At 58.3% G+C, this 54,301-nt stretch carries 59 protein-coding genes (1 of these 59 cut by a window edge); 28 read left to right on the top strand and 31 right to left on the bottom strand.

Going from position 1 to position 54,301, the window contains the following annotated elements:
- The 3 genes from ACR0NW_RS19860 to ACR0NW_RS19850 all read right to left on the bottom strand — a co-directional run.
- Positions 1–468, bottom strand: partial view of an LON peptidase substrate-binding domain-containing protein gene (locus ACR0NW_RS19860; protein ID WP_170656006.1) — the 5' portion only. The gene continues 174 nt to the left of window position 1, outside the view; only the first 468 of its 642 coding nucleotides appear in the window; its start codon is at positions 466–468; its stop codon lies beyond the left edge, outside the window.
- A 27-nt stretch (positions 469–495) separates the two neighbouring features.
- A complete protein-coding gene (gene trxA, locus ACR0NW_RS19855; RefSeq protein WP_480452329.1) occupies positions 496–1,413 on the bottom strand; it encodes a thioredoxin in 918 nt (305 codons plus the stop codon).
- 86 nt (positions 1,414–1,499) lie between these two features.
- Positions 1,500–2,288 carry an exodeoxyribonuclease III gene (locus ACR0NW_RS19850; RefSeq protein WP_480452327.1) on the bottom strand — a complete coding sequence of 263 codons (789 nt, stop codon included), beginning with the start codon at positions 2,286–2,288 and terminating at the stop codon, positions 1,500–1,502.
- 274 nt (positions 2,289–2,562) lie between these two features.
- On the opposite strand from ACR0NW_RS19850, the gene ACR0NW_RS19845 reads away from it, so the two are divergent.
- Complete coding sequence (locus tag ACR0NW_RS19845; protein WP_480452325.1) at positions 2,563–2,805, top strand: hypothetical protein; 243 nt, start codon at positions 2,563–2,565, stop codon at positions 2,803–2,805.
- Positions 2,806–2,960: 155 nt separating this feature from the next.
- On the opposite strand, the gene ACR0NW_RS19840 is transcribed toward ACR0NW_RS19845, so the two are convergent.
- Entirely contained in the window at positions 2,961–3,647 is a 687-nt protein-coding gene (locus ACR0NW_RS19840; RefSeq protein ID WP_170656011.1) for a response regulator transcription factor, read from the bottom strand.
- A gap of 161 nt (positions 3,648–3,808) precedes the next feature.
- Here ACR0NW_RS19840 and ribA point away from each other — a divergent pair, with 161 nt between their 5' ends.
- Both ribA and ACR0NW_RS19830 read left to right on the top strand, forming a co-directional pair.
- A complete protein-coding gene (gene ribA, locus ACR0NW_RS19835; protein WP_480452323.1) occupies positions 3,809–4,903 on the top strand; it encodes a GTP cyclohydrolase II in 1,095 nt (364 codons plus the stop codon).
- Positions 4,900–5,400 (top strand): L,D-transpeptidase family protein, encoded by a 501-nt coding sequence (locus ACR0NW_RS19830; RefSeq protein WP_480452322.1) that lies wholly within the window; start codon positions 4,900–4,902, stop codon positions 5,398–5,400. Before ribA ends, ACR0NW_RS19830 begins: the two co-directional genes overlap by 4 nt.
- On the opposite strand, the gene ACR0NW_RS19825 is transcribed toward ACR0NW_RS19830, so the two are convergent.
- Positions 5,384–6,043 (bottom strand): YggS family pyridoxal phosphate-dependent enzyme, encoded by a 660-nt coding sequence (locus ACR0NW_RS19825; protein WP_480452320.1) that lies wholly within the window; start codon positions 6,041–6,043, stop codon positions 5,384–5,386. The genes ACR0NW_RS19830 and ACR0NW_RS19825 overlap by 17 nt on opposite strands.
- A 109-nt stretch (positions 6,044–6,152) precedes the next feature.
- Positions 6,153–7,178, bottom strand: a complete 1,026-nt coding sequence (locus ACR0NW_RS19820; RefSeq protein ID WP_170656017.1) for a porin — start codon at positions 7,176–7,178, stop codon at positions 6,153–6,155.
- Positions 7,179–7,447: 269 nt separating this feature from the next.
- Here ACR0NW_RS19820 and ACR0NW_RS19815 point away from each other — a divergent pair, with 269 nt between their 5' ends.
- The 5 genes from ACR0NW_RS19815 to ACR0NW_RS19795 all read left to right on the top strand — a co-directional run bounded on the left by ACR0NW_RS19815 (position 7,448) and on the right by ACR0NW_RS19795 (position 12,748).
- Positions 7,448–7,954, top strand: a complete 507-nt coding sequence (locus ACR0NW_RS19815) for a DUF3576 domain-containing protein (RefSeq protein ID WP_170656019.1) — start codon at positions 7,448–7,450, stop codon at positions 7,952–7,954.
- A gap of 72 nt (positions 7,955–8,026) precedes the next feature.
- On the top strand, positions 8,027–10,567 hold the full coding sequence (leuS, locus tag ACR0NW_RS19810; protein WP_480452318.1) for a leucine--tRNA ligase: 2,541 nt from the start codon (positions 8,027–8,029) through the stop codon (positions 10,565–10,567).
- Positions 10,554–11,045, top strand: coding sequence for an LPS assembly lipoprotein LptE (gene lptE / locus ACR0NW_RS19805; protein WP_170656023.1), 492 nt, complete (start codon positions 10,554–10,556; stop codon positions 11,043–11,045). The genes leuS and lptE overlap by 14 nt, the downstream gene beginning before the upstream one ends.
- Positions 11,042–12,070, top strand: a complete 1,029-nt coding sequence (gene holA, locus ACR0NW_RS19800) for a DNA polymerase III subunit delta (protein ID WP_480452317.1) — start codon at positions 11,042–11,044, stop codon at positions 12,068–12,070. The genes lptE and holA overlap by 4 nt, the downstream gene beginning before the upstream one ends.
- A gap of 81 nt (positions 12,071–12,151) precedes the next feature.
- Positions 12,152–12,748: a glutathione S-transferase family protein gene (locus ACR0NW_RS19795; protein ID WP_480452316.1), complete on the top strand. Its 597-nt coding sequence runs from the start codon at positions 12,152–12,154 to the stop codon at positions 12,746–12,748.
- Here ACR0NW_RS19795 and ACR0NW_RS19790 read toward each other — a convergent pair.
- The gene (locus ACR0NW_RS19790) at positions 12,745–13,983 is read right to left on the bottom strand and encodes a TIGR03862 family flavoprotein (protein WP_480791898.1); all 1,239 of its coding nucleotides are present in this window, start codon (positions 13,981–13,983) and stop codon (positions 12,745–12,747) included. The genes ACR0NW_RS19795 and ACR0NW_RS19790 overlap by 4 nt on opposite strands.
- Here ACR0NW_RS19790 and ACR0NW_RS19785 point away from each other — a divergent pair.
- Complete coding sequence (locus ACR0NW_RS19785; RefSeq protein ID WP_480452313.1) at positions 13,982–14,278, top strand: HNH endonuclease; 297 nt, start codon at positions 13,982–13,984, stop codon at positions 14,276–14,278. The genes ACR0NW_RS19790 and ACR0NW_RS19785 overlap by 2 nt on opposite strands.
- On the opposite strand, the gene ACR0NW_RS19780 is transcribed toward ACR0NW_RS19785, so the two are convergent.
- Genes ACR0NW_RS19780 through ACR0NW_RS19770 form a run of 3 tightly spaced genes read right to left on the bottom strand, consistent with a single transcriptional unit; the run spans position 14,279 to position 16,367 of the window.
- Positions 14,279–15,016 (bottom strand): VOC family protein, encoded by a 738-nt coding sequence (locus ACR0NW_RS19780; protein ID WP_480452311.1) that lies wholly within the window; start codon positions 15,014–15,016, stop codon positions 14,279–14,281.
- On the bottom strand, positions 15,013–15,621 hold the full coding sequence (locus tag ACR0NW_RS19775; RefSeq protein WP_170656033.1) for an enoyl-CoA hydratase/isomerase family protein: 609 nt from the start codon (positions 15,619–15,621) through the stop codon (positions 15,013–15,015). The genes ACR0NW_RS19780 and ACR0NW_RS19775 overlap by 4 nt, the downstream gene beginning before the upstream one ends.
- On the bottom strand, positions 15,618–16,367 hold the full coding sequence (locus ACR0NW_RS19770; RefSeq protein ID WP_480452455.1) for an SDR family oxidoreductase: 750 nt from the start codon (positions 16,365–16,367) through the stop codon (positions 15,618–15,620). The genes ACR0NW_RS19775 and ACR0NW_RS19770 overlap by 4 nt, the downstream gene beginning before the upstream one ends.
- A gap of 133 nt (positions 16,368–16,500) precedes the next feature.
- On the opposite strand from ACR0NW_RS19770, the gene ACR0NW_RS19765 reads away from it, so the two are divergent.
- From ACR0NW_RS19765 to lpxK, 5 genes are all read left to right on the top strand, one after another.
- Entirely contained in the window at positions 16,501–18,024 is a 1,524-nt protein-coding gene (locus tag ACR0NW_RS19765) for a DUF2125 domain-containing protein (RefSeq protein ID WP_170656035.1), read from the top strand.
- A gap of 117 nt (positions 18,025–18,141) precedes the next feature.
- Positions 18,142–19,488 (top strand): TldD/PmbA family protein, encoded by a 1,347-nt coding sequence (locus tag ACR0NW_RS19760; protein ID WP_480452309.1) that lies wholly within the window; start codon positions 18,142–18,144, stop codon positions 19,486–19,488.
- On the top strand, positions 19,475–20,275 hold the full coding sequence (locus ACR0NW_RS19755; RefSeq protein WP_480452308.1) for a 3'(2'),5'-bisphosphate nucleotidase CysQ: 801 nt from the start codon (positions 19,475–19,477) through the stop codon (positions 20,273–20,275). Before ACR0NW_RS19760 ends, ACR0NW_RS19755 begins: the two co-directional genes overlap by 14 nt.
- On the top strand, positions 20,272–21,507 hold the full coding sequence (locus ACR0NW_RS19750; RefSeq protein ID WP_480452306.1) for a 3-deoxy-D-manno-octulosonic acid transferase: 1,236 nt from the start codon (positions 20,272–20,274) through the stop codon (positions 21,505–21,507). Before ACR0NW_RS19755 ends, ACR0NW_RS19750 begins: the two co-directional genes overlap by 4 nt.
- Positions 21,494–22,492: a tetraacyldisaccharide 4'-kinase gene (gene lpxK / locus ACR0NW_RS19745; RefSeq protein WP_480452304.1), complete on the top strand. Its 999-nt coding sequence runs from the start codon at positions 21,494–21,496 to the stop codon at positions 22,490–22,492. Before ACR0NW_RS19750 ends, lpxK begins: the two co-directional genes overlap by 14 nt.
- Here the strand turns inward: lpxK and ACR0NW_RS19740 are convergent, their stop codons facing one another.
- The 3 genes from ACR0NW_RS19740 to ACR0NW_RS19730 are packed head-to-tail and all read right to left on the bottom strand — an operon-like array spanning position 22,493 to position 24,790.
- Complete coding sequence (locus tag ACR0NW_RS19740; protein ID WP_480452303.1) at positions 22,493–23,605, bottom strand: CaiB/BaiF CoA transferase family protein; 1,113 nt, start codon at positions 23,603–23,605, stop codon at positions 22,493–22,495. It lies immediately after the preceding gene.
- Entirely contained in the window at positions 23,605–24,270 is a 666-nt protein-coding gene (locus tag ACR0NW_RS19735) for a DsbA family protein (protein ID WP_170656046.1), read from the bottom strand. The genes ACR0NW_RS19740 and ACR0NW_RS19735 overlap by 1 nt, the downstream gene beginning before the upstream one ends.
- A gap of 13 nt (positions 24,271–24,283) precedes the next feature.
- Complete coding sequence (locus ACR0NW_RS19730) at positions 24,284–24,790, bottom strand: DUF721 domain-containing protein (protein WP_480452301.1); 507 nt, start codon at positions 24,788–24,790, stop codon at positions 24,284–24,286.
- A gap of 81 nt (positions 24,791–24,871) precedes the next feature.
- Between ACR0NW_RS19730 and mutY the strand changes: the two genes are divergently transcribed.
- Together mutY and ACR0NW_RS19720 are read left to right on the top strand one after the other, a co-directional pair.
- Positions 24,872–25,927: an A/G-specific adenine glycosylase gene (mutY, locus tag ACR0NW_RS19725; RefSeq protein WP_480452299.1), complete on the top strand. Its 1,056-nt coding sequence runs from the start codon at positions 24,872–24,874 to the stop codon at positions 25,925–25,927.
- A 59-nt stretch (positions 25,928–25,986) separates the two neighbouring features.
- Entirely contained in the window at positions 25,987–27,120 is a 1,134-nt protein-coding gene (locus ACR0NW_RS19720; RefSeq protein WP_480452298.1) for an alkane 1-monooxygenase, read from the top strand.
- Between the two features lie 45 nt (positions 27,121–27,165).
- On the opposite strand, the gene ACR0NW_RS19715 is transcribed toward ACR0NW_RS19720, so the two are convergent.
- The 4 genes from ACR0NW_RS19715 to ACR0NW_RS19700 all read right to left on the bottom strand — a co-directional run bounded on the left by ACR0NW_RS19715 (position 27,166) and on the right by ACR0NW_RS19700 (position 31,104).
- Positions 27,166–28,548, bottom strand: coding sequence for an adenylate/guanylate cyclase domain-containing protein (locus tag ACR0NW_RS19715; RefSeq protein WP_480452296.1), 1,383 nt, complete (start codon positions 28,546–28,548; stop codon positions 27,166–27,168).
- Between the two features lie 147 nt (positions 28,549–28,695).
- Positions 28,696–29,799, bottom strand: coding sequence for a DNA methyltransferase (locus tag ACR0NW_RS19710; protein ID WP_480452295.1), 1,104 nt, complete (start codon positions 29,797–29,799; stop codon positions 28,696–28,698).
- Positions 29,800–29,905: 106 nt separating this feature from the next.
- The gene (locus ACR0NW_RS19705; RefSeq protein WP_480452293.1) at positions 29,906–30,523 is read right to left on the bottom strand and encodes a ribonuclease HII; all 618 of its coding nucleotides are present in this window, start codon (positions 30,521–30,523) and stop codon (positions 29,906–29,908) included.
- A 107-nt stretch (positions 30,524–30,630) separates the two neighbouring features.
- A complete protein-coding gene (locus ACR0NW_RS19700; RefSeq protein WP_480452291.1) occupies positions 30,631–31,104 on the bottom strand; it encodes a hypothetical protein in 474 nt (157 codons plus the stop codon).
- A 176-nt stretch (positions 31,105–31,280) separates the two neighbouring features.
- Between ACR0NW_RS19700 and ACR0NW_RS19695 the strand changes: the two genes are divergently transcribed.
- The 3 genes from ACR0NW_RS19695 (at position 31,281) to ACR0NW_RS19685 (ending at position 34,201) form a co-directional block, all read left to right on the top strand.
- Positions 31,281–31,568 carry a hypothetical protein gene (locus ACR0NW_RS19695; protein ID WP_170656063.1) on the top strand — a complete coding sequence of 96 codons (288 nt, stop codon included), beginning with the start codon at positions 31,281–31,283 and terminating at the stop codon, positions 31,566–31,568.
- Positions 31,540–32,241, top strand: coding sequence for a helix-turn-helix domain-containing protein (locus tag ACR0NW_RS19690; protein ID WP_170656065.1), 702 nt, complete (start codon positions 31,540–31,542; stop codon positions 32,239–32,241). Before ACR0NW_RS19695 ends, ACR0NW_RS19690 begins: the two co-directional genes overlap by 29 nt.
- A gap of 385 nt (positions 32,242–32,626) precedes the next feature.
- The gene (locus ACR0NW_RS19685; RefSeq protein ID WP_480452289.1) at positions 32,627–34,201 is read left to right on the top strand and encodes a DUF427 domain-containing protein; all 1,575 of its coding nucleotides are present in this window, start codon (positions 32,627–32,629) and stop codon (positions 34,199–34,201) included.
- Between the two features lie 124 nt (positions 34,202–34,325).
- On the opposite strand, the gene ACR0NW_RS19680 is transcribed toward ACR0NW_RS19685, so the two are convergent.
- From ACR0NW_RS19680 to ACR0NW_RS19655, 6 genes are all read right to left on the bottom strand, one after another.
- Positions 34,326–35,123, bottom strand: coding sequence for a DUF1217 domain-containing protein (locus ACR0NW_RS19680; protein WP_480452287.1), 798 nt, complete (start codon positions 35,121–35,123; stop codon positions 34,326–34,328).
- Entirely contained in the window at positions 35,120–35,521 is a 402-nt protein-coding gene (gene flbT / locus ACR0NW_RS19675) for a flagellar biosynthesis repressor FlbT (protein ID WP_480452286.1), read from the bottom strand. Before flbT ends, ACR0NW_RS19680 begins: the two co-directional genes overlap by 4 nt.
- Position 35,522: 1 nt before the next feature.
- Positions 35,523–35,894, bottom strand: coding sequence for a flagellar biosynthesis regulator FlaF (gene flaF / locus ACR0NW_RS19670; RefSeq protein WP_480452284.1), 372 nt, complete (start codon positions 35,892–35,894; stop codon positions 35,523–35,525).
- A 69-nt stretch (positions 35,895–35,963) separates the two neighbouring features.
- Positions 35,964–37,175: a flagellin gene (locus ACR0NW_RS19665; protein ID WP_170656077.1), complete on the bottom strand. Its 1,212-nt coding sequence runs from the start codon at positions 37,173–37,175 to the stop codon at positions 35,964–35,966.
- A 211-nt stretch (positions 37,176–37,386) separates the two neighbouring features.
- Positions 37,387–37,746, bottom strand: a complete 360-nt coding sequence (locus ACR0NW_RS19660; RefSeq protein WP_480452283.1) for a flagellar biosynthesis protein FlgN — start codon at positions 37,744–37,746, stop codon at positions 37,387–37,389.
- Complete coding sequence (locus ACR0NW_RS19655; RefSeq protein ID WP_480452282.1) at positions 37,736–38,140, bottom strand: rod-binding protein; 405 nt, start codon at positions 38,138–38,140, stop codon at positions 37,736–37,738. Before ACR0NW_RS19655 ends, ACR0NW_RS19660 begins: the two co-directional genes overlap by 11 nt.
- A gap of 712 nt (positions 38,141–38,852) precedes the next feature.
- Between ACR0NW_RS19655 and fliK the strand changes: the two genes are divergently transcribed.
- From fliK to ACR0NW_RS19640, 3 genes are read left to right on the top strand one after another with little or no spacing between them, the layout of a single operon-like run.
- On the top strand, positions 38,853–39,386 hold the full coding sequence (gene fliK, locus ACR0NW_RS19650; RefSeq protein ID WP_480452280.1) for a flagellar hook-length control protein FliK: 534 nt from the start codon (positions 38,853–38,855) through the stop codon (positions 39,384–39,386).
- 3 nt (positions 39,387–39,389) lie between these two features.
- The gene (locus ACR0NW_RS19645) at positions 39,390–40,058 is read left to right on the top strand and encodes a flagellar hook capping FlgD N-terminal domain-containing protein (protein WP_480452279.1); all 669 of its coding nucleotides are present in this window, start codon (positions 39,390–39,392) and stop codon (positions 40,056–40,058) included.
- 50 nt (positions 40,059–40,108) lie between these two features.
- Positions 40,109–40,984 carry a phosphotransferase gene (locus tag ACR0NW_RS19640; protein WP_480452277.1) on the top strand — a complete coding sequence of 292 codons (876 nt, stop codon included), beginning with the start codon at positions 40,109–40,111 and terminating at the stop codon, positions 40,982–40,984.
- A 5-nt stretch (positions 40,985–40,989) separates the two neighbouring features.
- Here ACR0NW_RS19640 and ACR0NW_RS19635 read toward each other — a convergent pair whose 3' ends face one another.
- A complete protein-coding gene (locus tag ACR0NW_RS19635; RefSeq protein ID WP_480452276.1) occupies positions 40,990–42,291 on the bottom strand; it encodes an NAD(P)/FAD-dependent oxidoreductase in 1,302 nt (433 codons plus the stop codon).
- A gap of 258 nt (positions 42,292–42,549) precedes the next feature.
- Here ACR0NW_RS19635 and ACR0NW_RS19630 point away from each other — a divergent pair, with 258 nt between their 5' ends.
- A complete protein-coding gene (locus tag ACR0NW_RS19630) occupies positions 42,550–43,221 on the top strand; it encodes a GntR family transcriptional regulator (protein WP_480452454.1) in 672 nt (223 codons plus the stop codon).
- A 68-nt stretch (positions 43,222–43,289) separates the two neighbouring features.
- Positions 43,290–44,687: an aspartate aminotransferase family protein gene (locus ACR0NW_RS19625; protein WP_480452274.1), complete on the top strand. Its 1,398-nt coding sequence runs from the start codon at positions 43,290–43,292 to the stop codon at positions 44,685–44,687.
- A gap of 65 nt (positions 44,688–44,752) precedes the next feature.
- On the opposite strand, the gene ACR0NW_RS19620 is transcribed toward ACR0NW_RS19625, so the two are convergent.
- Together ACR0NW_RS19620 and ACR0NW_RS19615 are read right to left on the bottom strand one after the other, a co-directional pair.
- Positions 44,753–46,072: a lytic murein transglycosylase gene (locus ACR0NW_RS19620; RefSeq protein ID WP_480452271.1), complete on the bottom strand. Its 1,320-nt coding sequence runs from the start codon at positions 46,070–46,072 to the stop codon at positions 44,753–44,755.
- 63 nt (positions 46,073–46,135) lie between these two features.
- Positions 46,136–46,849 carry a helix-turn-helix transcriptional regulator gene (locus ACR0NW_RS19615; protein ID WP_480452270.1) on the bottom strand — a complete coding sequence of 238 codons (714 nt, stop codon included), beginning with the start codon at positions 46,847–46,849 and terminating at the stop codon, positions 46,136–46,138.
- An 82-nt stretch (positions 46,850–46,931) separates the two neighbouring features.
- On the opposite strand from ACR0NW_RS19615, the gene ACR0NW_RS19610 reads away from it, so the two are divergent.
- Both ACR0NW_RS19610 and ACR0NW_RS19605 read left to right on the top strand, forming a co-directional pair.
- Positions 46,932–47,630: a glutathione S-transferase family protein gene (locus ACR0NW_RS19610; RefSeq protein ID WP_170656096.1), complete on the top strand. Its 699-nt coding sequence runs from the start codon at positions 46,932–46,934 to the stop codon at positions 47,628–47,630.
- Positions 47,627–48,013 carry a DUF1801 domain-containing protein gene (locus ACR0NW_RS19605; protein WP_480452267.1) on the top strand — a complete coding sequence of 129 codons (387 nt, stop codon included), beginning with the start codon at positions 47,627–47,629 and terminating at the stop codon, positions 48,011–48,013. Before ACR0NW_RS19610 ends, ACR0NW_RS19605 begins: the two co-directional genes overlap by 4 nt.
- Here ACR0NW_RS19605 and rnr read toward each other — a convergent pair.
- From rnr to dapE, 3 genes are read right to left on the bottom strand one after another with little or no spacing between them, the layout of a single operon-like run.
- Positions 48,004–50,262, bottom strand: coding sequence for a ribonuclease R (gene rnr, locus ACR0NW_RS19600; RefSeq protein WP_480452265.1), 2,259 nt, complete (start codon positions 50,260–50,262; stop codon positions 48,004–48,006). The genes ACR0NW_RS19605 and rnr overlap by 10 nt on opposite strands.
- Before the next feature lie 56 nt (positions 50,263–50,318).
- Positions 50,319–50,906, bottom strand: coding sequence for a TIGR04282 family arsenosugar biosynthesis glycosyltransferase (locus ACR0NW_RS19595; protein WP_480452262.1), 588 nt, complete (start codon positions 50,904–50,906; stop codon positions 50,319–50,321).
- A 3-nt stretch (positions 50,907–50,909) separates the two neighbouring features.
- Entirely contained in the window at positions 50,910–52,049 is a 1,140-nt protein-coding gene (dapE, locus tag ACR0NW_RS19590) for a succinyl-diaminopimelate desuccinylase (protein WP_480452260.1), read from the bottom strand.
- A 212-nt stretch (positions 52,050–52,261) separates the two neighbouring features.
- Here dapE and ACR0NW_RS19585 point away from each other — a divergent pair, with 212 nt between their 5' ends.
- On the top strand, positions 52,262–53,317 hold the full coding sequence (locus ACR0NW_RS19585; RefSeq protein ID WP_480452258.1) for a transporter substrate-binding domain-containing protein: 1,056 nt from the start codon (positions 52,262–52,264) through the stop codon (positions 53,315–53,317).
- 3 nt (positions 53,318–53,320) lie between these two features.
- Here the strand turns inward: ACR0NW_RS19585 and ACR0NW_RS19580 are convergent, their stop codons facing one another.
- Together ACR0NW_RS19580 and ACR0NW_RS19575 are read right to left on the bottom strand one after the other, a co-directional pair.
- Entirely contained in the window at positions 53,321–53,662 is a 342-nt protein-coding gene (locus ACR0NW_RS19580; protein ID WP_170656130.1) for a hypothetical protein, read from the bottom strand.
- 116 nt (positions 53,663–53,778) lie between these two features.
- Complete coding sequence (locus ACR0NW_RS19575) at positions 53,779–53,919, bottom strand: hypothetical protein (RefSeq protein WP_170656108.1); 141 nt, start codon at positions 53,917–53,919, stop codon at positions 53,779–53,781.
- A gap of 94 nt (positions 53,920–54,013) precedes the next feature.
- Between ACR0NW_RS19575 and ACR0NW_RS19570 the strand changes: the two genes are divergently transcribed.
- Positions 54,014–54,301, top strand: a 288-nt coding sequence (locus ACR0NW_RS19570) for a hypothetical protein (RefSeq protein ID WP_480791897.1), incomplete at its 3' end; no start/stop codon positions are given.

Below are 54,301 nucleotides of genomic sequence, written 5' to 3'. Positions count from 1 at the left end.
CAGCGTGTCCCAGTCCGTCGAAAGCTGACGGGACGAGAAAAACCGCTCGAGCAGGTGCAAAAAGCGCATCCGGTCCAGGCTATCATCCGCCTCTGCCTTACCCAGATCCCGATCAAACCCGTCCCAGGACACTGAACAGCGCCGATATGGCGTGAAACTGTCCAGTTCCGAGCGGATGCGGAACCGTGAAATACCGGTCAGCGTGATCAGATATCGACCGTCTTCGGTTTCAGAAAACTGCGTGACACGTCCGGCACAACCGATCTGATGCAGCTTGTCATCACTGCTTTGACAGGGATTGGGCTGAACCATACCGATCAGACGCTCCTGTGTTTTCAGGGCGTCATCCAGCATCTGCAGATATCGCGGTTCGAATATATGCAGCGGCAGGCGTGAACGGGGCAGCAAAAGCGCCCCCGGCAAAGGAAACACGGACACCGTGTCCGGCAAATCAGCGGGATGCATCATATACCCGAGTGTAGCCCCGATCCGGAATTAGGCAAATATCATCGAGCTGAGCTTGCGCCGACCGTTCAGAACAATCGGGTCATTGGGCTTGAGCGCGTCAAAGATCGTGAACAGCTGTGTCTTGGCCGCACCATCGTTCCATTCGCGGTCGCGACGGAACAGTTCCAGCAGCTGTGCCACCGCATCCTCGATATTACCGTTGGCGTGCAGCGCCTGCGCCAGATCGAACCGGGCCTGATGGTTGTCAGGGTCGGCCTCAACCGTCGCCGAAAGCTCGGCCACCGGACCAGCATCAGCGGCCTGTTTGGCCAGTTCCAACTGCGCATGAGCCGCCTCAACTTCGGCTGACGTCGAAATTTCCGTCGGTGCACCGTTCAGAATCGCTTCGGCCTGATCCAGATCACCCAGCGCGATATGAGCCCGTACCAGACCGCCATAAGCGGCCGCATGGTTCGGGTCTTCGCCCAGAATGGCCGCAAAGGTCTGGGCCGCATCGACCGCAGCGCCCTCGGACAGCATTTCCTCGGCGGCCTGAACGGCATCGTCCAGCTGACCGCCCGGGCTTTCACCGCCTGCGGCCTCGATCACGCGATCCACGAACGCCTTGATTTCTGAACCGGGAAGCGCGCCCTGAAAACCGTCAACCGGCTGACCCTTGTAAAATGCATAGACGGTCGGAATCGACTGTACCCGCATTTGCGAGGCGATCATCTGTGCCTCGTCCACATTGATCTTGACCATCTTCACCGCGCCTTTGGCAGCAATCACGGCCTCTTCCAGCAATGGGCCCAGCGTCTTGCACGGGCCGCACCACGGTGCCCAGAAATCCACGATCACCGGAATATCCTGCGATGCCTCGACCACATCGGCCATGAAGGTGGCCTCGGATGAGTCCTTGATCAGGTCGGCGGCGTCGGGGCTGGCTGCACCGTTCAGAAGGTCCATGGCATATATTCTCCGGTTCGAACTAGCGCCCTATATGCAACTGCTTGATCAGGAAACCAAGAGCAGAGTTTGGGCTTGCGGTTTGATCAAAGGTCGAAGGTTGCGAAAACGGGGGCGTGGTCACTGGGCTTTTCCCAGCCACGTGCGTCCCGCATGATCCGGCTGGAATGGCCCGCGTTCGAGATGTCGGGCGTGGCCCAGACATGATCCAGCCGCCGTCCCTTGTCCGCCGCATCCCAATCGCGCGCGCGATAGGACCACCAGCTGTAAAGCTGCCCTTCAGGAATGTCCTGCCGCGTGATGTCGACCCAGCCGCCCGCATCCTGTGTCCCGCCCAAATGTTCAACCTCGATCGGAGTGTGCGACACGATCTTGAGCAACTGCTTGTGCGACCAGACGTCATCTTCGCGCGGTGCGATGTTCAGATCGCCAACCAGAATGGATTTTTCAGGCTTTTCAGCATGAAACCAGTCGCGCATGTCGGTGAGGTAGTCGAGTTTCTGGCCGAATTTCTCATTCACCTCGCGATCAGGCACATCCCCGCCTGCCGGGACATAGAAATTCTGGATGGTCACGCCGTTTTCCAACCGACCAGCAACGTGGCGGGCGTGGCCAAGGCCTGCGAAATCCTTATCGCCCACATCCTCGATGGGCAGTCGGGACAGGATGGCGACGCCATTGTAGCCCTTTTGCCCCCGCGCAATCATGTGGGTATATCCCAGCGCCGCAAATGCTTCGGTCGGGATTTTTTCGACCGGGGATTTGCACTCCTGCAGACACAGGACATCCGGCGCCTCTTCCTGCAACAGTTTCAATACGATGGGCTCACGCAAACGGACCGAATTGATGTTCCAGGTGGCAAGGGTAAAGGGCATGGCGGATTTCCTTTGTCGCGGTTGGCGCAACCTAGCGCGGGCAGAGACAACGTGCCACGAGAAAAAGACGACCCAGACAGTTTGGCTTGATCCGCATTCGGTAAGGCGATTTTCCAGATTGAGCGGGTCGAAAGGGAACCGAACGATCTGGGGGGCACATTTGGCCACCCCCGTTTTTTTACAGAGATCGCCAATCTCTTGTGACTTCCTGCCAACGGGCTTGTCCGCTGAGTTCCCGACCCCAAGTGTGCCGGGAACAGAAAGAGGTCACCCCATGAATGATGACAAACCTCTGCCAGCGGCTTACTACGATCAGGAAAACATCTGGACCCCGGCTCCGACGGTCGTTGACAATCTGGTATGCGATATCTTCGCCTCGGGCGTGGCCGACCTTTTACAGGTGTTGGACGACAGCAAGCCCAAGTTGTCTCGGGACGTTTATGCCCGGCTGTTTGCATCGCTTCGGGACATGTCCCGTTTGCTGGGAGAGTACGAAGATCGCTGGAATAGCACCTGACAGACGTCGACAGCGCGGTCTGGCAAAAAAAGGCCGGGCCAATGGCCCGGCAGTCCAACAGGGAGGTGCATGTCATTGCCCGGACATGCACGGGTTGGGAGTAACCTAAATATACCTACAGAGTATCACTTTGATCCAAGTCAATCCACATCCAGTTACGACACCAGCCTATATCCACCCGATTCTGTGACCAAAAGGCGCGCATTCGAGGGGTCGGGCTCGATTTTCTGCCGCAAACGGTAGATGTGGGTTTCCAGCGTGTGGGTCGTGACACCGGCGTTGTAGCCCCACACCTCATGCAGCAGCACATCGCGGGCGACCACACCATCGGTAGATCGGTACAGGAACTTGAGGATGTTGGTTTCCTTCTCGGTCAGGCGAATCTTGCGGTCATCCTCGGTGATCAGCATCTTCATCGCCGGCTTGAACGTGTACGGACCAAGCGCAAAGACCGCATCTTCGGATTGTTCGTGCTGACGCAGCTGGGCGCGAATACGGGCCAGCAGGACCGGAAACTTGAAGGGTTTGCTGACATAATCATTTGCGCCCGCATCCAGACCCAGAATCGTATCAGCGTCAGTGTCGTGGCCGGTCAGCATCAGGATCGGGCTTTTTACCCCCTGTTTGCGCATCAGTCGGCACAGTTCGCGCCCGTCGGTATCGGGCAGGCCCACATCCAAGATGACCAGGTCATAAATCGCCTCGCGAGCACGCTCCATCGCGCTTTGACCATCCGACGCTTCGAACACGTCGAAATCCTCGGTCATCACAAGTTGCTCGCTTAGCGCTTCGCGCAGATCCTCGTCGTCGTCCACCAACAGGATTTTCTTGAGTTGAGCCATGTCCCGGTCCTCCAAAGCTTTTTCCTCACTTGAGCGCGCTACACGCATTCGGCAAGTTTTACTGCAATGCTCTCACGCCCTCGTGTCCGATGCGGAGGAAATGTTTCACATTTGCATCGCAAAGGATTAGGAAAGTCGCCAAACGTTACAGGATAACATACATGAGTCTTTTCCCGGATATCACCGAACTGCTGGCCCGCGCACGGGCTGATCTGCGCATGGGCGTACCGGTCGTGCTGTCCGATGACAGCGGTTCCGGGGTTTTGGCGCTGTCCGCCGAAACCCTGAGCGCGCAGCGACTCGCTGATCTGCGCGCGCTTGGTGATGAGCTGGTGGTGGCAATCACCGGGCGCCGGGCGGAAACGTTGAAAGCCCGCGCCTATGACGGCGATCTGGCCCGGGTGATGGTTCCGGCGGATGCGGACATGGCGTGGGTACAGGCAGTCGCCGACCCGTCAGACGATCTGAACGCGCCCATGAAGGGCCCGTTGATGACCGAGCGCAATGGCAGTGCCAGCCTGCACCGCATGGCTATCCGGGTGGCCAAATCGGCCCGTTTGCTGCCAGCCGCGCTGGTACTGGCCTTGGAAAACGCTCCGACATTCGCGGCTCAACACGGGCTGACATGCATCAGCCATGCTCAGGCCGCGCCACATCTGGCCGACCGCAGCCCCCTGCACCCGGTTGTCGCCGCGCGCCTGCCGATGGAGGTGTCGGAAGCCGGGCGGCTGCATGTGTTCCGACCCGAAGATGGCGGGGAAGAACACTATGCCGTCGAAATCGGTCGTCCGGATCGCGGCAAGCCGGTTCTGGCGCGTCTGCACTCGGCCTGTTTTACGGGCGACCTGATGGGCAGCCTGAAATGCGATTGCGGGCCGCAATTGCGGGGCGCATTGGCCCAGATGGGGACAGAGGGTGCTGGAGTGCTGTTGTACCTCAATCAGGAAGGACGCGGGATCGGGCTGGCCAACAAGATGCGGGCCTATTTCCTGCAGGATCAGGGATTTGACACGGTTGAAGCCAACCATCGCCTGGGCTTTGAAGATGACGAAAGGGATTTCAGGCTGGGGTCGGACATTCTGAAATCGCTCGGTTTCAAGTCGGTGCGGTTGCTGACGAACAACCCCGCCAAGATCGCGATGATGGAACGTACCGGCATCGCCGTAACCGAACGTGTACCCCTTAAGGTCGGAGAAACTGCACATAATCAAGGGTATCTGGCGACCAAAGCCGCCAAGTCGGGCCATTTGTTGTGACGCCAGAGGATCTGGTTCTGACACCCCTCGGAGTGCGGTTTCGGGGCCGGGTTTTCCCCTGCTCAATCGGCAAAGGCGGATTGAGCAACGACAAGCGCGAGGGGGATGGGGCGACGCCAACCGGTACGCACCGAATCGTGGGGATGCTGTATCGCCCTGATCGGATCGCCCCGCCGACATCCTGGGCTTGCCCTGTCGGCCCCTCAGATCTGTGGTCGGACGACATGGCGGATGATGGCTATAACCATCTGGTTCGTGCGCCCTATGCCTGTAGCCACGAAAAGTTACGTCGGGCGGATCCTCTATATGATCTGGTGCTGATTACCGACTGGAACTGGCCAAACGCCGTGCGCGGACGGGGGTCGGCAATTTTTGTGCATCAGTGGCGGCGGCCCGGCTATCCGACCGAAGGGTGCGTAGCGTTTCGCCGCGATCATCTGCACTGGATTGCCGCGCGGATCGGTCAGGGGACGAGATTGATCATTCCTGCGGCCTGACCCGGTCGCCAAAGATGGCTGATCCGACGCGCACATGGGTTGCACCAAGCGCAATGGCCGATTCAAAATCACCGCTCATTCCCATGGACAGGCCGTCCAAACCGTTGCGCGCGGCGATTTTTCCCAGCAGAGCGAAATGAAGTGATGGCTCTTCTTCCACCGGAGGAATGCACATCAGGCCGCGAATTGGCAAATCCATCCCGCGACATTCTGCGATGAAGGCGTCTGCATCTGCGGGCGTGACACCGGCCTTCTGCTCTTCTTCACCGGTATTGACCTGAATGAAAAGTTCCGGACAGTTGCCGATCTCTTGCGCTAGACGCGCAAGGGTTTTTGCCAGTTTCGGGCGATCCAGTGAGTGAATGGCATTGCACAGTTCCATCGCCTGCCGCGCCTTGTTGGTCTGCAAGGGACCGATGAGGTGCAAATCGATGCCATCAAAGCGCTCCATGAAGGCTGGCCATTTTCCAGCCGCCTCCTGCACGCGGTTTTCGCCGAAACAACGGTGCCCCTGTTCCAGAACCGCCTCGACCCGTTCATTGGGCTGAACTTTGGACACCGCAATCAGTTTAACCGATCCGGTGGGGCGGTTTGCCGATTTTTCAGCGGCGGCTATGCGGGCGGTGATGTCTTGCAGCGGCATCTGGTTCCTCGGCTTGCGTTGTCAGCGCAGGAAAACACCAACCGGACGAAAAAGAAAAGGGCAGGTCCGAAGACCTGCCCCAATTTGATACCGTCAAGCGGTGTACAGCTTAGAAGCTGAAGTACACACCAGCCTGGAAGGTGTCGTTGTCGTTCGACGCGCGGCGGTAGCCGGTTTCGAACGATGCGCCGCCACCCAGGTCGTACGAGTAGTGGATACCGTACGAGGTGCCTTCGGTGCCGATGCCGGTTGCGTCGGTGTTGTCGGTACGACCAGCTGCAACGTCGGTTGCCGAAACTGCGTCTTCGTCGGTGACGAACAGCAGCAGGTTCGAAGCTGCGCCGATGTCAACGTTGCCGTACAGGCCCCATTTGCCGATGCCGTCGTTGTCGGCATAAGCAACGCGTGCACCCCAGCTGCCCGAGTCATAAGCAACTGCCAGTACGCCTTTGTCTTCCCAAAGGTTGCCGCTGTCCTGGTAAGCACCCGAGAAGGTGAAGCCTTCCCAGGAGTAGGTCAGCATGATGGCTGCGCGGTCTTCGCCAGGGATGACGGTGCCACCGGGGGTCAGGATGTCGTTGTCGGTCGAGTACGAAATGTGACCAACAAAGCCGCCTGCCGAGTACAGTGCTTCAACGCCGTTGGCGCCAACGCCTGCCGACGAGTATGCGTCCCAGTTGAACGATTCGTCGCTGACGTTAGCAACAACCGATACGAAGCCAGCGCCGTCGATGCCGATACCGGCGGTGCGGGTTTCGAGGTACAGACCGGGCATGTTTTCAACAGCACCGATGATGTTGCCGACGTTCAGGCGGAAGCCTTCGTATACAACGCCAAAGCGTGCACCGTTGAAGGTTGCGCCACCCGGACGGTTGTCACGGCTTTCAGCCTGTGCACGGAAACGAGCGTCAAACGCAACACCCGAGTCGGTTTCTGCCGACATGTCGAACTGCAGACGCAGACGGCTGGTGATGTTGGTCTCGCTGACGCCGTTGAAGTTCGGATCAGTAACGTCGCTGGAGTTGCCGTCGTTGTAATCCAGACCGAAGCGGCCGTAACCGCTGAGGCGAACGTCTGCGGCTGCGACGCTTGCGGTCGCGATCAGCGCAGTCGTTGCGAAGAGAACTTTTTTCATTTTGCTTCCCTCGGTTTCTATTCACATGCCCAAACCGGATCATCCGGCGTGGGTATGGACAGGGGTTTCGCTTTTTCACCCCTGATTTGGCAAGCGTCAGACGCAGCTGTGGCGCAAAGTCGTGCAGGATGGTGCAGCTTTGCCACACTGGCAAGTCACCGCCGATCAATGATCCCGGTCTTTTGAAACATCCTTTGCAGGATACGGACTTGCCCATATCAGCACGCTTTTGTAGGACTTCTGCACGCACAGCACGGCGGGAGCCACGAATGAACATTCAAAAGACCCTAATCGTCACATTGTTCCTGACCATGGGACTTGGCCTTACCGCCTGCGGCAATCGCGGCGCTGGAATCAGTGTTGCGGACGCTCCGCCAACTAATGACGGTATTGTCTCAAACAACCGCGAATCTGCCGCGCAAGACTATGAGAAGTCATCGATTTGGGATGTATTCGGCCCGGACAGGTCCGAACAGACCGGCAATGTGAACCGTTACCTTTGGGCGGCCTCGCTGGATGTTCTCAGCTTTTTGCCCGTACAGGAGGTCGATCCGTTTACCGGTGTGATCGTAACAGGTTACGGCAGACCGCCGGGTGGCGGACGGTCTTACCGAGCCACCGTTCATATAAGGGACCCCGCCCTAGAAGCGCGGTCACTGAACGTTTCGTTGCAAACCAGCGGTGGTGCGCCCGTAAGTGCAGCAACTGCCCGCGCGGTCGAGGATGCGATTCTGTCCCGCGCACGCCAGCTGCGCGTTCAGGACGACAAACTCTAGCAACCCGCGCCAATTCGAATTATCACCACGCCGGGCCACTGCCCGGCGTTTTCATTCACGAAGGACCGTAAGATGTCTCGCTATTCCGCCAACGAAATCGAAGCAAAATGGCAGGAGGCCTGGGACAAGGCCGGAATCTTCACCGCCACCCGGCAAGCGGACAAGCCGAAATACTATGTGCTCGAGATGTTCCCCTATCCTTCCGGGCGCATCCATATGGGGCATGTGCGCAACTATACGATGGGTGACGTGATCGCACGGTACAAGCTGGCCACGGGCCACAACGTGCTGCACCCGATGGGATGGGATGCGTTCGGGATGCCCGCGGAAAACGCGGCAATGGCGATCGGTGGCCATCCAAAAGAGTGGACATACGGCAATATCGCCGACATGCGCGGGCAGATGAAGCCACTGGGCCTGTCGATCGACTGGTCCCGCGAATTCGCCACCTGTGATCCGGAATATTACGGCCAACAGCAGGCCTTGTTCCTGGATATGCTCGATGCCGGGCTGGTTTACCGCAAAAACGCCGTCGTGAACTGGGACCCGGTCGACATGACCGTTCTGGCCAACGAACAGGTCGAAAACGGCCGCGGCTGGCGGTCAGGCGCGCTGGTGGAGCGTCGGGAACTGACGCAGTGGTTCTTTAACATTTCCTCGATGTCGGAAGAGTTGCTTTCGGCACTGGACACGCTTGAGAACTGGCCCGCCAAGGTGCGTCTGATGCAGGAGAACTGGATCGGCAAGTCACGTGGTCTGCAATTCTCGTTCCAACGCGCAGATGGCGGTGAGCCGATCACTGTTTATACGACACGCCCCGATACGTTGTTGGGTGCGTCATTTGTAGGTATCTCGCCAGATCATCCGATTGCCAAGCAGCTTGAAGCCGAAAACCCCGAAGTTGCCAGCTTCGTTGCGGAATGCCGCAAGGGTGGCACCACTGAAGAAGCAATCGAGACCGCCGAAAAGCTGGGCTATGACACTGGTATCAGGGTCAAACACCCGCTGGACCCCAGTTGGGAGCTGCCGGTCTGGATCGCGAACTTCATCCTGATGGATTACGGAACAGGCGCGATCTTCGCCTGCCCGGCACATGACCAGCGCGACTTGGATTTCTGCCGCAAGTATGGCCTGCCGGTAGTCGACACCTTCTTTGCATTGGATGACGAAACACCAGTGGACAAGATCGCCTTTGTACCGCCCAAGGAACAAAAGGTGCGCTGGGTGAACCATTTTGCCGGCCTTACCGAAGCCACGGGTGACGAAGCCATCAACGCAACTGTGGAATTCGCCGAAAAGGCGGGCTGGGGTGAAGGCGTCACCAAATATCGCCTGCGCGACTGGGGCTTGTCCCGCCAGCGCTATTGGGGCTGCCCGATTCCCGTGGTGCATTGCGAAAGCTGCGGTGTGGTGCCGGAGAAAAAGGAAAATCTGCCGGTTCGCCTGCCTGATGACGTCACATTCGACAAACCGGGCAATCCGCTGGACCGTCATCCGACATGGCGCGATTGTGCCTGCCCCTCCTGCGGTGCACCGGCCAGACGCGAGACCGATACGATGGACACGTTCGTCGATTCGTCGTGGTATTTCGCCCGCTTCACCGCTCCGCATGCCGCAACACCGACCGATCCGGCCGAAGCTGAATACTGGATGAATGTCGACCAGTATATCGGCGGAATCGAGCATGCGATTCTGCATCTGCTTTATTCCCGCTTCTTCGCACGGGCGATGAACATCACTGGCCATCTGCCGAAAAAGGCCATCGAACCCTTCGATGCGCTGTTCACGCAAGGCATGGTGACCCACGAGATTTATCAGACGCGCGATGAAAAGGGGCGTCCGGTCTATCACCTGCCCGAAGACGTCGAAGATGGTAAACTCAAGGCCACCGGCGAAGCGGTCGAGATCATCCCGTCGGCCAAAATGTCAAAGTCCAAGAAGAACGTGGTCGATCCCGTCTCGATCATCTCGGCCTTTGGTGCCGATACGGCGCGTTGGTTCGTGCTGTCCGATTCGCCCCCCGAACGGGATGTGGAATGGACGGCCGCCGGAGCCGAAGCGGCATACAAACACCTGAACCGGGTTTGGAACCTCTGCGACAAGATTGGCGCAATGGAGACCGATGCGAAAGGCGAAGGGGATGAGGATCTGCTGCGCGAGATGCACAAGACCATCCGCGATGTGACACTTGGGGTCGACAGCTTTGGCTTCAACGCAGCCATCGCCAAGCTTTATGCATTTACGAACACGCTGGCAAAATCGAAAGCGGGTGCAGCGTCGCAAAAACAGGCGATTAAGACTCTGGCTCAGCTGATGTCACCGATGACACCCCATCTGGCCGAGGATATCTGGGCACATCAGGGTGGCGAAGGACTTGTGGCCGTTGCCCCCTGGCCCGTGGCGGATGAGGCCATGCTGGTCGATGACACCGTAACTCTGCCAATCCAGATCAACGGCAAGCGCCGCGCGGAAATCAGCGTTGCGAAAGATCTGGCAAAGGCAGAGGTTGAAAAAATCGCGCTCAGCACCGAAGCTGTGCAGCGTGCGCTGGATGGAGCCGCACCGAAGAAAGTGATCGTAGTACCGGGCCGGATCGTGAATGTCGTCGTTTGATCGCAGAACCTTGCTGATGCTCCCGCTGGCGCTGGCCGCCTGCGGTTTTCAGCCGGTCTATGCGCCGGGTGGCGCAGGATCGGCCCTGTATGGCAACGTCGCGGTGTCCGCACCAAAAGATGTGGAAAGCTATCTTCTGGTCCAGAATCTGGAACAGCGATTGGGACGCAGCGCAGGTTCCGGCGGTGATTACGATCTGAATGTGCGGGTTGCGACCGTAACCCGGGCCGCCGCGATCACCACGTCGAACGAAACAAACCGGTACTCAATCACCGGAAACGCAAACTTCACTTTGAAGAATGCAGCGTCAGGTGACGTCGTGGCTAAGGGGTTGGTGACGGATTTCGTTGGCTATTCCGCATCTGGATCGACCGTGGACACATTGGCGGACGAGCGTGATGCGCGCGGACGTCTGATGGAGATTCTGGCCGATCACATCATAACGCGTCTTTATTCCACGGTGGGCCAGCCCGAATGAAGCTGAGCCCACGCGACGCCGAAGGCTATTTCGCAAAGCCGGACGCGGACAAGGCCGGGCTATTGATTTATGGCGCGGACGCCATGCGTGTTGCGTTGAAACGGCAGCAGGTCATTCCGGCCCTTCTTGGTGCCAATGCCGAAGAGGAAATGCGGCTGACCCGCATGCCCGGTGCTGACCTGCGCGGTGATCCGGCCCGGTTGCTGGACGCAATCAAGGCTGTTGGGTTTTTTCCCGGACCGCGAGCGGCCTTTGTCGAAGATGCCGGTGAAGCCGCGGCTCAGGCGATCCTGAACGCGCTGGAGGAATGGGCGCCGGGAGATGCGCAGATCATTGTTACAGCCGGGCAACTGAAACCGACGTCCAAGATTCGCAAGGCGTTTGAGGCACATCCAAACGCTTATGCCGTCGGGATTTACGACGACCCGCCCTCGCGCGCCGAGATCGAGCGGACATTGTCAGCGGCCGGATTGCAGAGCATCCCGCGCGATGCGATGTCGGCATTGACTGATCTGGCCGGGGAATTGAGCCCCGGTGATTTTGCGCAAACGGTTGAAAAGCTGGCGCTGTACAAGCGCGGCGATACATCCGAGTTGACGATCGACGATATCGACGCCTGCGCGCCACGCTCGAACGAGGCCGCGCTGGACGACGTTCTGAATGTCGTGGCCGAAGGTCAGGCCGGGGAAATCGGCCCACTGATCCGACGGCTGCAGGCACAGGGCACAAACGCCGTCAGCCTGTGCATTGGCGCGACCCGCCATTTTCGCACGCTTTACGCCTGTGCCTCGGATCCGGGCGGAGCGGCGCAGGGGATCGGCAAGCTGCGTCCCCCTGTCTATGGCAAGCGGCGCGATCGCATCCTGCGGCAGGCGCAGGGCTGGGGCGCGCACAAGCTGGAAACCGCACTGACCGTTCTGACCGATACCGACCTGTCGCTGAGGTCCGCGGGGCAGACCGCGCCCGCCATGGCACTGGTCGAACGTGCAATGATTCGTCTGGCCATGCTGGCACGGTCACGGTGAAGTGATCTGACGACGCGTTTTGCTTGACCCGTTCGCGCGGGGCTTCACATTGGCAGCGTATCGGAGAGATTGGAGCGCATCATGTACAAGGTCTATGGACGCATTCAAAGCCGCGCCTCGCGCGTTTTGTGGCTGCTGGAAGAGTTGGGGCAGGAGTACGAGTTCATCAATGTCGGGCCGCATGATCCGCAGGTGCTGGCGCTGAACCCGTCCGGCAAAATCCCGGTGCTTGTGGACGGGGAAACCGTCATAACCGACAGCTCGGCGATCATGACCTATCTGGCGGACAAACATGGCGATTTTACCTATCCCGCCGGGACAAAAGAGCGTGCAGCGCAGGATTCGTTGTTCAATACCTTGCTGGATGAATTCGACGCGGTGCTTTGGGTCGCTGCACGCCACGGCTTTGCGCTGCCCGAAGACAAGCGCGTACCGCAGATCGCCGATGCCGCAAAGTGGGAGTTTGATCGGAATTTCCAGCGGATGGGTGAGCGTTTCAAAGGCCCCTTTCTGCAGGGCGACAAGATGACCATTGCAGACATTCTGTGCATCCACTGCATGAGCTGGGCAAAAAGCGCCGGGTTCCCGATGAACTCGGATAATCTCAAGGCTTACGGCAAGGAGTTACGCAATCGCCCCGCCTTTCAGCGTATGGGTGCCTTGGCGCAGGCTGCCTAACCCTTACCGGTCTGCCGCAGCCATTCGGCGGCGGACCGGCCGGCCCATCTGCCGGTGGCAAAGCAAGCCGTCAGCAAGTAGCCACCTGTCGGGGCTTCCCAATCCAGCATTTCACCAGCGCAGAACACCCCCGGCAGCGCGTTCAGCATCAAACCTTTATCCACGGCGGATTGCCGGACACCACCGGCTGTCGAGATCGCCTCATCCATCGGGCGTAGACCTGCGTGATTGACCGGCAGAGATTTGATCAGGCTGGACAAGGCGTCGGGTTCGTTTGGCAGGGGGCGCCCGAACTCCATCAACAATGCTGTTCTGACCGGCCCAAGGCTCAGTACCTTGCGAAGGTGGTTGGACAGGCTGGTTTTGCCGCGCGGTTTGTTCAGTCTGCCGAGCAGGTCCTCGCAGGACAGATCCGGCATCAGGTCGATCGTTAAAGCGGCCCCTTCCCGAACCGCCTTGCAGATACTGTAAACGCCCCCGCCTTCCAATCCACGGGCCGAGATGACGGCCTCTCCGCGGGTGCGTTTCGTTCCGGCCTGCAGGGCCACGCCCTTGATCGGTTCACCAAAGAGCGGTCGCATATGTTCGGACCAATCCACCAGAAGCCCAGCATTTGCCGGGGCAAAATCGGCAAGGGATACGCCCTTTTCCACCAACAAGGGCGCCCATACGCCATCCGAACCCAGCCGCGCCCAGCTGGCACCACCCAGTGCCAGAACCACAGCGCCCGGGTTCAGCAACTTCTGACCATCAGGTGTGTCAAACGTCAGCGCATCATCCTGCCATCCGGTCCAACGCCAGCGCGTCTGGATGACAACCCCGGCCTGCCCCAGCCGCGCCAGCCATTCCCGCAAAAGGGGTGAGGCTTTCATGACCGTGGGAAAGACCCGACCTGTCGAGCCGGTGAACAACTCCTGCCCCAGACCGCGCGCCCAGTCCTGCGCCGCCTGTGCGTCGAACTCGGTGATCATCGGGCTCAGCCAGTCGGCGGCCTCGTCATAGGCACTTATGAACTCTCTGAACGGTTCATCCTTGGTCAGGTTCAGACCGGACTTACCCGCCATGAGGAATTTGCGTGCGACTGATGGCTTGGCCTCGACCACCAGCACCGCGTGACCCGCGCGGGCAAGTTCCTGCGCCGCCATCAGTCCTGCCGGCCCCGCTCCGATCACGACTGCCTGCGCCATCATCTTCCCCTTGCCTCGTGCACCCTTTGGCGCGACCCTGTTTGCCATGACGAACAGCGATCCCGTCTGCCCGCTTTGCGATCGGCCGATCCCCGAGGGGAGCGGCAGCCTGCACCATCTGATCCCAAAACTCAAAGGTGGCAAGGGCGGGCCGACAGTTCTGCTTCATCAGATCTGCCACAAAGAGGTACATGCGACGCTGACCGAGGCGGAACTTGCACGGGAATACCACACAGTCGAAGCGTTGCGAGGTCACCCGAGGCTGGAAAAATTCCTGTTGTGGGTTCGAAAGCGTCCGCCCGGATTTCGCTCAAAAGTACCGGGACGACCACGCAAGCGGTAATCAGCCCGGCAGCAGCGGGCCACCATGCGCGTCTTTGGCAGCCCTTTCCAGTCCCTGTATCTCAAGGCCCAGATAATCCGGGGCCGGGGCGAAGCGCGCACCCGGAATGTGCTGAAATTCCAGTGTCGTATAAGGGCGTTTCCATAACCATTCACGGTTTACAACGGCCCACACGTCCGGATTGGGCATGGTGTCATCGGTAAAGGCATAGAAATGCAGGTCAAACCCATAGGGCTCGACATCCTGAACAGACAGTAATCGCATACCCAGCGCCGTACAGGCTGTGTCCTCGGCTGTGATATCGCCCGTGCGCAGTGTGATCTGACCGATACGGGCATCAAAAAACGGAGCCTCGGGATCAGCCGCACCATCCGGACGATTTCCTTCGAAATCATGCTGGAGCAGTTCGATGACAAAACCTTCGGGATCGCTCAGGTGGCACATATAGCCGATGTCGAGGAACTGGCGCGGAGCACTGACCGGGACACCCAATGCACGCAAATGCGCAGCTGCAAGATCCACATCCGGCAGAGTGACGCCGATCTTCCAGTATCTTTGTCCCTGATCATGTGCATATCCGCCACCGCCGGGCGTCAACATCAGATCGGCATCCTGACCCGCATATCCAACACGCCAGTTTTGCCCCTCGGGCCGGGCCGACATGCCCAGCGCATCGCAATAGAACATGGCCAGTCTTTGCGGATCGGCCACACGAAGGTGAAGTGCGGACAGCCTCATCTGCACATCCCGGCAATTCCGGCGGCGATGTCCGGGCGGGCGGCAACACTGTCGGCCACAAGGTCCCGTGCGGTTGGCATCAGCGCATCCGGTTCGACCACCCTGTCCACAAGACCAAAGGCAAACGCTTCATCGGCCGTGATTTTTTGCCCCGCCATGAGGATCAGTTTGGTTCTTGCCGGGCCGATTAGCGCAGCCATGCGTTTCGTGTCGGAAGGTTGCGGCAGAAAGCCAAGCTTCATAACCGGGTAGAAAAATTTGGCCGCAGGTACCGCGATGCGCAAGTCGCAGGCCAGAGCCATACCATTTGCGCCGCCTGCAAGCGTGCCATTCAGTGCGGCAACGGTCAGACAGGGCAAGGCGGCGATTGCGCCGGACAGGCGCTCCCACACGTCCGAGGTGGCAAGACCAGCCCGCGCCTCGTCCAGATCGGCCCCGGCGCTGAAGACCTTGCCGGTTCCGGTCAGGATCAAAGCCCGGGCTTCAGTCGCAGCTTCGGCAATTCCGGCCAGTTCCTCCAGCATTGCGCCGGTCAGGGAATTGGCCTTGTCCGGACGATTGATGGTGACGATCCACAATCCGTCCTCTTTGGTCAGTTCGATCATATCAGACCGGCCCGCTTACGGATGTCTTCGCTGCGCAACGAAATCTCGGCCCCCAGAAACTCGTCCGCGTCTTCGGAACACATCCACAACAGTGCTCGCGCGGGCCAATCCGCGGGGATATGATCGTCCCAGTCCAGCTGGCTGACCGGGTTGATACCACTGGTTTTTATTGCCCGCTGCATATCGGTGGCGACTGTTCCCGGTGACAGCCCCATGGCCCGGATGCCGTTATGGGCCTCTTCCAGATGCAGGCATTCAGTCAGCATCTTTGCACCGGCTTTGGACGCGCAATAGTGGCTCCAGGCCTCGATCGGGTTCGACGCGGCCCCTGACGAGATGGTCAGGATACTGCCGCCGCCTGCGGCCCTCATGATCGGCAGAGCCGCGCGCATTCCATAGAAGACGCCTTTGAGGTTGATGTCGATGGCCTGCCCCCACCCTGCCGGATCGGCATTGGACAAATGAAAGATCGGCTCGATCACACCCGCATTTCCGATCAGTACATCCAGCCCGCCAAACCGCGCCACACAATCCGCGACGGCCTGCTCGACCTGAGCGAAATCGCTGACGTCGCAGCCAAGGGCGATTGCGTTGTCACCCAGTGCGGCGGCCAAAGCCTCGATCTGATCTTTGCTGCGTGCGAGCAGTGCCACATTGGCCCCGGCTGCGGCAAAAACGCGCCCGGCCTCGGCGCCGATACCCCGGCTTGCACCCGTTATCAGTACGGTTTTTCCCCGCATCTCCATATTCTCACCCTTTCGAAACTGCATTTACCCCGAGTCGTACTGTGCAATGGGGGAAAGGGTCCAGCCCTTGCCCCTTGACGCCCGTCGCCACAGGCACGACGATGCGCGCAAAATTGATCAGGAAGGGTTCCTTATGTCTTTGTTCCTTCGCCGCAGCGCTGGTGCTGTTATTGCTTATGCCGTTGCCACCCAGGGTGCCTGGGCCGATCTGACCGCCGAAGATGTGTGGGCGGACTGGCAGGCCTATCTGGGCGGGATGGGCTATGAGGTGACGGGCGACAAAAGCAGCTCGGGTGATGTCACGACAATTGCCAACATGGCCATGGCAATGGCCATTCCCGAGACTGATGACCGATTCAAAATGACCATCCCGGAAATGACGTTGACGGAAAACGGTGACGGAACCGTTACCATTGGCTTTCCGACCTCTTTCCCGATGGTCATTTCCGGCGAAGGCGAAGGTGAGGAGTTCAACGCAGTTCTGACCTACAGCCATGACGCTCTGAACATGGTCGTTTCGGGCTCACCCGACGACATGACCTATACCTATTCCGCGAACAGTCTTGGCATTGCGCTGACCTCGATCGAGGCCGATGGTGAAACCGTGCCTGCCGATGCGCTGAAGGTGAACATGGACATGGCTGATGTCAACGGAACCTCAGTTATGAAAATCGGCGAAGGCCGCGACATTGATCAAAGCTTCACCGCCGGAAGCCTGACCTATGACCTAGCCTTCGATGATCCCGAAAGTGGCGATTCCGGCAAGATCAAAGGGAAACTGGATGCCCTTGCCTTCGAGGGTACCGGTACCATCCCGACTGATTTCAGCGCCAGCGATTATCAAAGCATGATCGATGCCGGGTTCGGCTTTACCGGCGCGTTCTCATACGGATCGGGTGCAACTGAAATCGCCGGTACGGGTGAAGGCGAAGATTTCACCATGAACAGCTCATCCGAAGGCGGTCGCTTTGCGGTCAGCATGGATCAGGATCACATCGGCTATGATGTTGTTCAAAATGGCGTAAATCTTGGTGTTACAACGGCGGAACTGCCCTTCCCTATCGAAATGGCCATGGCCAAGGCCGGGTTCAAATTCGACCTTCCGGTTCAGGCATCCGATGCCGAACAGCCGTTCGGCTTTGCGATGAACCTGACCGATTTCACGATGTCGGATATTCTATGGGGCATGTTTGACCCGGCAGGTGCGTTGCCGCGCGATCCGGCCACCATCGCGCTGGACACAACGGGTACAGCGAAGGTGAAGGTGAACTTCCTTGATCCAGCCGTGGCCGAGACGCTGGAGGCCACTCAAACACCGCCGGGTGAGCTGCATTCGCTGAAGATCAACGAATTACTGGTGTCGATGGTTGGCGCAAAGCTAACCGGCGACGGCGAGTTCAAGTTCGACAATTCGAACGTAAGCGAGTTTGACGGAATGCCCGCGCCATCCGGTGTGGCGAACCTGCATCTGACCGGCGCAAACGCCCTGATCGACAAGTTGATCGGCATGGGCCTGATGTCGGACAGTGACGCCATGGGCGCACGGATGATGATGGGTATGCTGGCCGTACCCGGCGACGCGCCGGACTCGTTGAAGTCGACAATCGAAGTCAAGGAAGATGGCCAGATTCTGGCCAACGGTCAGCGGATCAAGTAGTCCGCCGTCAATCTTTTACGAAGGGCCGCCCGTCGCGCGGCCCTTTTTTGTTATCGGTTCGGGTCTTGCGGGACGGGCAGAGCAAGGCTAGGTCCATTGCTATCGAACGGAGGCCTTATGACGCAAACACCCGAAGAACTCAGCCATAATTTGCTGGATGCCGCCCGCAAGGCCGGGGCAGAGGCAGCGGATGCCATCGTAATCGACGGATCCTCGGTTTCGGTTGAAGTACGCAATGGCGCATTGGAACATGCCGAACGGTCCGAGGGAACGGATCTGGGCTTACGGGTTCTGATCGGCAAACGGCAGGCCATCGTCTCAAGCTCAGACAGCCGACCGGAAACGCTGGCAGCGATGGCCGAGCGTGCGGTGGCCATGGCCCACGAAGCACCGGAAGATCCGTTTGCCGGCCTCGCCGCGCCGGACCAGTTGGCACAGAACTGGGACATGGAAGCGCTGGAGCTGTTCGATCCGACACCAGAGCCATCCGCGGATACACTGATGCAGGACGCGCTGGCCGCCGAAGCTGCCGCGATGGCGGTAAAAGGAGTGTCGCAGGTTTCCGACGCCGCGGCGAGCTATGGCATCCACAACATCCATCTTGCTGCCACCAACGGGTTCTCAGGCGGGTATGCCCGGTCCAGCCGGTCTGTTTCCTGTGTCGCCATATCTGGCGAAGGCACAGGGATGGAGCGTGACTATGACGGCGACAGCCGCACGTTTCAGGCCGATCTGCGAGACCCGGCTGAGATCGGGCGCACAGCAGGCGAACGCGCGGTGCAATCGGTTGGTGCGCGTCAGCCATCGACCGGAACCTATCCGGTGCTGTTCGACGAGCGCATTTCATCCTCGCTGATCGGGCATCTTCTGGCGGCCAGCAACGGGTCCGCCATCGCGCGCGGTGCCTCATGGCTGAAGGACAGTCTGGGTGATCAGGTCCTGCCCGAGCACATTTCACTCATTGAAGAACCGCACAGGCCGCGCATTTCGGGATCGCGCCCGTTTGACGCCGAGGGTTTGCCCACGCGTCGACGGTCGATTGTCGAGAACGGTGTCCTGAGCGGCTGGACACTGGATTTGTCCAGCGCGCGGAAGCTGGAGATGACATCGACAGGCAACGCGGCACGGGGTGTGTCCGGCCCGCCCTCGCCCAGCAACTGGAACCTGAGCCTGACGCAGGGCGACAAAAGCCGCGAAGAACTGATGCAGGATATGGGAACCGGTCTGTTGGTCACCTCGATGATCGGATCGACGATCAACCCGAACACAGGCGATTATTCGCGCGGCGCATCCGGGTTCTGGGTGGAAAACGGTGAAATCGCATTTCCTGTCAACGAATGCACCATAGCGGGCAATCTGCGCGACATGCTGATGCGGATCATCCCGGCAAATGACGCGCGAACCTACCTGTCGCGCGTGGTTCCATCGCTTTTGATCGAAGGGATGACACTTGCCGGCAACTGACCTGTCATTGCTGATTGACGCCGCGCTTGAGGCCGGAAAGATTGCCACGCGCTATTCCGGTCACACGGCCCAGCGCTGGGACAAGCCCGAAGGCGCAGGGCCGGTGACCGAAGCGGATCTGGCGGTCAACGCCATGCTGGAACAGCGGCTGCCTGCAGCCCGGCCCGGCTATGGCTGGCTGAGCGAGGAAACCGAGGATTCCGCGGACCGGCTGGAACGCGACCGTGTGTTTATCATCGATCCCATTGACGGCACACGCAGCTTTGCTGAAGGGTCGCGCACTTGGGCGCATTCTCTGGCGGTCTCGGAAAACGGGGTGATCACCGCTGCGGTCGTCTATCTACCAAGGCGCGACCTGCTGTACGCCGCCGCACAGGGCGCAGGGGCAACATTGAACGGTGAGCCTATCCACACCTCACGCGCTTCGGTATTGACCGAGGCCGAAATTCTGGCCGCGCGCCCAAATCTGGAACCGCGCCATTGGCATGCAGGTCAGCCGCCCGAGTTCAAACGCGCGTACCGACCGTCGCTGGCTTATCGAATGGCTCTTGTGGGTCAGGGCCGGTTCGACGGTATGCTGACATTGCGGCCAAGCTGGGAGTGGGACATAGCCGCCGGAGATCTGATCCTGCGCGAAGCGCAAGGGACCTGTACGGACCGTCAAGGTCAGCCCCTGCGATTCAACAACGCGCATCCGCGCCTGAACGGCGTGGTTGCAGCCGGCACACAGGTACACCAGCTTTTGTGCGCGCAACTCGATCCGAAAGGAACGGGGATCGAAGCATGAGCAAACCCCGCTCTCTCAGCCTTGCCGCCTATCGCGTATTGTCGTGGGGCGGTCAGAACGGAAACCGCGACGCCGCCCGCCCCCGCCCCGATGGCGAGTTGTTATGGGTTCATGTTGGCGAGCGCGCCCGGCTGCGTGCGGTGGACGATTTTTGCCGCAGATTGCTGCCGACACGCGCGGGGCTTTCGGTTTTGCTGACCGCACCAACGGATGCGACTCTGGCGGCTTGGGACGGGTGCGTGGAACCCGTGGTGAACCTGCCGCATGACCAATCCGGCGCGGCGCGCGGGTTTCTGGAACACTGGCGACCCGACATCGGGCTTTGGGTGGGTGGCGGCCTGATGCCCAACCTTATCACCCGGGCGGAAGAGCACGGAATCCCTCTGGTGTTACTGGAGGCGACCGCAGACGTGAACATTCAACGGGGGGGCAGATGGCTGCCGGATATTAGCCGGTATACCTTGGACTGCTTTCAGACAATTCTAACTACGAACGAGGAAAATGCGCGCCAGATCAGGCGGTTGGGCATCCCCTCTTCGAAGGTTACAGTTAGCCCCGCTTTGGGTTTCAGCCCCAATCCGCGCCCGTGGCCCGAAGATGAGTTGATCGAAACCAACCATACACTTGCGGGGCGGCCGGTCTGGCTGGCGGCATGGGTACAAGCAAAAGAATTCATCTCGGTTCTGTCGGCGCACAGACAGGCCTTGCGCATGTTGCCGCGTCTGGCGCTTATTCTGCACGTCGCAGATCAGGCCGAGGCCGAACCGCTGCAAAAAAGGCTGGAATCGATGGATCTGCGGTGTGCCAATTGGGACGATGGAGACCCGATCGAGGACACGACTCAGGTCATCCTGTCGGCTGATCCCGAAGACCTAGGCCTGTGGTATCGTGTGTCGCCGGTTACGTTCATGGGCAGTTCACTGGAAGGCGGAGCAGGCGGTCGCGATCCGCTGGTCGCCACTTCATTGGGGTCAGCGGTCATTCATGGTCCCTTTGTTCAAAGACATACGGAACTTTACAAGCGACTGAAAGAAGCTGGTGCGGCCAACAATGTGAAATCAGCGGAAGAACTGGGCGACAGTATCGTCGAATTGCTGGCACCAGACCGGGCTGCGGGGATGGCCCTTGCGGGATGGCAGATTGTTACCGAAGGGGCGTCCCTGACGGACGACCTAATCGAACTGGTGCAGGAGGTTCTGGATCAGAGGAGGGTGAAGGGTGCGGGCGCCTGAGTTCTGGAATACCCCGCCTGACCGGCGTGACTTGCGCGCAAGGCTGCTGGCGCCGCTGGGCAGTATCTATGCCATGGCCACGGCGCGCCGTGTTGCGTCCGAAACTGGGACGAACCCGGGCGTTCCCGTGATCTGCATTGGCAATCTGAATGCGGGTGGAACCGGGAAAACCCCCACCGCCATCTGGGTTCTCGAACAGCTTCGGGATGCGTGGCACACCCCGCACATAGTAACCCGTGGGCATGGCGGATCGCTGGAAGGGCCCGTACAGGTCGATCCTGGCAAACACACTGCGGAACAGGTCGGGGACGAGCCGTTGTTGCTGGCGGCCTTTGCCGAAGTATGGGTCGCCAAGGATCGCGCGGCGGGTGCACAAGCCGCTGCGGCGGCAGGCGCAACGGTCATCGTTCTGGACGATGGATTTCAAAATCCTTCGGTGGCCAAGGATTTCTCGATCATTGTGGTCGATGCGAAACGGGGATTTGGCAACGGGCTGTGCCTGCCAGCCGGACCGCTGCGTGAGCCGGTGGAGATTGGCCTGAAACGGGCCGATCTGGTTCTGTCGCTTGGAACGCCAGAGGCGCAAGCGCAGTTTTCCGATCAGTGGGGCGCAAAAATCACCGTTCCTCACGCCACCGGAGAGGTGCAGCCGTTGCAAACCGGCATGGACTGGACCGGCAACCCGGTTCTGGCCTTTGCCGGGATCGGATATCCGGAAAAGTTCTTTCAGACGTTGCGGGCGCAGGGTGCACATCTTTTGCGGGCTGAGGCGCTGGACGACCATCAGCCCCTGACCCCTGCCCTGATGACGCGACTGGAAAATGAGGCGCGACTGCTGGGCGCGCAGATGGTCACAACCGAAAAGGACGCCGTGCGGCTGCCAGCTGCGTTTCGGAGCAAGGTCATCACGTTGCCTGTACGATTGCAGGTGTCCGAAGGCCAACGCGTGAAAGAGATGCTGCTGGCTGTTGCCCCCTCTCCCTGATCAGTCGTCCTCGCCCAGTTTGGGCGCGGGCCGCGTCAGGGAAAGATCGGCATCGGAAAAGACGAAGGGTGAGCGCACACCGGGCACCCCCTCCAGTTCGATCTGCATCCCGCGTGCGATTACTTGCGGGTCTGCCATCACCTCGTCCAGCGTATTGATCGGCCCGGCGGGAATGCCCTGCGCCTCGCAAGCTGTCAGCAACTCGGCTTTGCCCCGTTGCGCAGTCGCCCCGTTCAGACGGGCGATCATCACCCGGCGATTGGCCAGCCGATCCTTGTTGTGCAGAAACTCGGGCGCTTCGGCCATATCGTCCAGACCAAGCACACGGCACAGCCGCTGGTATTGGCGATCGTTGCCTGTGGCGATGATGATATGCCCGTCAGCGCAGTCAAAAACCTGATAGGGTGCCAGATTGACATGGGCATTTCCCATCCGCTCGGGCGCATTGCCGGTTGTCAGATAGTTCAGCGCCTGATTGGCTGTCACAGCCACGGCAACATCCAGCAAGGCCATGTCCACATGTTGACCGCGCCCGGTCTGTTCCCGTTGATACAAGGCAGCCAAAACGCCGGCAACGGCGTAGATGCCTGTAAAGACGTCCGTAACCGCAACACCCGCCTTTTGCGGCTGGCCCTCGGGTTCACCAGTGACCGACATCAGCCCGGACATGCCCTGAATGATGAAATCATAACCCGCGCGGTGTGCGTAGGGGCCAGTTTGGCCAAATCCGGTGATCGAGCAGTAGACCAACTGGGGATTCAGTTCTTTCAGGCTGTCATAGTCCAGCCCGTATTTCTTCAACCCGCCAACCTTGAAGTTCTCGATCAGAACGTCTGCATCCGCGACAAGTTCGCGAACCTTTTCCTGACCCTCGGGCGTAGAAAAATCCGCTGTGACCGAGGCTTTGCCCCGGTTGGCAGAGTGGTAGTAAGCGGCAGAGACATCATCGTCTCGGGTAACAAACGGCGGTCCCCAGGCACGCGTGTCATCGCCCGCAGGCGATTCCACCTTGATGACCTCTGCCCCCAGATCCGCAAATGTCTGGCCGGCCCATGGGCCAGCCAGAATGCGTGCCAGTTCGACAACTTTCAGACCGGCAAGCGGGGCAGTCATCAGCTGCCCAGCTCGTCTTCGATCAGTTTCTTGAAGTCGTCATAGGACTGGTTTTCCACCTTTTTGCCGTTCACGATGAAGGTCGGCGTCGCGTTGATCCCGTCCTTTTCGGCGTTTTCCTGATACCAGGCGACGAGTGTCTGGGCCTGGGTTCCGTCCTGAAGGCAGGCATCAAGCTGTTCGCTGTCGATCCCGGCCAGGCGGCCGATCTTGCTCAGCTCTCCGACAATCTCGGGCGGTCCGCCGGCTTTGGTCCATTCCGACTGGCCCGCAAAGATCAGATCGGTGATGCCAAAGAATTTTTCCGGCCCGGCGCAGCGCGCCACCATCGAGGCCCACAGGCCGTAGCGGTCAAAGTAAACCTCACGATAGATGAATTTAACCTTGCCGGTGTCGATGAAGTCTTTCTTGAGCTGTTTGTACGGCCCCTCGTGGAACCGCGCGCAGTGCGGGCAGGTGTATGAGGCGTATTCGATAATTTCTACGGGCGCGTCTTCGGCACCCTGCACCATTTCGACCACGGTCGAGGTGTCAATATCGGCTTCCTGCGCCTCGGCGCTGCCGATCAGCGGATTAACCGGAGCATTCGATGGCGACGATGTCAGCCAATAGGCACCAGCCGCCACGGCAACTGCCGCACAGATTACGGATGCAATACGGGTCATTCTCAGCCCTTTCTCAGCGTTTTTGTTTGGATAGAACGTTGCGGCCCAGACGTTCAAGGGCCGCACGCAGATCATTGTCGTGAACGTCGCGTGCAGTCCTGTCAGCCTCGGCGGTGATTTCGGGAGGGATATTGGGTTTCACCTGCTTCGGGCGATGCTCGAAACTGGCCTGCCCCTCGGCAAATCCGGTTGGCGCGGTCTGAGTGATACGAATGCGGCTGATAGCGTTATAGCCATAAACCGCGTTCACCTTACCCCTCAGCTGCTCTTTTTGCATTTCCAGCATCGGAGCTTGCGGCCCGGTCGTCAGAACGGTCAGCGTGGCGCCAAATCCGCCTTTGCCATATCCGACGTTTATGGGTCGGGCTATCGATGCGATGTCCTGACCAACGATCTCGGCCCAATGGGTCAACAGACGCGATACAGCGAAACCACGGCTTTCGCCGGCGCGCCGAATCTGATCGTTCAGCAGGGTCGCGGTACGTTTGAACCCGCGAGTGGTGGTGCGTCTGGGCGGCATCTGGTTTCCATTTACTGCGGCGCTATTGTAATGGGCAGGGCTACGGGCGCCAGCGAAACCCGACAGGGAGATAAATAAAACTTGCGTGACAATAACGAATTCGACGTCAGCGCCTCCCTGCTGAACTGGTACGATCAAAACGCGCGTGAAATGCCGTGGCGGGTTGGGCCTGCCGAGCGCGCAAATGGCATTGCGCCGGACCCGTACCAAGTCTGGCTTTCCGAGGTGATGCTGCAGCAGACAACAGTGGCTGCCGTGCGCGACTATTTCTTGCGGTTCGTCAGTCGATGGCCGAACGTAACGGCGCTGGCCAGTGCCGAAGATGATCACGTCATGGCGGAATGGGCCGGGCTTGGGTACTACGCACGCGCTAGAAATCTTCTGAAATGCGCGCGCGCCGTGGCCAATGAGCGTGGTGGAAGGTTTCCCACCCACTATGACGACTTGCTGAAACTGCCCGGAATTGGCCCTTATACCGCGGCCGCCATTTCTGCGATTGCCTTTGACCGACCTGAAACGGTTCTGGACGGCAATGTCGAACGCGTCATGGCGCGCATTTATGACATTCACGACCCACTGCCCGGCGCCAAGTCTGTGCTGAAAGGTAAGGCAACGGCTTTGACGCCGGAAACGCGACCGGGTGATTATGCACAGGCAGTGATGGATTTGGGCGCGACGATCTGCACGCCGAAATCACCGGCCTGCGGCATCTGCCCTCTGTTTGCCCCCTGTCAGGCTCGTCAGGCGGGAACTGCGGGCGAGTTGCCGAAGAAATCCCCGAAAAAACCCAAGCCGACCCGGCATGGGCATGTCTTTATCGCGCAGGGCTCCGATGGTTCGATGTTGCTGGAGCGGCGACCGGACACGGGCCTGCTGGGCGGCATGATGGGCTGGCCCGGTTCGGACTGGTCCGAGGCCCCGGATCACACGCCCCCGTTCGAAGCAAACTGGAAAATGTTGCCCGGCGAGGTCCGTCACACGTTCACTCATTTCCATTTGATTCTGAACATCTGGACCGCCCCCTTGCCCATGGCTGTTCAACCTGACGGACTGTTGATCGTGGCCAGGCACGACTTTCGCCCCTCGGCCCTGCCGACTGTCATGCGCAAGGCTCATGACCTCTGGCGCGGCCAATAGACCCGTGTGCATCGCCCACGGACCGGGGTAACTTGCGGCGACAACAGCGGAGCACCGCAATGACGGCATCAACAACACTCATGCGAGGGCAGACCGCACTGCCCTTCTGGATATCCTACCTGCTGATTCCCATGATCTGGATTTCTGCAATTGCAGGCGGCTGGTGGCTGGCCCTGGTGCCGTTGGCAACATGGTGGCTGTTTGCGATTCTGGATCGCATAACCGGCCTCAATCTGGACAACGTCGACCCCGAAACCCCTGATGCAGATCTGGAATGGCACATTCTGCTGACCAAGGCCTGGGCACCGGTTCAGTTTGTCACACTGTTTGGATTGATCTGGTTTGCCACCCACAGCAGCCACCTGGATACGATCGAAAAGATCGCCCTGTTCTTTGGCATGGGTGTGATCTCGGGTACGATTGGCATTAACTACAGCCATGAACTGATGCATCAGAAAGGCCGCTATGAAAGATGGCTTGGCGATATCCTTCTGGCGATGGTGCTTTATTCACACTTCCGATCAGAACACCTGCTGGTTCATCACCGTTATGTCGGAACGCCCCGCGATCCCGTGACCGCACGATATAATGAAGGATTTCACAGGTTCTACCCGCGTGTCCTGCGGCAAAGTCTGATATCCGCGTTTCGGTCAGAACGTGAAAAACTTGCGCGCAAGAACCTGCCGTGGACCGACCTCTCCAACCCTTTCTGGCGGTATTGGGGCTTGCAGGGCGCGATGCTGCTTTTGGCATTGGTGATCGGCGGGTGGTCGGGGTTGGGCCTGTTTCTGGTGCAGGCGGGGACCGCGATCTGGCAATTAGAGCTTGTCAACTATGTCGAACATTACGGCCTGACACGCAAATATCTGGGTGACGGTAAATATGAACATGTCCGGCCCAGACATTCGTGGAACGCCTCGCAAAAGGCATCGAACTGGCTGCTCATCAACCTGCAACGTCACTCCGATCACCACTACAAACCTGACCGTCGGTTTCCGCTTTTGCAGCATCATTCCGCAGATGCTGCCCCGCAATTGCCCTATGGCTATCCGGTCATGACGGTTGCTGCGATGATCCCGCCGCTGTGGCGACGTGTGATGAACCCGCGTGTCCGGGCATGGCGGCGGCAGTATTACCCGGAAATTACGGACTGGAAGTCCTACAACAAGGGCCTCAATCCCCTGCCCCGTTGATTTCCGAACCCGCAGCGCGTGGGCCGGCCCATGCGCTGCGCCGCGCTACAGAACCCAGACGTCCATGCGCCCCTCGACGCCGCGGATATCCTGATCTTTGTGAAGCGTAAAACCCGACAGCAGATCATTGCCCGTCCTGACTTCGTTCAAGGCCTGAACTTTCAATTCATCACTCACGACGGCGCGCGCGCCAAAATCGCGGGTCAGCGCCTCAAGCTTGGCCGCCACATTGACCGCGTTTCCGATCACCGCAAATTCCAGGCGGTTCGCGCCGATATCACCCAGAACAACCGGCCCGTAGTGCACACCAATGCCAACGTGAATTTCAGGCTCTCCTGACCTGCGGCGTTCAAGGTTCCACCGATCGATCACATCGACCATCGTGCGTGCACAGGCCAGCGCATTGCTGGCGTCAAATTCCGTTGGCACCGGCGTTCCGAAAGTCGCCATCAAGCCGTCACCCAGATATTTGTCGAGCGTTCCGTGATGCCGAAACACCTCGGTTTCCATCCGTGCGTGAAAGCCGCGAAGCACTTCGATCACGTCATATGGATCGCGACCGGCGGCGAACTTGGTGAACCCGACGATGTCAATGAACAGAACGGCAATGTTCTCTTTGCGCACCTGTTTCAGCGGCTCGTCGTTCTGGCTTAGTTCATCCACCACATTAGGTGAGAAATACCGCGAGAGATTCGCACGTTCCCGTTCCAGTCCTGCATTGGACATCAACAAACGGTTCAACCGCCGCATCGAAATCCCCAGCGTCACCGCCACAAGAACAAAGACGACAACCTCCTGAACGCGCATGTGAACCATGAAACTGTTCGGATCCATCAGCTCGGCCACGTCCGGATATCCTGCGAAGGCTTGTGCAGCGCGCTCTGACAACTCGGGGATCGGCGTCGAAAACCACCAGGCGGCAATCCAACCGATAGTCCACATCGCGGCGGTCCAGGATCCGATTGCGAATAACGTTCGCCAGGAATAAGCCAGCGTTCCAGCAGCCAATATCAGAAAGAAATACTGAAAGTTGTCAAAGCGATATTGCATTGCAACAGGGCGCACATCATCGCTGAATGGGTTTGGCACAACCATGCCAAATGTCATGATCAACAAATCGACAAAGATCAGGAACAATTCGGTTCTGGATTGCCCCACGCGCCCGGCACGGCGAATAAACCAGCCGTTCAGGCACACCAGCGCGATTATGAACTGATAATACACCACTTCCCAATGCGGGTTCACGTAGATCAGGAAAACCGCAATGAACGCCATCGAAATCCAGCGGGCGCGCACCGCCAATTCCAGCCCTTCGTTCTTGTGCCGCTCCAGCGCGGCTTCGGTGTATTTGTTATCCAGATCGAAATTGTCCGGTTGCGTGATAAAAAACCGCCTAAAACGGGATTGGCCTGCACTGGTATCGGTCATGCCGTTGGCTCCCTCGCTGCAAGACAGGAGATAGGGATCGGAAACCCATCCAAACACCCTGTGCGACAAAACAAAAGACCCCGCCGATCCCGGCGGGGCAAGGTTTAGTGCCATGTGTCAGGCCACAGGCACCGGCGGTGTTCAAATTCAGTTATGCATTTCGGCTCTGATCTGCTGGCGCAACACATCAATCGGAACGGTCTTTCCGTCGCGCTTGAAGCACCAATAGGTCCAGCCATTGCAGGAGGGCGCATTTTCCAGGTGTGCACCGACCTGATGAATCGATCCTTTGATATTGTCACCAATCAGGGTGCCGTCCGCGCGCACCTTGGCCTTGTGGCGCTGGTTCATCGAGTACAGTTCCTCGCCCGGGCGCAGCATCCCGCGTTCGACCAGCTGGCCAAAGGGAACGCGTGGTTCGGCCCTTTTGCTTGCGCTGACTTCCAGCGCCTCGCGATCGAATTTGCGCACTTTTGAGATTCGCTTGGTGGCGACCTTCCGATAACTTTCTTCGCGCTCGATGCCGATGAACTCGCGCCCCAGCATCTTGGCAACAGCACCCGTTGTGCCCGTGCCAAAGAACGGATCCAGCACCACGTCACCAGGATTTGTCGAACCGACCAGAACGCGGTGCAACAGTGATTCCGGTTTCTGTGTCGGATGCGCCTTGTCGCCGTTTTCGTCCTTGAGCCGCTCATGCCCGGTACAGATCGGCAGAACCCAGTCACTGCGCATCTGTACACCTTCGTTCAGCGCCTTCAGCGCCTCATAGTTGAACGTGTACTTGGCCCCTTCGGCCTTCGATGCCCAGATCATTGTCTCATGCGCGTTGGTGAACCGTTTGCCACGGAAATTCGGCATCGGGTTCGATTTCCGCCAGACGACGTCATTCAGAATCCAGTATCCCGCATCCTGCAAGGCCGAACCCACACGGAAAATGTTGTGGTAAGAGCCAATCACCCAGATCGCACCATTGGGTTTCAGCAGGCGATGGGCCGCTTTCAACCACTCGCGCGTGAACTGGTCGTAGGCGCCAAAGCTGGAAAACTGATCCCAGTGATCATCCACCGCATCCACCTGAGAGTTGTCCGGGCGATGTAACTGGCCTTTCAGTTGCAGATTATAAGGCGGATCGGCGAAAATCAGGTCCACGGACGCCTCTGGCAGACTGTTCATCACGTCGATGCAGTCGCCGGAAAGAATCGTGTTTATTGGGAGCGCGGTTGCGCCCTTTGTCTTGGTCGTTGTCATATCACTGCCTCAGGTTCCACGGCGCTTTTGCGCTCATTTGGTTGAGACAAGGATGAGTCAAAGACGATTCGCCGTCAATTTCTTTTTTGAATCAGCAGCTTACGATTTACTCTTGATACAAGATATTGTGGACGGGTTTGAACGAACGCCTATGATGTGGGGTCACACCAAGATTTCGCAGCGCATCTTTGTGTTGTTTTGACGGATATCCGGCATTTGTCTCCCAGCCATAGCCCGGATGCTGTTGCGCCAAATCCACCATCAGCCGATCGCGCCATGTTTTGGCAATGATCGACGCCGCAGCTATCGACACGGAACGCGCGTCCCCTTTGACAACGGCCTGGCTGGGCAGACCAAGGCCCCGGGGTATCATATTGCCATCAATCAGAAGGAAATCCGGTTGAGGATTCAACGCGGCGACCGCGCGCTCCATCGCCAGATGCGACGCGCGCAGGATGTTGAGGTCGTCAATCTCTTCGACGCTTGCTTCGGCAACGGAAACTTCTGCCGCTTCCCTGATATGATCATTCAGGACGTCGCGCCGTTTTGCGGTCAGTTTTTTTGAGTCGTTCAGACCTTCGGGTATCGCCCTCAGGTCCAGAACAACCGCTGCCGCCACAACCGGACCTGCCAGCGGGCCGCGCCCCACCTCATCAACACCTGCTATTCTGAGATAGCCCCGCGCTTTCAGCGCCTGTTCCAGTTCATCATTCGGAAATGTCATGGCATCTGGAAACCGGGAATTGCACAGCAACGCAAGAAAAAAGAGAGGGCAGTTTGCACTGCCCTCTCCGGTGGCGCTTCTACGTCGCCACTTCTGCTCGGTACTCGTTACCAGTACACAACTCGGTATCCCTTTTGACGCAAGCATGCGGGTTCATAGGCGCGCTTGACTTTCTTTCCGTTCCAGAACCCGACCTCACACGCGCGCGGCAGATGGCTGGCATGTTTGTAATGTTTCTTCAGACAACTTTTCCCCAGCAGCGGGCGCTTTTTGGAGTATCTGTTGAAAGTCTTGAGACAGTGTTGAGGCAGGTCATAACGCGCCACGCGATTAGGTATCGGACGCACATGGCGCGGTTTGACCCGGGGCACGCTTGGGGCCGGGTAAGGATGACGGGTTACGGGTTGCACGTAATCGTGGCGCGACTTCTTGGAGTAGTGATTGATGGCCGCACCGAGGATTGCGACAGCTGCCAGCCCCCCAAGTATGTCATGGGCATCAGCAGCCCGTGCTTTCGAAGCTGAAATCCCAGTTATTGCCACGGCGGTTGCGATGATCACGGCGATGAATTTCCGGTGCATTGGGCATGTCCTTTCCGGTGTTCCTGCGACCCTTGCGGGGATCGCGAATTCGATGAACCAACCCTGGGTCTTTCCGGTTCGGACAAGCAATAACGCACCCTTGTTATCCGATATCATCCTTCTCAAAGCCCTATGGTTATTGAATATCCGACAAACCCGTGCGCAGGATGCAGCCCATGAAACAGATGCTCTCTTCACTGGTCTGTGCGGCCCTGATATCGCTTGGTTCCAACGCTGCAGCGGCGGATTGCTATGCGGATTACAAGGCCAAGCAGGATAAACCCTTGCGCCTGCACTATGGCGTCATGCAAGTCTCCAGCTGTTCGCCCGGTCAGGCCAGAAACGAGGTTGCCGGGCGCCTCAAATCTTCAGGGTGGACCCTGCTGAACGTGATATCGGTGTTCGGACCCGAAGGGCTGGATCAAAGGAAGGCAAATGCCGGAAAATTCTATCTCCGTTACTGATGCCCGGCGTTCCGGGGTGCGGCTGGCCGGCGCCGGGATCGCGGTGATCATCGCAATACTTGTGACAGCCGCTGCCTTTCTGTTCTGGACCCTGCCCGACGCCAATGCCTTTAACGCACGGGTCGAGCGCCTGTTCGTCGAAAGCGACCTGACATCGCAGGCAGAAATCAAACTGCTGGAAATTCTGGCCCAGTCCGGCACCGCCTTTGCCGACACATTGTCCAGTTATCGCATGGTGATTTTTGTGTTGCTGGTTTTTGCAAGTGCCATGCTGATCGCCGCACTGGTATTTCTGATCATGATCGTGATGCTGAACAGGCGCATGGCCCAGATCGAGCGTACGGGTATTCAGGTCACCTCGCTGCTGATCAGCCGCGAAGAGAATACGGTTTATCTGAACAACATGGGTTTCAAATTGACGCCGGCCGCGATGGAGACGCTTTCGGTTCTGGCCGAATCCCGCCTGGATGACGAAGTGCTTTCCGGGGTCGAGATAGAATCGACAATTTCGGGTAAAAATGCCTCTGACTGCGATGAAGCCGCCGGTGCGACCCGGATCAAGCGTCTGCGCGATGCCCTTGGCAATCAGATGGTCAGCGAACTTCTGGTCAAGAATATTGCCAAGAAGGGATACATGCTTGCCATCGAAAAAGACGTGATTCAGATGATCTGATCGCTAATGATTGGGCGACTGCCGTTCTCTGGCCGGTTGTTGAGCGCCAGTCGGGCCCTGTGGACAGGCACACCGCGCGAGATTGTCATAAATCAACTCATCCCGCAGGCGCGGACAGCCGTTGACGGTTGTGACCGGAATGCGGTTGGGGTTCGCAAGGGTCGCGCAGACCGCCAGACAGATGCACTGACTGCGGTTTAACTGCTTTGGTGCCGTTTCCGCATGAACGCCAGCCGCAAGGTTCAGCATTGCAGCACACATCGACAGAACCCGGCACCGATTTCCGAAACTAGACGCTCTCATTTGGTAAAAACCTCGAATTCCCCCTTGGAAACCGGACGAGTTGCACCCATCCTTAAACGGATCAAGGCACAGGAGGTTGCAGATGAACGTCCACGCCAAACCGCAATCCACAGGTTACGGCATTTCCATCGAGCCGCTCAAGGGGCGCGTCGCGATCTATCGAGATGACATGATGCTGGCCGAAAGCTCCAATGCGAAGGTCATGTACGAAACCCGGCTTGCGCCAACGATCTATTTTCCCCGCGAAGACGTGAAGGCCGATCTGAGCGACCCCAGTGAGTTGCAGACGTTTTGCCCGTTCAAGGGTACGGCCACCTATCGGGATATCAAAATTGCTGGCAAGCGGTTACCCAATTCAGTCTGGGCGTATGAGAACGCTTTGCCCGAAAGCGAGGGTATCGAAGGTCATTTCGGCTTCATGACCGATGCGTATACCCATATAGACCTGGGCGAAAACACCCTGCGCAAGCCAGCGGATGGCAATATCAGCGGCCCACTGATTGACTGGCTGATGCGGGGCGCTTCAGCCAATCTGACACCCGAAGATTTCACCAAGGCGCTGGCCGAAATGATGCTTGAGCACGGGATTTCCATTCAGCGCCTGGGCGTTTTGGTATGGTCGTTGCACCCGCTTATCGCCGGAAAGCACTATATCTGGGAAAAGGGCGAGGATGAGATTTCGACCTTTGCACCAACCTACGAAATCCACGACCACCCGGCCTATACCAACAGCCCGCTTCGGCACGTATCAAACGGCTTGGGCGGCGTGCGACAACGGCTGAACGATGATCATCCCGAAAACAGTTTTCCCATTCTGGAAGACCTGCGCGCCAAAGGCGCGACCGACTATGTTGCCATGCCCCTGCCATTTTCGGATGGTCGCACCAACGTTCTGACACTGACCTGCGATCACCCCAATGGCTTTACGACCGAAAATCTTGGTCTGGTTTTCGAATGTTCAGCGGTTATCGCGCGCTATTACGAAGTGTTCACCCAGCGCGAAAATGCGCAGGCTTTGCTGGAAACCTATGTGGGCAAAAGAACTGGCGCGCGGGTGCTGGGCGGTGAAATCCGGCGCGGCGACGGGGACGAGATCGACGCCGCAATCATGTTCTGCGACCTGCGAAACTCGACCTTGTTGGAGGAGCGTCTGGGGCGTTCGGCATATATCGCGATGCTGAACGAATTTTTCGAAACAGTATCCGGCATAATTCACGATCACGGCGGCGAAGTACTGAAATTCATTGGTGACGCTGTTTTGGCCGTCTTTCCGGCAGGCGAAGACCCGGCCGCTGCGCGTGGTCACGCACAACGATCAGCCATCGAAATTGTCGACAGGCTGGCCGAATTACGGGAAACCGGGTCAGATGAACACTGCGACTGCTCCATTGGCCTGGCATTTGGCCGGGTGACCTATGGCAATGTCGGCTCGCGCGAGCGTTTGGACTTTACCGTAATTGGACAAGCCGCAAACATTGCCGCACGACTGGGTGAATACGGAAAAACCGGCGGGCATCGAATTGTCGTTTCAGAAGATATCGAACCTGCCTGCTCGAATGCGGTATCTCTCGGACAGGTCCAGCTGCACAATGTAACCCAGCCCGTACATTGTTTCGCGCTACAAACAAATGCCGACAATCTGGAACCAACGCCTTAGCCGAGAGTGTCCGGCGCCCAACATCGTGCGCCAAAATACGATGCAAATCCGGCCCTAAACCGATGGCGGGGAGTGCCGGGAGTTATAGAGGCTTCACCTTAATTGCTCCGGGCTGACTATTTGCTCAGCCTGCCCCACCCAGAAGTATCAGAGCAGTTCTGGCCGGTGACACAGCAGAATTGATTGACGATATCTGGTCGCGCGCCAGATATGTATCGGTCAGCTTTTCAATGGCCGAGCTTTCGGTGAATTGCGACAGATCAGACGAATTGGTCAGGCCTGACAGCTTTGTCTTGAACACTTCCAGTTGCCTGTCGATATCCAGCTGCGCAAAGGCCGGCGGCAGGCCAAGCGCGGTCTCCATCATTCGGCGCAGCGGAGGAAGACCCATTAACTCAAACCACTTCTGGTCTTCGCTGCCGCCTTTTCCAGCCAGATCAGCCAGTGCATGCTGAGTGTACAAAGCGATCCGCATTGTTTCGTCTGTTTCCCCGACAGATGACTCGAACCGGGCGGTCAGGCTGTCCCGGGCGACAACTTCCATTTCGGTCACCAATCCCGTTCTCAGAACATCACCCGGTCCCAACCCAAATGCGGCCGAAAACTCGCGATACCTGCGGTCCGACAGTTTATTGGCCAATGCGTCGTCCGCATTTGTCCCGTCCTCCAGCACCTTGCGGATAAAGAAAGTGTTGTCGATATCCCCCTCCAGGCCGAAGGCACTCAGTGCGACACGCAACAACCTCCGATCCGATACCAGATCCTCTGCAGAGGTTACCGTTTGGATCTTGTTCAGAAAGTACTTTGTCTCTCGCTCAACCGAAGGAGATGCCGCAAAGGTCTCCAACTGGGCGTCATGTGTGCGCTGCAGGAAGCGCCAGCCGACCAAACCGCTGGCCGGTATGACGGGCTGATAGCTCATTGCCGGTATGCCATCAGGCGCTCTTCACGCGGCAACAAAGTTCGCAGAGCCTTCAGGCACTTGTAGTGGTGGTCCGCTATCAACGCCTCGGTCGCTTCGGTCAGCGCATGGCGGCTGTCGCGATCGCCAAAGATCTGGCTAAGTTCTTCGATATGCCGCAGCAGGGACAATCGTGTCGCCTCTGCATCGCTGTCCCCCGACAAGACCAGTTGTGTTGCGTAGCAGACCCTTCGCACCGGAGTCGTCGCTTCGTCAGGGTGGATTGCATCACGCAAGCGCAAAATGTTCGCATTCGGCGTCATCACCGCTAACCGCCCACGCCGGTCGCCGTTTTCGATGACTGCGCCGTTGATCAGGACACGTTCTTTCGGTGCCAGCTTGAGGACCAGTCCGCTCATCTCATGCACCTCCGCTACGCAGGCCACGCATGATGGCTGCATTGATTTCCAGCAACGGCAGAACATTGGCCTCGCGCCGAAGAACTTTACTAGTGTGTTCGTGGGTAAACTCTGACAGGAAAAAAAGCTGCGCACGCAGGTGATCGGTCAACCCGTTTTGCGCGTCCGCAACGTTTTTTGCAAAGACAGTCCACATGCGGGTGTTGTCATAAAGTGCTTCGACAAGTTCACCATAGGCAGGTTTGCCTTTTTTCATCGCAGCATGGATGCGGTGCGTGACACGCGAGATCGCTTCATACTCCATATTTCTCGGGGTTCGGATCGGGGTGGATGCGGCGGAATATGCCCGCCGTGCCTGGGATAGCGCGTTCACGTCGTGTCCTCATGATTGAAATTTCAGGAGAGGGAAAAGACCAGGGCGTTACCGCCCTGGTCATATGCCTTAACGGAACAGCGACAAGATCGACTGCGGCGCCTGGTTGGCGATGGAGAGCGATTGGGTCGCAAGCTGCTGCTGTACCTGCAGGGCCTGCAAACGGGCAGAGGTCTCCTCCATGTCGGCATCGACCAGCGAACCGATCCCCGATTTGAACGAATCCGACAGGTTCGAGATAAACTCTTTCTGCGTTTCGATACGCCCTTGTGCGGAACCAAAGGCCGCCGACGCATCGATCGACGTGTCGATCAGTGCCTCGACGGTGGCCAGCGCTGCGGTTGCGCCCGGCCCGGTTGACACGTCAATCCCCGCCATCGCACCAAGGCCGCCGGACCCCGCATTCACAAATTGCGCGGAAAACGAGATATCCGCACCTGTGTTATTGGAGATTGCCAGAGTGCCGGCAGTACCGGAATCGTATCCGACGGTCAGGCCGGTAATCCCCATTTCCTCGATCTTGGCTTTCAGGCCGACAGCAACGATATCCCCGGTGGTGGTCGCGGCAGCGTCCGCTGCGGTCACCGTGTAGGACACGGTCTGATCGTCGATTGCAACGACCACCTTGTCCCCGGCAGCAAACGCGCCGCTGGATTCATCCGTCACCAATGCGGTCGCCGAAGTTGCAGTGTCGGCAATAGTTGCCCCCACCCTGTCATTGCCAGTCGAAGACCCGGTCGATCCGTCAAACACGGCCTTGGTGACATAGCCGCCGGTAGACAGGTTCTGACCGGCGACGTTGATCGACGACGCCGTCACTGCGCCTGTGCTGTCCCGGTCCAGCGAAGCCAGAATTGATGCCGAACCGGCAGAGCCGTCCACGAGGTTCAGGCCGTTGAACTGAGCGGCACCCACAACTGATGCGATTTGATCCTTCAGCGCGCTCACATCCGTGTTGATTTTCGCGCGATCAACGTTGTCTTCCTGGGCCGCAACGATCTTGCCTTTCATTTGCGTCAGCAGATCGGTCACTGTTTCCGCAGCGTTGCGCGCAACCGCAACCGTCGATTCACCCAGACCCAGACTGTCCTTAATCGCCGTGAACCCTTTGACGTCCGACTCCATCACTTTGGAAATGGCCCAGACTGCAGAGTTATCCTTGGCAGTAGCCACATCCTTGCCGGTTGAAATGGCATTTTGAGTTGCCGTCAGGTTCTTGTTGACCGATTTCAGGGTTTGCAACGCCACCATCGCGCCATTGTTTGTCAGAATACTGGACATGATTTTCATCCTTTGCGTTAGGGTGTTTCAGGCACCCGTGTTCTACCCGTCCGGATGGACTGGAATTCGTGTCGTTCTGACCTTTGCGATCTACCTTGTCGGTTTTCGCGCCACCTGCGATTCCAGATGCAGGTTCATGTTTGGGCGCGATCTCCTAATGGAATGCTAAAGCTGACTGTTTGGAAAATTAGGATTTGAATCAAACCGATACTCATGCGCGCTTTTCCAGCTTTGGCTCGCGTCGCACGGCGTAGTTGCTGCGCTGCCCGGCAGCGTCGTACGTGCTTAACCCCTGGCGAACCTGCCGAAGCTCGGCCATCCGGCTTGCAACGGCTTTGATCCCTTCGGATGCACTTTTTAACAGGGCCTGATTCCGGTCGACCTTGTGTTGGAGCCGGATCAAATCTTCGGTTTCACGCACCTGAAGGTCCTTGACCGATGCGATCAGTTCCCCTTTCCGGGGCAGCATGTGATCCAGCTGATCCAGCTGGCCCTGGATGAGCGCAGCGCGCTCCATATCCAGCAACTCCTCAAGTGCCCGGATCAGTTCAACAGATTGTTCACGCGACATTGGCATCCTCCGTAAGCGCCCTGAAAAAAACTTCTGACAGGCCTACACCCCCGGACAAGGCCATTTGACGAGCCTGTTGCTGTACCAAAAGCGAAGAAAACTGCTCCTCTCCTACACCGCCACTGAATCCGGATGGTGCAGCGCCAAGGCCCGCAGACTTCAGAATTTCAGACAAAAATGTCGCCTCCAACTCAACTGCAGCTTTTCTGAGATTGGAAAAATCAACGCCTGTGGCGACTGGCGCGGGGGATACTGAAATCTTCATGACGCTCCTCGGAAGTTGCATAGAACTGTCCTGATAAATGATGAAAGCAGTTAAAAAATACGTAACTTCTACTGTGCAGGGTGGTGGCCAGATTTCTGGGATGTCCGATATGCCTGCATCAGTGAACACATTGCCTTCAACGCCGCTTCGAAGCCCGCAATCCGGATCCGATCTGGATGTCGGGCAGAGGTCAAAGCCCGAAAATCCCTTTGAAAATTTCGTGCGAGGTGGTTCTGAACCTTCGGTCCAGCCCGGGCACAGTGGGCCGACCCCCAAGGTACCGCATTCTGAAGATGGCAGCCCGAATCGGGAGGTCGATTCGGAGACTCCGATCAGCAGTGAGGAGCTCCCGGATCAACTTGACCCGATCGACCATCCGTTGCCGGACAAAAACGAAACGGTAAGTCTGCGGCGGAGCGACATCGAACCTTTCACTGCAAACAACAACCAATTGCCGCCCGGCGCACTTACCATCGACAAATCCCAAAGCGCCGATGATACTTTGGAAGCTGTCAGTCCCCCACCAAAAGCAGCCAGTGCGCCAACTCAATTCGAGTTGGTTAAATACGCATCAGATTCCCGTATCGACGCTGAGCCTCTGCAGGCATCAAGTCCGCAAATTGTCGATGGTGATAAACAGATCAATCCCGCCCATCTGAAAAACGTCGAAACGGCAATAATTCAGCATCGGTCGGCGGCTAAGACACCTGAAATGGAAGGTGCAATCACTGCGCCCGGGAGCCGGAAGCCAGATGCTGACATTCGGCTTCATCCATTGGCCAACACGCCCCCGGCCACTTTCACTGGACCGCCAGCCGGAAGTCCAAGGTTCGATACCGCGATGTCAACCGAACAAGATCAGGCTTTGGCCAACCCTGATTTCGCGATGGAACAAGAGGCCCCGGAAAGCGACATTGCCCTGCCCACCCACACCCGGGAAACCGGACAAGCCCCCTCCGGACAAGCTGGGCCTGTTCGCACTCCGGATGTGGCGCGCGCAATAGCCGGACAACTGTCGGCGGCCATTTCCGTTCGATCAGGATCAGACACAATTGAAGTCGCGTTAAATCCTCAGGAATTGGGACGTGTTTCGATAGCTCTGAGCGGACGTGACGATGGTATTGTCCTGAGCATTTCGGCCGAACGTCCGGAAACGCTGGATCTGATGCGGCGGCATGTTCTGGAACTGTCGTCCGAATTTCGCGAACTAGGATACAAAAACATATCTCTGGATTTCGGAATGCAGTCACAACAGCACCACGAGCGCCGTCGAGACCCGGCAGGTACTCTGGACCTCCCGGACAACCCGGATGATCCACAAGCAACTGACCTTCCAACCAAAATCGTCTCTCAGGGCGTTGACTTGAGGTATTGAACAATGATCACCCAAACCAGCACAGCGTTTTCGGTCGCTTCGGGCACCGCCAGTGCCGCAAAATCCGGCACGCCTTCAAAACTGACCTCGGATTTCGAGACCTTTCTGAAGATGTTGACTGCGCAAGCCAGGTATCAGGACCCTCTGGAGCCATTGGATTCAGCGCAATACGCGTCGCAACTGGCCCAGTTTTCCATGGTGGAGCAGCAGGTTCAGACGAACGAGTTCCTTTCTGGTCTGGCCGGAGCATTGGGTGGTGCTAACCTTAACGACCTGGCCGACTGGATCGGAATGAACGTACGGACAAACGCGCCTGTTCAATTTAACGGCACGCCCGTTACCTTGTTTCCGCAAACCGATGGCAAAGCGGACAAAGCAAACCTTGTCATACGAGATTCTGACGGGACGGTGGTGGATCGCGTTTCGATGCCGGTATCCGCATCATCCTTTGTCTGGGACGGGGCAGATGGATCAGGGGGGATTGTTCCAACAGGGCTTTACTCCCTTTCGGTCGAAAGTTTCTATCAAGGGGAGCTTTTGTCAGAAACGGCAGCCGCCACCTATGGCCGCGTAACCGAGGCGCAAATACTCGAGGGCAAAGTCACCCTGACGCTGGATGGCGGGCAGGTTGTATCGACCGAGGAAGTATCAGGCATTCGCACCGGGAGTTGATCTGGCAGGCAGGACAGGTCAAACCTTGGCCTGCTACGCCATCCCAATGATTGGAACGAATCCTGACCTCCGAAACACTGCCGCCAACTCATCTGATCGCGGAACTCAACACCAAGGGGCTTGTCAGCCCAAGTGAACGATTTGAAACGCTTTACGGTGGGCGTACCAATCGCGTCTGGAAAGTGCACGGTTCCGGTGGAGACAGGGTGTTGAAGCTCTATCGGACCAATTTTCAGAATCCGCTATTTCAAAACAACGCCGATCTGGAGGCAACCTGTCTGGAGGCATTCTCGACCGCAGGGTTTACGCCGCGTCTGCGCGCCTCGGGGCGCACCCACAACGACCGATGGGTTCTGTACGACCATGCACCCGGTGCGCCTTGGCAGGAAAATCCCGAGCCCGTTGCGCGCCTTTTGCGAAGGCTTCATTCCAGCCCGATTCATCTAAAGGCGCCGCTGGGTTGCAATGGCAGCAAGGATCTGGATGCACATGCACGGCAGATTCTAACCTTGTGCAAATCACGGCAACGCGCGGATTTGGAACGGCTGCGCCCGAACACCCATGTCGAACCACTGCCACAACGATGCATCATTCACGGGGATCCGGTGGCGGGCAACATTCTGGTCTCGGGCAGTCGCCTTACACTCATCGATTGGCAGTGCCCGGCCCTGGCGGACCCGTGCGAGGATGTGGCATTGTTTCTGTCGCCCTCCATGCAATGGCTTTACCGCGGAACCATATTGTCGGCAGAAGAAGAGAACCGTTTTCTTTCAGCTTACGAAGATCCGGAAATCACGCATCGTTATGGGGATCTGCGACGGTGGTACGCATGGCGTATGGCGGCCTATTGCCTTTGGCGCAGCGAAAATGGCGCCCCCGACTATGCCACAGGCTGTGCGCTAGAGACCGAAACGCTGCGCAATTAACATGGCTACAGATCAGCCAGCGCCATCATAGCATACGCTGGTGGCATCAGGATGCGACGTGCGCGACCGAACGGAATTCGGGACGGCAGACGGGTCAAAGGAACAGGCAGGTCAGCATCCTGTCCAAGCACCAAATGGGCCAGAGCACGACCGCAATAGGTTCCCATGGCCACTCCGTTACCGTGATAGGCCAGCCCCGCATATATGCCGGGTTGTCCTGGAACAGCTCCGACAAACGGCACCAGGTTGCGCGACAGGCAAACCAGACCAGACCACATATTCGTAACATCCACCCCAGCCCAGGCCGGAAACATATGTGCAAAATCCTTGCGCACCTTACGTCGGATCGCAGCTTCGGCGCCAGGTGACGAGAACAGCCCCCCGCGCATTCCAAAAAGGAACCGGCGATCAGGCATCAAACGGAAATAGTGAAGCAGATGCCGACTGTCATACGCCATCTGGTCCGATGTCCAACCCTGCGCCGTCAGTTCACCTTCGGTCAGCGGGCGCGTCACCATTACAGTGGATTGCGCAGGCATGTATCGGCCAGCCAACCATGGCGGCATATCCTCGCTTGAATATCCGTTTGTACAGATCAGAACCTGATCCGCCACCACTTGGCCAGCGGGCGTCGTGACCTCATGCCGTGCCCCCTTGCTTCCGATTGCAAGGGCCGCGCTTTTCTGAAACACCTTTGCGCCCGCGTCTATCGCCGCAGCGGCAACGCCGAACAGGTATTTTCGTGGGTTCAGGCCAAACCCGACAGGAAAACTGTAGCCACCATAAAACACGCCGCCAAATCCCAGTTTTGGCAGGTCGTCCGGCTCATGCAGCACCCCGAATTCATCCGCATTTCGCCGGAGATGGGCCATCGCGCGCGGCGAATGCGCCAGAACCGTCTCGCCATTTGAGTGCGTATCCGCATCGATACGGTTCTTCGTCAAAAGGTCTGCGACCAGAGCAACCGCATCAGTTTCCGCCTGCTCATATGCCTGAGTGGCAGCGTCGCCATAACGGCGACGCATCGTGGAAGAGGCCAGTTTCGAGCCACCAAGACAACAAAACCCGCCATTCCGCCCCGAGGCACCCCATCCCGGGGTTTCTGCTTCCAGCACGGCCACTGAGGCCCCAGCCTGCGCAAGATGAAGGGCCGCCGACATACCGGTGAAACCACCGCCGACAACGGCAACATCAACCTTCAAGTTGCCTTGTTGAACAGGCCAGTCTGGCGCCTCGACGGTTTCGTCCCACCAGCACCCCTGACGCGGACCAGACCCATAGGCGTAATCCGGATATATACGCCTCATGGCACAGGCACGACGGCTTGGGTCTCGCGCCGCTGCCGCACCATTGCTTCCGTCAGATTCTGCTGGTTCTGCAGAAGCACGGTGATGGGGATCAAAGGTAGTATTAATGAGACGATCATGACGGCAAATCTATACAGGTCTTAGATTTGATCAAGTTTTGCGTTTTCCGGTAACTCAGTTTATGATTTCACGAGGTGCAGAAGCTGGCAAGTCAAGCTCAAGCAGATCGGGGTAAACCTTTTGAATACGATCAAAGACATGGTGCCAAAAACAGAAACCAGAGAGAGCAAGCAACCGGCGCATGAACAGGTTTATCTGACCCTCAGATCACAAATTTTGTTCGGGGAAATGATCCCGGGGCAACCTGTCACTATTCAGGGGTTAGCAGATTCTCTTGGAGTGGGCATGACCCCTGTGCGCGAGGCGATCCGCCGCCTGATTTCGGACGGCGCGCTGGTATTTCAGGGAAACCGACGGGTGAGTGTACCGGTTCTGTCGAGCGCCGATGTTGAACAGTTAGTTTACGCAAGAAAGTCAATAGAATCAGAGCTTTCAAGGCGCGCAACGCTGAATATGACTTCTGCCGATATCGACAAGCTTGAAGGTATGGACCAACAATTGGACCAAGCGATTGCGGCAGGAGATGTGGAAGGATACCTGCGCTGGAATTATGCTTTTCATGCAGCGCTTTATGCCTATGCCGAGGCCCCTGTTCTCAGCGATCTGGCCGAGCGTTTGTGGCTCAGGTTTGGTCCTTCCCTTCGCGTCGTCTGCGGTCGTTTCGGGACACACAGCCTGCCCGATCTGCACAAAGACATCATATCAGCGCTGCGCAACCGAAACTCTGAGAAAGTAGCGCAGGCAATGGCGCAGGACGTCGAACAGGGGATGATGCTAATGGCTGATGCGCACGCAAAATCATCTGCCTGACGCGATTCGATTGACAGCTTTCAATTTGATCATATTGTAATTTCCAACCGCTTTCGCAGGAGATTCAGATGTCGTCCATCACCAATCACATGCCGACCGCAGAATTGCAGGCCCTGGATGCCGCACATCACATCCACCCCTTTTCCGCCAATGAGGCACTGGGCAAGGAAGGCGTGCGAGTCATCACCAGCGCCAGGGGCGTGTACCTAACAGACAGCGAAGGCGAGGAAATTCTGGACGCCATGGCGGGCCTGTGGTGCGTGAACATTGGTTATGGCCGGGACGAACTTGCGGATGCAGCCGCCCGGCAAATGCGCGAGCTTCCGTACTACAACACATTCTTCAAGACGACCCACGTGCCTGCCATCGCATTGGCCGACAAGATCGCCAGCCTTGCGCCGGATGACCTGAACCATGTCTTCTTTGCCGCCGGAGGGTCCGAAGCCAACGACACGAATATTCGTCTTGTCCGCACTTACTGGTCCATGAAGGGTCATCCCGAAAAATCGGTCATCATCAGCCGCAAGAACGCTTATCACGGATCGACTGTCGGCGCGGCTTCGCTGGGCGGAATGGTGCATATGCACGAACAGGGTGGCATGCCGATCCCGGATATTCACCACATCAACCAACCCAACTGGTGGGCCGAAGGCGGCGACATGTCACCTGAAGAGTTCGGCCTGGCCCGTGCGCGGGAACTGGAGGAGGCAATTCTGCAGCTGGGTGAAGACAGGGTTGCCGCCTTCATCGCCGAGCCGGTGCAGGGTGCGGGCGGCGTGATCGTCGCTCCGGACAGCTATTGGCCGGAAATTCAGCGGATCTGTGACAAGTACGATATCCTTCTTATTGCGGATGAAGTGATCTGCGGCTTTGGCCGGACGGGCAACTGGTTCGGCTCGCAGACCGTCGGGATCAAGCCGCATATCATGACCATCGCCAAAGGCTTGAGCTCGGGCTATGCACCGATCGGCGGGTCGGTCGTATGTGATGAAGTTGCAGAGGTGATCGGCAAGGGGGAATTCAACCACGGTTACACCTATTCGGGTCATCCGGTTGCGGCAGCCGTCGCACTGGAAAACCTGCGCATCCTCGAAGAGGAGAACATTATCGGTCATGTGCGTGATGTGGCGGCCCCATACTTAAAAGAGAAGTGGGAAGCTCTGACCGACCACCCGCTGGTTGGCGAGGCAAAGATCGCTGGCATGATGGCGTCGATTGCGCTGACACCCGACAAAGAAACCCGCGCCAAGTTCGCGTCTGACCCCGGCACTATCGGCAATATCTGCCGGGATCGCTGTTTCGCCAACAATCTGGTTATGCGCCATGTAGGCGACCGCATGATCATCTCACCGCCGTTGATCCTGACGCCAGATGACATAGACGAGATGATCCTGCGCATTCGCAAATCACTGGATGAGGCGCATGCAGAGATCATTGAGAAAGGGTTGATGAAAGCAGCATCATAAGATCGGCGCAGGACGCTTACCCGAACATTAGATTTCCACGGCGGGGCATGCCAGCATCCCCGCCGTCAACGCATCCGATCCAGCAATTTCAGAGAGGCATAACCGTCTGGCAGCAACCCCTGCGCCAACTGATAGGCGCGCACAGCATTCGTTGTCAGCGGGCCGATACGGCCATCAACGCTTTGGGTATCGTAACCGGCTTGTGTCAGACGCTTCTGCAGCTCTTTCTTTTCGGAAAAGCTTAGGGCGCGGTCACCCCGAGGCCATTCGGCCCTGAACGCGCCCTTGCCTGCCAGCCGGTCGGACAGATGACCGACCCCAATGACATAGGCATCCGCGCCGTTATAGTGCTCAAGCACCTTGAAATTGTCGAAAATCATCAGCGCAACGCCCTGACCACCCGCGGGCAGCAGGATCGATCCGCGGCCATGATCCGGAACAGACCCTCCATCCGGTTCACGTACCCCTAACGCGGCCCATTCAGACGGCATTAGGGTGTAATCCCGCCGTGCCATGGCATAGTCGAAATCATCCGGCAAAACGACCTCGACACCCCAGGGCTGCCCTTTTGTCCAACCGAATTGGGCCAGATAAGACGCCGTCGAGGCCAAAGCGTCCGTTGGATCATCCGACCACACATTGCGATGGCCGTCTTCATCAAAATCCACCGCGTATTCCAGATACGAAGTTGGCATGAACTGAGTATGCCCCATCGCACCCGCCCAACTGCCAATCATGTTGTCAGGTTGGACATCTCCGGCAGCCAGAATCTGCAACGCCGCCAAAAGCTGGGTTTCAAAAAACTGGGCACGGCGCCCTTCAAACGCCAGGGTTGCCAAAGACCGAATGGTCTCATTCCCGCCGCGATAGGTTCCGAACGAGGTTTCCAAACCCCAAATCGCTGTCACAACTTCTTTCTCGACGCCGTATTTCGCCTCAATCCGCTGCAGCGCGTCCTTATGCCGGTTGAGAGCATCTGATCCGTTGGCGACACGGTGCTTTGAAACAGCCGTGTCCAGATACTCCCAGATAGGCTTGGAAAACTCGGCCTGGTTCCTGTCGAGATCGATGACCTTGGAGTCGTATGTTACGTTCGATAAGGCACGGTCCAACACAGCCGGTGACAATCCCTGTTCGAGCGCGCGTTTTCTGAAGGCGCGTGTCCAAGCCTGAAATCTGGCATTCGATCCGCTGGCCGTCATCTTATGTACCTTGTCCGATGGGCGCGGCACGGGTCGGACAGATACGAATAGATCAGCCGACGCCGTTCTGAAACTATCTGACGCGTGTTTGTTTTGTGCCCCGGTCGAGGCGTCTGAAATGTCCGCGTGCACAGTGGATGCCCACAATGCAGCGGCCATTAGGCCACTTACGCATATACGCATTCCGGTTTTCCTGATTACTGCTCAACCACAAGGATATCGCAGTTTGCGGATTTTACAAAGCGCTCAGGTCCCGACCTCGCGATCTTTTGCTTCCTGTTCAGCCCGGACACGGGCCAGCGCCTGTCGCAACAGGGGTACACGGTTGGGCCGAAAGCTCTCATCAGTGACGGACATTCCCTGCATCCGGTCCAGTCTGAACACACGGAAATCCTTGCGCAAATGACACCAGCTCAACAGAACGCTGGCGCGATCCATGTAGACGATGCTGAGTGGATTGACTCGGCGGACCGTACCCTCGCCCTTTGCATCGGTATAGGCAAATTCCACCGCACGTTCGTCCCATGTTGCCTGCCGCAAGGCGGCCACTTCGATTGACGGAGATATCGGGCGGTCAAACCGGGTCGCGGTAAGAACCGCATGGCTGAGACGGTGAGACTGGCGCTGAGGCAACCGCCCCTGCAGCTTGCGCAAGGCGGCGCTGGCTGCGTCGGACAGGGCGGGGTCACCAATCAACTGCACCTCTCGCAACCCAAGCACAAGGGCCTCCAGCTCGTCATCGGTAAAGCCAAGGGGAGGCAGGGTCGCATCCTCGATCAGAGTAAATCCGAACCCAGCCTCTCCATCGATCACGGCGCCCAAGCCGCGCAGGGCGTTGATATCCCTGTGGATCGTGCGTGGGGACACCCCCAGATCCTGCGCAAGCTCTGCCGACGTTCTGGGCGAAGGGCCAGAGCGCAGGGCTTGCATAAGTTGGAACAGGCGGGCGGTGCGGGACATGACGTAGCCTAACCTAAACCTGATGACAGAAACTGTCATCAGGCGAGATTACATTGGATGCATCCCCACGATGGAGCCCAAAATGCTGACCCTACTGACCTACCCTTCCGCCTTTGGCCTGTTCAGCGCCAGCCCGTTCTGCGTCAAGGCTGCTTACATGCTGCAACTCTCGGGCCAAAGGTGGCAACGATCCGATCTGCTGGACCCGCGTAAGATGCCACACCGGAAACTACCGGTACTGCGCACGCCGGAACGGCTGGTTCCGGACAGCGACACCATCCGCAATTGGCTGGAAGCGCAGGGGACCGAGTTCGACAAGGGTCTGAGCGACATGCAAAAGGGTCAGTCCCGCGCCCTTATCCGCATGGCCGAAGAGCACCTGTATTTCCAGATCGTTCTGGATCGCTGGGGCAATGACGAAGTATGGCCGATATTGCGCGACACATTCTTTAATGAGGTGCCCGGGCTGATCCGCAGGCCGGTGACCAATGCAATCCGCAAATCCGTTCTCAAGGGGCTGGAGGCGCAGGGGGTGTCCCGTTTTGCTGAGGCCGAGCGTATGGACCGTATCGAACGCGACCTTGAGGCGATATCGGCATTCCTGTGGCACGCGCCATTTCTGATGGGCGAGCGGCCAACCTCGGCTGACCTCAGCGTTGGTCCCATGCTGGCGGCCATGCGGTCCACCCCGGCAAAAACACCGCTGACCGAACGGATCAAAAGCGATAGGCTCCTTAGTGATTACATCGACCGGATGGACAATGCGATATCCTTGCCATGAGACCTTTTGACGATCCGGCAGTCGAGGCAGTGTTCGACGGGTTTTCCCCCGACACCCGCGCAGGCGTCATGGCCTTGCGCGACCTGATCCTCGATACTGCTGACACATTGCCCAGCGCACAGCCATTGCAGGAGGCGTTGCGCTGGGGACAGCCGGCCTATCTGGCCCCGCGCGGGTCCACCATTCGGTTGGGCACCCACAAATCCGCGCCCTTTGCCCTGTTCGTGCACTGTCAAAGCCGTCTGATGGGGGACTTCACATCGGCTTTTCCGAATGAAGACCGGATCGACGGCAGCCGCGCAATCCTGTTCGACAGTCCGGGACAGATAGATGAAACGCGCCACGGCTGGCTGATTGCCCGTGCGCTGACCTATCACCTCTGACGGCGCTTACGCTCGATCTTGCGTTTGATCTTGTCCTTCTTGCGTCGGGACGACATGGCCTTGCGTTTAGGTGCACGGCCAGCAGGGCCGCGGCTGCGCGGCAGGGTTTGATCGTCTATGGACAGCAATTCCAGTTCCAACCCACCAGTTACAGGCACCGCTTCGGTTAGGCGCACAGTCACGCGCTGACCAATGCCGATGACCATACCGGTATCCGAGCCCATCAGCGTTCCGGCCTCACGGTCAAAATGGAAATACTCACGGCCCAAAGACCGGACCGGCACCAGACCGTCCGCGCCGGTTTCGTCCATTTTCACAAACACGCCAAACCGGGCGATGCCGCTGATCCGGCCCGTGAACTCATTGCCGACCCGCTCACTCAGATAAGCTGCCAGATAGCGATCGGTCGTATCCCGCTCGGCCATCATCGAGCGGCGTTCGGTATCCGAAATGTGGTTCGCGGTTTCTTCCATCCGGTCGATTTCGTCCCCGGTCAACCCATCGTCGCCCCACCCATGGGCGGTGATCAGTGCGCGGTGCACGATCAGGTCGGAATAGCGGCGGATGGGAGAGGTGAAATGCGCATAGTTACGCAGCGCCAACCCGAAATGACCGAAGTTCTCGGGGCTGTAATAGGCCTGCGCCATCGACCGCAGCGTGCTTAGGTTGATCAGTTCCGCATCCTCTGTTCCCGCCGCGGCATTCAGAAGCGCATTCAGGTGGCGCGTTTGCAGGACCTGCCCCTTGGCCAGATTCAGTCCGGCCGCCTGTGCCGTTTCCCGCAGGCTTTCCAACTTCTCCGGCGCAGGTTCTTCGTGCACGCGGAACAGCAGCGGGCGCCGCTTGGCGATCAGCGTCTCGGCCGCGGCGACATTGGCGAGGACCATGAACTCTTCAATCAGACGATGGGCATCCAGTCGCTCGCGAAAGGCCACACTTTCGACATGTCCTTTTTCACTCAGGACAATCTTGCGCTCGGGCAGGTCCAGATCCAGCGGCTGCCGCGCCTCTCGCGCCATTTTCAGCGCGTTGTATGCCGCATAGAGCGGTTTCAGAACACTCTCCAGCAGCGGCCCGGTTCTGTCGTTGGGATTTCCGTCGATGGCGTCTTGCACTTCGGCATAATGCAGGGACGCGGCAGAACGCATCAGACCACGTACGAACCGATGGCCAATCTTGTTGCCCTCGGCATCGATCTCCATCCGAACGGCAATACAGGCGCGCGGCACGCCTTCGTGCAACGAGCACAAATCGCCAGACAACCGATCCGGCAACATCGGCACGACCCGATCCGGAAAATAGCTGGAATTTCCACGCTTGCGCGCCTCGCGGTCCAATGCCGTGCCGGGGCGCACATAGGCGGCCACATCAGCGATGGCCACCCAGATCACATGCCCTCCGGGGTTTTTCGGATCATCGTCGGAATGGGCAAAACAGGCGTCGTCATGGTCCCGCGCATCCGAGGGATCGATGGTCAGCAATGGCATGTCGCGCAAATCCTCGCGCCCGGATAGGCCGACAGGTTTGGCATTGTCCGCTTCGTCAATCACCTTGTCCGGGAAATCGTCGGGGATGCCGTGTTGGTGAATGGCAATAAGCGAAACAGCTTTGGGCGCAGAGGGGTCGCCCAGCCGCTCGACGATACGGGCGCGCGGCAGGCCCATGCGGTTTTTCGGCCCCGCCTGTTCGGCCTCGACCAACTCACCATCTTTTGCGCCGTGCACCGCCCCGTCATGTACCAGCCACTCGGTCGAACCGGCTTTGTCGATGGGTACGATCCGTCCACCTTCTGCCCCTTTGCGAAAGACGCCGACAATGCGGCGGGGGTTGGCCCCGATGCGGCGGATCAGCCGAGCCTCGTAATTGTGATCCTCTTCATGCACCAGCGTCAGCCGCGCAAGGATGCGATCTCCCTCACCCAGCGCCGGATCGCTGGCGCGCGGAATAATCAGCACGACCGGCTCGACCCCTTCGCCGTGCCATTCCAGCGGGCGCGCAAACAGGTCGCCATCAGCGTTGGGTGCCTTGACCTGCAACACGCTGACTGGCGGCAGTCGATCCGGGTCGCGATAGCTGCGCTTGCGCTTCTCAAGATGCCCCTCGGCCTCAAGTTCCTTGAGGATACGCTTGAGGTCGATCCGGTCCGCGCCCTTGATACCAAAGGCTTTGGCGATATCGCGCTTCGAGGTCAGGGTTGGGTTCGCCGAGATCCAGTCAAGGACCTCCTGCTTGGTGGGGATGCGTGTCATGCTTCCGCCCTAGCACGGCGACAGGACGGCGTCATGATCAAAAACGGTGGCGGCGATCAGCGCCGGGACGAGGATTGTAAATCCGCGACTGTATCCACGTCCCGCAACTGATCGATGAACGCCACCCGGCTGCCGGGGATCGAGGCCAGCGTATCCGCCAGCGCATATTCCGTAGACCAGCGCACGTCGTGAAACAGATCTGTGGGCAACGCGCGATAGCGTTGCGCGCCCACCAGCCAGTAACCCCCATCAGGGGCGGGGCCAAACACCATCTGTGACCGGCCAAGTTCCCTGAACGCCTGCCAGACATGCCGTCGACCAATTCCGGGAATGTCGGCCCCGATTAGACAAACAGGCCCCTTCGGCATTTGCCGCAACATCCGCCCCATTCTTTGCCCAAGGTCGCCGTTGCCTTGCGCCGCGCGCGGCAGGTCAACAGGCCAAACCCGGCTGCAAAGGCCCTGACGGTCCGGCGACACCGCAAGCACGATCTGCCAGCGCGGGTCGCGCAACCGGCGGATCAACGAACGTGTTTGATGCCGGAACCACCATGCCGCGCCGACCATGCCAATATCACGCCCTAGCCGCGTCTTGACCCTACCTGGACGCGGTTCCTTGACCATGATGACCAGAGTTCGCCGCATGGATCAGGCGAAATAGTCCCGGAGAATGCGGGAATAAACCGCTTTGAGCTGATGAACATGATCAGTTTCGACACATTCATCGACCTGATGCATGGTGCGCCCGACCAGGCCGAACTCAACCACCGGGCAATGATCCTTGATGAATCGGGCATCGGAGGTGCCGCCGGTTGTAGACAGCTCCGGCGTCACGCCGGTTTCCGCTTCGACTGCGCGAGCAACCAGATCCGAAAGTGCCCCGGGGGGCGTCAAAAAGCTTTCACCGGATATCTTGATCCGTGTTTCAACTTCGACACCGAATTCTTTGGCGACCCTGTCAGCTTCGGCTTGCAGCCACCGGCTGAGGCTGGCGCCCGAATGCAGGTCATTGAAACGTATGTTCACTGCGCCCCGGCTCTGCGCGGGAATGACGTTCGTCGCGGAATTGCCGGTGTCGATATTGACGATAGCAAGAGTCGACGCGTCGAAATGATCGGTTCCCTGATCCAGCTCATGACTCGCCAGCCGATCCATCAGTCGGGCCATTGCCGGCAAGGGGTTTTTGGCACGGTGAGGATAGGCCGAATGGCCTTGCACACCCGTAATTGTAAACCATGCGGTCATCGAGCCCCGGCGGCCGATCTTTATCATCTCACCCATCCGCTCGGGGCAGGTCGGCTCTCCTACCAAGCAAAACGACATTCGCTCATCCGCGCGTTCCATGTAATCGAGCAAAGCGGTCGTGCCATCCAGCGCATCACCTTCTTCATCGCCGGTGATCGCCAGAATGATTGCTCCGTCTGGCGGGGTGCCCCGAACAAACTCCATCGCGGCGGCGGTAAATGCAGCCACCCCGGATTTCATGTCTGTCGCGCCGCGACCGAACAGGACACCGTCCTTAACCTCAGCGCCAAAAGGATCGACGCTCCACGCCGCTTCATCGCCAACCGGCACTACATCGGTATGACCATTGAACCCAAAACTCCGGTCATGACCCTTTTTTCCCCAACGGGCGAAAAGATTGCAGACCTTTCCCCGATCCGCGCGGGTGCATTCAAAACCGGCTTCCGACAGAACGCGCTCTAAAAGAACCAACGCCCCGCCCTCTTCAGGTGTGACCGATGGGCAACGGATCAGGTCGGCGGTCAATTGCACAGGATCGGTCATGGCGGATGTCGCTTTCTTTGCTTTGGCCCGGTTCGCGCACAGATTCAACGAATTGCATCGATTGCCAACCCCATTTGCGCAATTTCATACATTCGACTTTGGCGCCTGGCCCACCATACCGCCCTTCAAAACATTCCACTTTCCCCTGCGGCGAGCTTGCCGTTTCGTACGAATCTGCGTTAGAGGGCCGCGAAACAGGTAAATCGGCCACGATGCGTGCATTCATTGCCTCTCTCTGCCTGACTTTCGCCGTTCTTGCACAGCAAAGCCAGGCCCAGTCTCTGACGGTTACGACCGTCACACGCCCCCCGTTTTCTTATGTCGAAGACGGGGCTCAGTCCGGCTTTTCCATGGACTTGCTGGAGGCGCTCTCGGACTCTCTGGGATGGGACTATTCGGTCCGCAGGGTCGATGGCTTCGCGGACATGCTTGATATGGTGCGGGATGGCACTGCCGATCTGGCAATCGCCAATATCTCGATCACCGCCATGCGCGAAACCCAGATGGATTTCAGCCAACCGATCTTTGAATCGGGCCTGCAGATCATGGTGCCGTCCGATGCCGCACGCAGCCCGTCCCTATTGAACGCGTTGCTGTCACGTGAATTGTTCATCGCAATCGGACTGGCTTTTGGCATCTTGTTCAGTGGCGGGATGCTGATGTGGTATTTCGAACGTCGCGCACAGCCCTATTTCGACCGGACCCTGAACGAGGCCTGGTTTCCGTCTTTCTGGTGGGCACTGAACCTAGTCGTAAACGGCGGGTTTGAGGAACGGGTACCCCGGACAGCCTTCGGCAGATTGTTCGGAGTCGTTCTGGTGATTTCGTCCCTGTTCATCGTCTCGGTCTTCACGGCCAATATCACGTCGGTCATGACGGTCGACGCGATCACCAGCAACGTCAACTCTGTCAACGATCTGTATGGCAAGCGGGTCGGAACGATTTCGGGTTCAACGGCGGCAAATTTTCTGGATCGCCGTGAAGTTCAGTATAGCGGCTTTACGGGGCTGGAGGAGATGTTGGTTGCGTTCAGAGCCGAAGAACTGGACGCCGTCGTTTTTGATGCGCCAATCCTGTCCTATTTTGCATCCCATGAAGGACGTAACATCGCCACCATGACCGGAGGTGTTTTCCTACGCGAAAACTACGGGATTGCCTTCCCGACGGGTTCACCCCTAGTCGAGGATGTCAATCAGGCGCTATTGGCGCTGCGCGAAAACGGCACCTATGACGAGATTTACCGAAAATGGTTCGGAGTGCGCAACTGACCGTCAGTTCGGATCGCCTTCGTCAAAGAATGGCGTCATCTGAGCGACGATAACCGCGTTTTCATCCAGCGCGCGTTGCATCAGGGCGCGCTCTTCCTCACCAATGTCATGCCCGGCATCCTCGCGTTCCTGCAAGGTGCCGTAACCTGTCACATCCAACGGCGCTGTATCGGCCTGTTTGAGGATGGCCACGGTTTCGCGCACGGCTTCCGCCTCGTCCACGCCACTGGCGTAACACATCAATGCAGCACCCGTCGCATCGCCGGGCAAGCCGTCACCGTCTTTGCGGCCGATCTGAACCAACAGGGTAAAAACCTGTTGCCGTGAAGGTTTCTTTTTTTCCATGGCGCTGCCATACGCGCGGGACCTGAACCGGTCAACCAAATCCCGCAAAATTGCAATCGGTCCGGCATTCTCGTGTGAAACCGGTCCAATCGCCAGGCCAAACCGGACAGCCCGAATCACATCTGGCACTCTGGTCCGGCAAAATTAATTTGCCACTTCTTTTCAAAATTGATGCCATTCCGGGCGTTTAGCCCAAAAGTTGAAATCGGCAGATATTGGCGCATCGCCTTGTTTGTCGTGAGCCAACTTTGGCGCATGAAGATGCCCCCTCAACGTTTCGTTGCAGCTCGCGCGGCGCAGAATGGACACTGACCGGATTAGATAACCATCATTAAACATAAAGGAAAGAAAATGAGCACCCTGTCAAAATTTCTTACAATTTGTGCGAGTTTAATGGCGCTGGCGCTTGCCCCTGTGACAACTGTCCTGGCCGTACTTTATGCCGATGCTGCCTATGCTGAAGACGTCGGTGAAGGCGGTGAAGGCGAAGGCGAAGGCGAAGGCGAAGGCGAAGGTGAAGGTGAAGGCGAAGGCGAAGGCGAAGGCGAAGGCGAAGGCGAAGGCGAAGGCGAAGGCGAAGGCGAAGGCGAAGGCGAAGGCGAAGGCGAAGGCGAAGGCGAAGGCGAAGGCGAAGGCGAA

Source organism: Ruegeria sp. CF5 (assembly GCF_056537325.1).
The sequence above is the reverse complement of the archived record's forward strand: the minus strand, read 5'-3'. Positions and strand labels throughout refer to the sequence as shown.

What these genes read in the sequence shown, in the direction of transcription:
- trxA (WP_480452329.1), bottom strand. Translation starts at nt 1,413, where the DNA reads ATGGACCTTCTGAACGGTGCAGCCAGCCCCGACGCCGCCGACCTGATC.
- ACR0NW_RS19850 (WP_480452327.1), bottom strand. Translation starts at nt 2,288, where the DNA reads ATGCCCTTTACCCTTGCCACCTGGAACATCAATTCGGTCCGTTTGCGT.
- ACR0NW_RS19845 (WP_480452325.1), top strand. Translation starts at nt 2,563, where the DNA reads ATGAATGATGACAAACCTCTGCCAGCGGCTTACTACGATCAGGAAAAC.
- ACR0NW_RS19840 (WP_170656011.1), bottom strand. Translation starts at nt 3,647, where the DNA reads ATGGCTCAACTCAAGAAAATCCTGTTGGTGGACGACGACGAGGATCTG.
- ribA (WP_480452323.1), top strand. Translation starts at nt 3,809, where the DNA reads ATGAGTCTTTTCCCGGATATCACCGAACTGCTGGCCCGCGCACGGGCT.
- ACR0NW_RS19825 (WP_480452320.1), bottom strand. Translation starts at nt 6,043, where the DNA reads ATGCCGCTGCAAGACATCACCGCCCGCATAGCCGCCGCTGAAAAATCG.
- ACR0NW_RS19820 (WP_170656017.1), bottom strand. Translation starts at nt 7,178, where the DNA reads ATGAAAAAAGTTCTCTTCGCAACGACTGCGCTGATCGCGACCGCAAGC.
- ACR0NW_RS19815 (WP_170656019.1), top strand. Translation starts at nt 7,448, where the DNA reads ATGAACATTCAAAAGACCCTAATCGTCACATTGTTCCTGACCATGGGA.
- leuS (WP_480452318.1), top strand. Translation starts at nt 8,027, where the DNA reads ATGTCTCGCTATTCCGCCAACGAAATCGAAGCAAAATGGCAGGAGGCC.
- lptE (WP_170656023.1), top strand. Translation starts at nt 10,554, where the DNA reads ATGTCGTCGTTTGATCGCAGAACCTTGCTGATGCTCCCGCTGGCGCTG.
- holA (WP_480452317.1), top strand. Translation starts at nt 11,042, where the DNA reads ATGAAGCTGAGCCCACGCGACGCCGAAGGCTATTTCGCAAAGCCGGAC.
- ACR0NW_RS19795 (WP_480452316.1), top strand. Translation starts at nt 12,152, where the DNA reads ATGTACAAGGTCTATGGACGCATTCAAAGCCGCGCCTCGCGCGTTTTG.
- ACR0NW_RS19785 (WP_480452313.1), top strand. Translation starts at nt 13,982, where the DNA reads ATGACGAACAGCGATCCCGTCTGCCCGCTTTGCGATCGGCCGATCCCC.
- ACR0NW_RS19790 (WP_480791898.1), bottom strand. Translation starts at nt 13,983, where the DNA reads ATGGCAAACAGGGTCGCGCCAAAGGGTGCACGAGGCAAGGGGAAGATG.
- ACR0NW_RS19780 (WP_480452311.1), bottom strand. Translation starts at nt 15,016, where the DNA reads ATGAGGCTGTCCGCACTTCACCTTCGTGTGGCCGATCCGCAAAGACTG.
- ACR0NW_RS19775 (WP_170656033.1), bottom strand. Translation starts at nt 15,621, where the DNA reads ATGATCGAACTGACCAAAGAGGACGGATTGTGGATCGTCACCATCAAT.
- ACR0NW_RS19770 (WP_480452455.1), bottom strand. Translation starts at nt 16,367, where the DNA reads ATGGAGATGCGGGGAAAAACCGTACTGATAACGGGTGCAAGCCGGGGT.
- ACR0NW_RS19765 (WP_170656035.1), top strand. Translation starts at nt 16,501, where the DNA reads ATGTCTTTGTTCCTTCGCCGCAGCGCTGGTGCTGTTATTGCTTATGCC.
- ACR0NW_RS19760 (WP_480452309.1), top strand. Translation starts at nt 18,142, where the DNA reads ATGACGCAAACACCCGAAGAACTCAGCCATAATTTGCTGGATGCCGCC.
- ACR0NW_RS19750 (WP_480452306.1), top strand. Translation starts at nt 20,272, where the DNA reads ATGAGCAAACCCCGCTCTCTCAGCCTTGCCGCCTATCGCGTATTGTCG.
- ACR0NW_RS19740 (WP_480452303.1), bottom strand. Translation starts at nt 23,605, where the DNA reads ATGACTGCCCCGCTTGCCGGTCTGAAAGTTGTCGAACTGGCACGCATT.
- ACR0NW_RS19735 (WP_170656046.1), bottom strand. Translation starts at nt 24,270, where the DNA reads ATGACCCGTATTGCATCCGTAATCTGTGCGGCAGTTGCCGTGGCGGCT.
- ACR0NW_RS19730 (WP_480452301.1), bottom strand. Translation starts at nt 24,790, where the DNA reads ATGCCGCCCAGACGCACCACCACTCGCGGGTTCAAACGTACCGCGACC.
- ACR0NW_RS19720 (WP_480452298.1), top strand. Translation starts at nt 25,987, where the DNA reads ATGACGGCATCAACAACACTCATGCGAGGGCAGACCGCACTGCCCTTC.
- ACR0NW_RS19715 (WP_480452296.1), bottom strand. Translation starts at nt 28,548, where the DNA reads ATGACCGATACCAGTGCAGGCCAATCCCGTTTTAGGCGGTTTTTTATC.
- ACR0NW_RS19710 (WP_480452295.1), bottom strand. Translation starts at nt 29,799, where the DNA reads ATGACAACGACCAAGACAAAGGGCGCAACCGCGCTCCCAATAAACACG.
- ACR0NW_RS19705 (WP_480452293.1), bottom strand. Translation starts at nt 30,523, where the DNA reads ATGACATTTCCGAATGATGAACTGGAACAGGCGCTGAAAGCGCGGGGC.
- ACR0NW_RS19700 (WP_480452291.1), bottom strand. Translation starts at nt 31,104, where the DNA reads ATGCACCGGAAATTCATCGCCGTGATCATCGCAACCGCCGTGGCAATA.
- ACR0NW_RS19695 (WP_170656063.1), top strand. Translation starts at nt 31,281, where the DNA reads ATGAAACAGATGCTCTCTTCACTGGTCTGTGCGGCCCTGATATCGCTT.
- ACR0NW_RS19690 (WP_170656065.1), top strand. Translation starts at nt 31,540, where the DNA reads ATGCCGGAAAATTCTATCTCCGTTACTGATGCCCGGCGTTCCGGGGTG.
- ACR0NW_RS19685 (WP_480452289.1), top strand. Translation starts at nt 32,627, where the DNA reads ATGAACGTCCACGCCAAACCGCAATCCACAGGTTACGGCATTTCCATC.
- ACR0NW_RS19680 (WP_480452287.1), bottom strand. Translation starts at nt 35,123, where the DNA reads ATGAGCTATCAGCCCGTCATACCGGCCAGCGGTTTGGTCGGCTGGCGC.
- flbT (WP_480452286.1), bottom strand. Translation starts at nt 35,521, where the DNA reads ATGAGCGGACTGGTCCTCAAGCTGGCACCGAAAGAACGTGTCCTGATC.
- ACR0NW_RS19665 (WP_170656077.1), bottom strand. Translation starts at nt 37,175, where the DNA reads ATGTCCAGTATTCTGACAAACAATGGCGCGATGGTGGCGTTGCAAACC.
- ACR0NW_RS19660 (WP_480452283.1), bottom strand. Translation starts at nt 37,746, where the DNA reads ATGTCGCGTGAACAATCTGTTGAACTGATCCGGGCACTTGAGGAGTTG.
- fliK (WP_480452280.1), top strand. Translation starts at nt 38,853, where the DNA reads ATGTCAACCGAACAAGATCAGGCTTTGGCCAACCCTGATTTCGCGATG.
- ACR0NW_RS19645 (WP_480452279.1), top strand. Translation starts at nt 39,390, where the DNA reads ATGATCACCCAAACCAGCACAGCGTTTTCGGTCGCTTCGGGCACCGCC.
- ACR0NW_RS19635 (WP_480452276.1), bottom strand. Translation starts at nt 42,291, where the DNA reads ATGAGGCGTATATATCCGGATTACGCCTATGGGTCTGGTCCGCGTCAG.
- ACR0NW_RS19630 (WP_480452454.1), top strand. Translation starts at nt 42,550, where the DNA reads ATGGTGCCAAAAACAGAAACCAGAGAGAGCAAGCAACCGGCGCATGAA.
- ACR0NW_RS19625 (WP_480452274.1), top strand. Translation starts at nt 43,290, where the DNA reads ATGTCGTCCATCACCAATCACATGCCGACCGCAGAATTGCAGGCCCTG.
- ACR0NW_RS19620 (WP_480452271.1), bottom strand. Translation starts at nt 46,072, where the DNA reads ATGCGTATATGCGTAAGTGGCCTAATGGCCGCTGCATTGTGGGCATCC.
- ACR0NW_RS19615 (WP_480452270.1), bottom strand. Translation starts at nt 46,849, where the DNA reads ATGTCCCGCACCGCCCGCCTGTTCCAACTTATGCAAGCCCTGCGCTCT.
- ACR0NW_RS19610 (WP_170656096.1), top strand. Translation starts at nt 46,932, where the DNA reads ATGCTGACCCTACTGACCTACCCTTCCGCCTTTGGCCTGTTCAGCGCC.
- ACR0NW_RS19605 (WP_480452267.1), top strand. Translation starts at nt 47,627, where the DNA reads ATGAGACCTTTTGACGATCCGGCAGTCGAGGCAGTGTTCGACGGGTTT.
- rnr (WP_480452265.1), bottom strand. Translation starts at nt 50,262, where the DNA reads ATGACACGCATCCCCACCAAGCAGGAGGTCCTTGACTGGATCTCGGCG.
- ACR0NW_RS19595 (WP_480452262.1), bottom strand. Translation starts at nt 50,906, where the DNA reads ATGCGGCGAACTCTGGTCATCATGGTCAAGGAACCGCGTCCAGGTAGG.
- dapE (WP_480452260.1), bottom strand. Translation starts at nt 52,049, where the DNA reads ATGACCGATCCTGTGCAATTGACCGCCGACCTGATCCGTTGCCCATCG.
- ACR0NW_RS19585 (WP_480452258.1), top strand. Translation starts at nt 52,262, where the DNA reads ATGCGTGCATTCATTGCCTCTCTCTGCCTGACTTTCGCCGTTCTTGCA.
- ACR0NW_RS19580 (WP_170656130.1), bottom strand. Translation starts at nt 53,662, where the DNA reads ATGGAAAAAAAGAAACCTTCACGGCAACAGGTTTTTACCCTGTTGGTT.
- ACR0NW_RS19575 (WP_170656108.1), bottom strand. Translation starts at nt 53,919, where the DNA reads ATGCGCCAAAGTTGGCTCACGACAAACAAGGCGATGCGCCAATATCTG.